We start from the raw sequence: 57,671 nt of genomic DNA, 5'->3' as shown, positions 1-57,671 counted from the left end.
GTTGGCATCTGTACCATATATAATCGTACGTGATAATTTTTCTTTACCTATTTCTGAAAAATAAAGTTCAAAAGTTTGTTTTATTATTACTCTGTAAACAAAAAGCCCACAAAAAGATAGTACGACATTAATAAAGAAAGCAGTGTTTAAAAAAACCTTAGCTCCATACAAAAACTCATATAGAAAGTTTATAAAAAGGAATACGAGAAGGACTCCTATTTGAGAAAACAAAATCTTTACCGCATCAATATAGGACGAGTGCCTAATAATTCCTGAATATGTCCTGAACAACCAGAAAAAAAATATATTTACCGCAAAGAAAAGTGATGTAAAAATAAAAATATGAGTAGTAATAATATAGTTCAGTCCTGTTCCTCTAAAAATAAGAATTGTAAAAAAGAATGCTAACAAAAGCACGGATATATCGATTAGAATAATTACCCATCGTGGTAAATATCCTAAATTATGAATGTTAAACTTTAGATTTTCTCTAGAAAAGAACAGAGAAGTTAAGGCTTTTAAATCAAATTTTTTATTGGTACTCAAAGTATTCTTTTTTTTAAAATTAGTTCTTTTCAATACTTCAAAAATAACATTTAATGAAGTGAAAAAAAAATCTTATTTATTTAATTTGTAAGATTTAAATATTTCTGTCTGAAAACTAGCCGTATGCAATTAATTCTGGTACCGAAGCCTAAATACTATTTTTTTTTAACAACGTTTTATATACAATTAAACAATTCATTAACAACAAGTTGAATTCTTTCTTTTTCCTTTTCTGTAATAATGGGACCTGATGGAAGGCAAAGACCATTTTCAAAAATGGATTCCGCATTTTTCATCCCAAAATAGGTATATTTACTAAAAATAGGTTGCAAATGTAATGGTTTCCACAACGGTCGTGACTCTATATTTTCTTTAATAAATGCTAATCGCAGCATTTCTCTATTTATTCCTTTTGTTTAATCAGTCCCAAAAGATATTCTCCATAACCTGATTTAACCAATGGTTCTGCAAGATCCTTTAATTGTTTTTCATTTATAAAACCTTGTCTCCAAGCAATTTCTTCAATACAGCCTACTTTCAAGCCTTGACGTTCTTCTATTACCTGAACAAACTGCCCTGCTTGCATCAAGCTATTAAAAGTTCCGGTATCCAACCAAGCTGTTCCCCTGCTTAAAATACCTACCTTCAAAGCTCCTTTTTCTAAATACACTTTATTAACATCCGTGATTTCATATTCGCCACGAGCACTTGGTTTAATGTTTTTGGCAATTTCAACTACTGAATTATCATAAAAATACAAACCTGGTACTGCATAATTTGACTTAGGTTTCAATGGTTTTTCTTCAATAGACAGCGCGTTTAGCTCTTTATCAAATTCAACCACACCGTATCGCTCCGGATCTGAAACATGATATGCAAAAACCACTCCTCCATCCGGTTTCGTGTTCGATTTAAGCAATTGATCCATATTGGCACCAAAGAAAATATTATCGCCTAAAACTAAGGCTACACTATCCTTGCCTATAAATTCTTCTCCTATGACAAAAGCTTGTGCCAATCCATTAGGAATTGCTTGCTCTGCATAACTGAATTTGCATCCAATTGCACTTCCATCGCCTAACAATTTTTTGAAATTGGGCAAATCATGTGGCGTAGAAATAATTAATATTTCGTTTATTCCTGCCATCATCAAAGTGGATAACGGATAATAAATCATTGGCTTGTCGTAAACCGGCATCATTTGCTTGCTCATCGCTAATGTTAGTGGGTGTAAGCGTGTACCTGAACCTCCGGCTAATATAATTCCTTTCATTTTGTGCTAATTTTGCGAATTATTTCGAATTATTTCAAATTAATTATTCTCTTATAAGTTAAGGAAGGAGTGCCAAAATTGATCAACATTCCTAACTCGGTCTTTGTGCATTTTAAATAGTTTTGTAATTGTAAATAAAATGCAACAGGCATTTGTGACACTGCTTTTATTTCTACTATAATTTCATCATAGCAAATAAAATCAGCTCTATACTGTTTTTTTAACTTCTGATTGTCGTAATATAAATCCAATTTAACTTGTCTTTTAAAAGGAATTTTCAGATTTTGAAATTCTCTTTCCAATGCTTCTTCGTAAACTGCTTCCAAAAATCCTGCTCCCAATGTACGATGCACTTTCATACAAGCCCCAATAATAGCGAAGCTTTCTTCTTTATAAAGGATTTTATTGGCTACATCCATTCGTTACAATTCTCTTTAAATTCGTTTCAATTCGCGTATTGTTTTTTGTAATAAGTTGCGTATTCCCCAGAAGTAATGTTATTCAACCAGGTCTCGTTTTCCAGATACCAATTTACCGTTTTTTCTAATCCTTGTTCAAATGTAACAGAAGGTTTCCAACCCAATTCTTTATTTATTTTTGATGCATCAATGGCATAACGTAAATCATGTCCCGGACGATCTTTTACATAGGCAATCAATTGTTCTGAAGTTCCTACAGCTCTCCCTAACTTTTCATCCATTATTTTGCATAGTAATTTAACCAAATCAATGTTCTGCCATTCGTTGAAGCCCCCAATATTATAAGTATCATGGTTCACTCCTTCGTGAAAAACTAAATCGATCGCCACAGCATGATCTTCTACAAACAGCCAATCGCGGGTATATTTTCCGTCGCCATATACTGGCAAAGGCTTGTTTTGAATAATATTGTTAATGAATAACGGAATTAGTTTTTCAGGGAAATGAAAAGGACCGTAATTATTCGAGCAGTTTGTCAATACATACGGAAAATCATAGGTTTCGCCATAGGCTCTGACAAAATGGTCTGAACTTGCTTTTGAAGCAGAGTAAGGAGAGTTAGGATCATAGGCCGTAGTTTCTGTAAACAACCCTTCTGCACCTAAGCTACCATACACTTCATCGGTACTGATATGGTAAAAACGCTTGTCCTTGCTATTGTCCTTCCATATCATTTTGGCAGCGTTTAACAAATTTACGGTTCCAATCACATTTGTTTTCACAAAAGATAATGGATCAGTGATGGAACGATCCACATGAGACTCTGCAGCAAGATGTAACACCCCATCAAATTGATGTTCCCTAAAAAGGGCATCTATAAAAGTGGCATCTACAATATCCCCTTTTATAAAGGTGTAATTTGGAGCGTTTTCAATATCTGTGATGTTTTCTAAATTTCCCGCATAGGTTAAAGCATCCAAATTAAAGATCTTATATTCTGGATATTTATTTACAAAACGTCTTACAACATGCGAACCTATAAAGCCGGCACCACCGGTGATTAAAATCTTTTTCATTTAGTTACAAATTTTACGAATTATTGCTAATTAAACTGAATTGTTACGAATTGTTTCGTTAGAATTTATAATAATTCCATACATTTCCTTAAACTTTCTTTATACTCAGGTACAACGACGCCAAAAGTAGCTTTTATTTTACTTTTATCCAATAAAGAATAAGCTGGACGTTTTGCAGGTGTGGGATAATTAGAAGCGGAAATTCCGCCAAGTTCACAATTAAATCCACCTATTTCTTGAATCGCTACAGCAAATTCATACCAACTAATTTCACCTTGATTCGAAAAATTATAAATACCAGGTTGCCAATTTTTATGTTCGATGATAGTCATAATGGCTTGTGCTAAATCAGCTGCATAGGTAGGACTTCCTATTTGATCATTAACGACATTTAGACTGTCCCTTTCTTGCATTACTCGAGACATGGTTTTAACAAAATTATTTCCGAAGCTCGAATAAACCCATGAAGTACGTATAATTATTGCGTTTGGGTTTTGCTCCAAAACTGCTTTTTCACCTGCTAATTTAGTAACCCCATATACATTAATAGGATTCGTTTGTGCTGTTTCGGTCAGCGGCACGGCTGAGTTTCCGTCGAAAACATAATCTGTAGAAACGTGTATTAATTTACAATCATTCGCCTGACTCCATTTACCCAAAATCGCTACCGACTGATGATTCAATACATCCGAAAGTTCCACTTCCGTTTCTGCTTTATCAACAGCAGTATGTGCAGCGCAATTAATAATGATTTGCGGATTTATTTCCGTTAATTTAGACTCTAAACTATTTAAATCACACAGATCCAATTCTTGGTAATCCGTAAAAATCCATTCGTACTGGGTTTTACTTATCGCTATTTGTCTCAGTTCTGAACCCAATTGTCCATTCGCTCCTGTAACTAGTATTCTTTTTTTCATCTTCTTTTTTTCATTTTGCTCCAATAAACATTGGTAGTTACCACTTATTCCTTCCACTACATCAACGTTACAATGGTTTTATAAAGCTCTAAAAAGCACTTTTTACTTTAAGAACACTATGAATAACTATTTCATAGGATCGATAAAAGCTTTTTTTAGAATTATTCTTGTCTGATCCTACCTCTGCAAAAATAGTTAATAAATTAACTATTCCTCTAGACAAGCAAAAATTGTTTATTCATTTAAAAAAAACATAAATCCGTATTTACAAAAATAAAATTCTCAATTACTAATTAAAACCTTGCTGGTTCTACCTGATCCCCTAAGTGACTTATGAATTTTATTGTTTTGTAATATTAACATTCCTACACTGCCTATTTAATTGGAGAATCAATGATTGCTTGAACTGGTTTTTGAACTGGTTTATCTGTTGCAAATAAACTAATATGAGTTTTTTTTCTCAAAATTTTAACCCAATATTAGCGGTTGTACCAGTTCTAATTTTAAGCCTGTATACAAACAAAACTCTTCAATACTCACGAACTGATGATCTTGTTTGTCTAACTGCTTTTTAATAGTTATTAAAAGTAATCGAGCATATCGATAACTTTTGCCTGTGATCCGCTGAACGTCTTTTGGGTAAATACATACTCTTTTCAGTTCTGTTTTCATGCTTTATCTATGCTTTAACCATGCTTTTGCCTGCTAGTATCTCTACTTTGATTTGCAGCAGTAGTAGCATGTGCTTTTCAAAGTTATGGAATATTATTTAATAAGGAAATACTTATTTTGTATGTGGTATTACTATTGAATATTGTAATTTGTTTTGGATGATGAAGATTATGGGTTATCAGTTTTACGTTATGCGTAAGCAAGTTTTTGTTTAACCACTAAGGCACTAAGGTTTTTATTTTCGTTATACGGTATGGGTTATGATTAATAGGTTTTATGTTATGCGAAAGAAAGTTTGTGTTTAGCCACTAAGGCGCTAAGCCACTAAGGTTTTTTATTTTCGTTATACCGTATGGGTTATGCGAAAGAAAGTTGGTGTTTAGCCACTAAGGCGCTAAGCCACTAAGGTTTTTATTATCGCTTATACCGTATATGGGTTGTGGGTTATGAGTAATAGATTTTATGTTATCGTTATCAATAGTCAAGTTTGATAATGATAAAGTTTTCGGTTTTGCTATTTCTAGCGTGAGCACAGTGTAATTAAAAAATACTTTTAACGCTCCAAATTTGTCATTCTGACGAAGGAAGAATCTTTGTTTGTTGCTCTCGTTTGTTGTCATTGCTTTGCCTGTTCCGGTAACCCTTGAGTCCTCCTTTGTCGGAATTACAAAAAAACTTTTTTAACTATTATCCTTAACTTAATGACCTTGACAGTGAGAATCTTGCTCGTGCCCATAATTTTGGTTGTTAGCACGGAAAATATTATCGCCTATCGGATTTTTCATCATGCTTTTTCTTTTTTCCTTGATGAAAAAAGAAACAAAAAAATCACTGCCTGAAAATTCAAAACTTAAAAACTACCTCAAAACGCCGTTCCACGCCCCGAGCCGTTCGCCAAAAGGCTCAACTCGCGGAGCGCTGCCACTCTGTTTTTTCGTTGTTTTTTGACGTTTTTAATTTAAGGGCGGACTTACGATTGCTAATGAAAACTATTTTCGGTTATGAGTTATCTGTTTTCTGTTTTCTGTTTTCTGTTTTCTGTTTTCTGTTATGCGGTAGCAAGTTTGTGTTTAGCCACGAAGGCGCTAAGGCACGAAGGTTTTCGGTTATTAGTTATGAGTTATCTATTATCGGTTTTGCTATTTCTAGCGTGAGCACAATGTTATTAAAAAATACTTTTAACGCTCCAAATTTGTAATTCTGACGAAGGAAGAATCTTTGTTTGTTGCTCTCGTTTGTTGTCATTGCTTCGCCTGTTCCGGTAACCCTTGAGTCCTCCTTTGTCGGAATTACAAAAAAACTTTTTTAACTATTATCCTTAACTTAATGACCTTGACAGTGAGAATCTTGCTCGTGCCCATAATTTTGGTTGTTAGCACGGAAAATATTATCGCCTATCGGATTTTTCATCATGCTTTTTCTTTTTTCCTTGATGAAAAAAGAAACAAAAAAATCACTGCCTGAAAATTCAAAACTTAAAAACTACCTCAAAACGCCGTTCCACGCCCCGAGCCGTTCGCCAAAAGGCTCAACTCGCGGAGCGCTGCCACTCTGTTTTTTCGTTGTTTTTTGACGTTTTTAATTTAAGGGCGGACTTACGATTGCTAATGAAAACTATTTTCGGTTATGAGTTATCTGTTTTCTGTTTTCTGTTTTCTGTTTTCTGTTATGCGGTAGCAAGTTTGTGTTTAGCCACGAAGGCGCTAAGGCACGAAGATTTTCGGTTATTAGTTATGAGTTATCTATTATCGGTTTTGCTATTTCTAGCGTGAGCACAGTGTAATTAAAAAAATACTTTTAACGCTCCAAATTTGTCATTCTGACGAAGGAAGAATCTTTGTTTGCTGCTCTCGTTTGTTGCGTTTACTTCGCGTATTTGGGTAAACCCTCGAGTCCTTCTCTGGCGTAATTACAATAAAAACTTTTTTAACTATTATTCTTAACCTATTGAACTTGCTCGTGCACATCTTGGCTATTAGTTTTGGTTGTTGGCACTGCAGAAGATTACCCGATCTGGGTGTTGTTGTTACATCCAATTTTTACTTTTTTGCTTGATGAACCGTTTGGCTTCGCTCAGGGTTTGGGGTTTGGGGTTTGGGGTTTGGGGTTTGGGGTTTGGGGTTTGGGGTTTGGGGTTTGGGGTTCGATAGTTACCACCCCACCCGCCGCGGCGGGCACCCCTCCAAAGGAGGGGAATTAGATAACGGAATTAGATAGGGAAAATTCCCTTTTTTTTATGGATTAGGAATAAATAATCTAGCTGGTTTAAAGTAATAGACATTGTTAATTGGTATTAAAATGTGGCTTGATAAAAGTTATTGAACACTATTTCCCAATGAAATACAGAATTGTGTTGTGTCAAAATAGGCCGTTATGATCGTATTGGTCCTTTATGGTCTTTTTCGAACCCTACTGCTTTGATTTTTAATTAATTATAGAAATATTTGTACTTTAAATCCGCTTTTAGATGCATCGAAATTGGTTTTATCAGGTTTGAAAAAATGTACCTAACATTTTATACATCTACACTTAATATTAAAAATTATGGCCCAGCAAAAAGGTATAATTAAATTAAGAGGTACTATCGGGGATATTACTTTTTATAAAACTAAGGACGGTCATTTGGCCCGCGAAAAAGGGGGGCTTGATGCTAAAAGAATTGCAAACGACCCTGCTTTTCAACGTACACGAGAAAATGGATCTGAATTTGGCAGAGCTGGAAAGGCAGGCAAAACGTTACGATTGTCATTACGTACCTTGCTTTTGAACTCTTCTGACAGTAGAATGGTGAGCCGTTTGACTCAGTCTATGATTAAGGTTATTCAAGCCGACACTACCAGCATACGTGGTTTGCGAAATGTAATTGACGGCGAAGCGGAGTTACTCAACGGATTTGATTTCAACATTAACAGTACTTTAGGTTCCTGTCTCTTTGTACCGTATGTTAAAAACATTGATCGTGTTAGTGGTGAATTATCAATCACTATTGCTCCTTTTGTGCCTTCAACTATGATTTCTGCTCCTTCTGGAACGACTCATTTTAAAATAATTTCAGGAGGTAGTGAGGTTGATTTTGAGGCTGAAACGTTTGTTTCTGCTAGTAAGGAAACCGCTCCATTGCCTTGGAATATGACTCCGACAGTAGCTATTAATCACGTTAATACTGTTACAGCTAATAGCATTAAACCTCTTTTTCTTGCTTTAGGTATGGAGTTTTATCAGGAGGTTAATGGTCAAATGTATGCCTTAAAAAATGGTGCTTATAATCCTTTGGCTTTAGTTGCCGTAAGCGGACTTTAAAAATGGTTTTGGTTTTAACCCGAACCTATTTCCCCGAAGGCACTAACGGGAAACTTGTTTGTCAAGGTCGGTTGATCTGTTATACGATTGAATTGCCTTATAAAGATAATATACCTCAAGTTTCTTGTATTCCAGAGGGGGAATATTTTATAGTAAAACGCTACAGTAAGCGATTTGGTTGGCATTTTGAAATTTTACAAGTTCCTCAAAGAAGCTTGATATTATTTCATCCTGCGAACCATGCCTTATCGGAGCTTCGGGGGTGTATTGCTCCTGTGAGTCAACTTTCGGGTGCCGGTTCTGGAATCCAGTCTAAAAAAGCTTTCAACAAGCTTAAAACACTGGTTTATCCTGAACTAGAAACGAAAGAGAGTATTTTATTACTTGTTCAATCTTATTCCTCATCGGAATTATAAAAAAATAAAATTATGACTATTATAAAACGAGCTAAGGCTCCTACTCCGAAATTTTTTAAATTACTTCGTACTATTGGACTTGCTATGGCAGCTATTGGTAGCACTATTGTTGCTGCTCCTGTAGCCTTACCCTTTACGATTGTGACACTAGGCGGTTATTTGGCTGTTGCTGGTGGTGTCTTATCCGCAGTTAGTCAATTGACTAGTGAATCTAAACCCAATGCCAATGCAGAGTAGTAATAATTCCCTAGTAGGGACTGCCAGCGGTACTTTTTTAAGTGTACTTCCGAATTTAAATTCGGATGATTTCATCAGAACTATTTTACTAGCCATTATTGGTGCTGTTGTTAGTTATGGTATTTCTATATTGCTTAAAAGATTGTTTCGAAAGGAGAAGTAATTGAATTATTTCTCTTATGTGTGTTATTTTAAGAGTCCAGACTTTATGTTTGGACTCTTTTTTTTTTGGTTATGGGTTATGGGTTAACAAGTTTTTCATTGGCCACGAAGGCGCTAAGACACGAAGGTTTTTGCTTTCGGTTATGGGTTAGCAAATTTTTCATTGGCCACGAAGGCGCTAAGGCACAAAGGTTTTTGTTTTCGGTTATCGTTTATGGGTTATGGGTTAACAAATTTTTCATTGCCACGAAGGCGCTAAGACATGAAGGTTTTTTGCTTTCGGTTATGGGTTAGCAAATTTTTCATTGGCCAAGAAGTCGCTAAGGCACGAAGGTTTTTTTTTCGATTATTGATTATGAGTTATATTGGTAGGCATAGAAATAGTTTCCTAGTTATCTGGCTATAAAGTCATTGCAAGCAACGAGGCAATCTCATAACGAGAGTCATTATATTCGTTTTTGTCTGCTTGGTTTTTTAAAAATGAGTTTCTTTGAATTGTCTGCTTGGTTTTTTAAAAATGATTTTCTTTGAAATTAAGTTTTTACTTTTTTGTTTGAAGAACTTTTGGTCTCCACTTAGGGTGACATTAGCAAAAAAATACTCATGTGTTAGCACGTACTTTTCAAAATCGAGATTTTTATTTTTTTTATAGATGGGATTGTGATTGTAAATGGTAAGTAAATTCGTTTTGGCATTAGTAACTACCACCCCACCCGCCGCGGCGGGCACCCCTCCAATGGAGGGGAATAGCAAGAGAAATATAAAGGGAATTGAGGACTTTTAGGATCTAATTGAAATTAATTAAACTTTCTGTAGTCGCCCTAATTTTTAAAAGGGATATGTAAATCTTATGGCGATATACTATGAAACTATTTATAATTATGTATTTATTGCTCCATTATCTCTGCTTCTGAGAAGTTAAATAATAGTACTGAACTGCCTTTAAAAGGATTAAAAGTTGGTATGTATTTTATATAGCCTTTGTCGTTAAGTTCTCTCATGCACTTGTGATAGGTAGCTCTAGATCCAATTTTACTACTAAGCATCATTTCTTCTCGGGTTATGCTGATGGGATTTTGGAAGCAATTGATGTTCCAGTACTGAAATAAGCTGAAGTACAAACTGATGTGGGTGGGATGAATATTTTTATCTTCAATTAAGCGATCAAATAAGGTGGTCAGGTGTTTGTTTGGTTTCATTTTTTTTGATTTGGGTTACTTTTAAAATGATTATTTATTGGTAATTGTAAGTTAATTGTATTATGTCTTTCAGGTTCATTATACTGATTACAACATCACTATTATCTTTGGTTTGTTTACAAATCCTATGTGTTTGAGATGTGTCATTTGCAAAATCTTCTCTATAGTATTACTATTGTTATGCCAATTATGTTTTAAATTTACTGTTTTTTTTCATGTCAAATCGATATCTTAGTATGCGCTCATAAAAGGCTCTTAGTCGAGATTAGATATCACTTTTAGAAAGGGTTTCGACTGCGCTCAACCAGACAAAAAATCAATAGTCTTTTACAGTATATATAAAGATGAAGTGGTATTACTCCACATCTGATAGCTCAGCTACATTTATTATGATTCTATTGATTGAAAATTATCTTAAAGTTTCGTTTTGTAACATCCCCATCAATTCCATCGAAAAATTATATCTGGCCTGTATATAAGCAACTTTTGGAACTATGGTTGCACCCAATTTTCTTTTCTCAAAAGTTGCAGAAAAGCCAAAATCTACTTTTTTAAAGTTAAGTTCTCTGGCACGTTTAATTCCCTGATACAAAAGTTGTCTATAAATTTGAAATTCTCTAACATATTTATAATCCATTCCTATCAGAGAGGGAGAATAGGTATAATTACTATTTTTATAACAAAAGAGAATACCTAACAGCTGTTTCAGATGCTGTTTATTCTCTTTGCTTTTTAAATACAACATTATAAATTCCCAATTAGGATCTGCAACCATAGCTGTAAACAAGTGAGGAGGGTAAGTAAAAGTATTAAAGGCGAGGTTATTGTTTTTTACGTTTTTATAAAGCTCATAGCTCTTATCAATTTCTCTCCTAGTTAATTTTTTTTTAATAAGTATGTGAAAAATATTTTCAAAGGGAATAACCTCTTCAATAAAATGGCGTTTGGAACGAGCGGAAAGTGTATTAGCAAAGGCTTTTTGAGAGTCCCACTGTAGATTTTTAACAATACAAGAATCTGGCATATTTACTTTTACATAACCTTGATTATGGAATATACGATTTAATTGTTCGTCTTCTTCAAAATCTCTTAACACTAACATATCTGCATTTAGATGATTATAAAGTATTTCTAGTTGTTGCAGTAGCATTAAAATGGCTTCTTCTATTAAAGGATGTGCTTTATTAACATAGCAATGATTTCCTTCTGTAAATAAAGATCCCATTCCCAATACTTTAGAAGTTAAGTAAAAAGGTTTTTTTATTCTTTCCTCTTCTAAACGAATAGAAATTAATTCTGATGCCATCATATCGTCTTTCCATATGCCGTAAGTAAAAAAAGTTGCTATTATAGGAATTCCTGTTTTGTCTTTGATGATGTAGTAATGGAAGTCCCATTTGTTTTCGGGTTCATCAGAATGGGCAAAAGCAGTTTCTAAAAAGCGCATTCCTTCCCAATCAAATGTGCTTTGTTTTCCAAGTAACTTATTCCAAGTTGGTTTATGAATTTTTGTTATAGCTGTTTCATATTCCAGATGTAGAGAGGATATATTAACCGTTTTATCTGTAGTTATTTGGGTATCTTTCATTCCAAATGCATTTTGTATCTTAATCAGGCTATTGCCCGTTTCTTCAAGTACAATTGGTAAGTGCTTTACCAAAGCATCTACTAGTGCTTTTATTTCTTCTTTTTGATTGTGTCTTGAAAGAGTAATTCGAATCCCTGTGTTTAGAGCAGGAACTGCTGGATATATTGCTGGATTAACGAAGAATCCTTCCTGGAATAGGTTTTGTACTAATTTATAAGTTGATATTGGCATTGCTGTACCAAGAAAAAAAACTGGCGAGTCGTTTTGTACTATTATAGGCAAAGAAGTTTTGGAAAGTAATTCATTAAAATACGCTATTTTTTCTGCCAGTTCTGCTTGTAAAACATCAATTTCAGGAGAGAGGTGGATAGCTGCAGAGGCAATGGCAGCAGCTACAGAAGCCGGCTCCAATTGTGCGGAGAAGGTTAACGGACCACCAAAAACTTTTATTTTTTCGCGAAGCTTTGCATCTGGACAAATTAAAACGGCGCCACTAGCTCCAAAAGTTTTGCTTAAAGTACCCATAATCATCACATTTGCTGGAATATGTTTTAGCACGATTAACACGTATCCCGTACCGTTTTTGCCCTTCCAACTCATTCCGTGAACATCATCAAAATACAGATGCAATTGAGGATATTTTTTGCTTAATGTTATAAGTGCTAGAATAGGGGCGTAATCGCCAAACATGGAATATACACCGTCAGCCATATACCATATTTTTGTGCATTTTGAAGCTAATTGTTTGATTTTATGTTCTAACAAATCCATATTACTATGCTTGATCATTTCGACTGGAATTCCTCTTAACTTAAGTAATTGGCATGCACTTTGAACGCTCCAGTGGACCTGATGATCGAGAATGACTCCATCTTCGTCTCTAACGACTGTTGGTATTACGGACATATGTCCAAGAGTGCTATTTTTGGCTATAATAGTTGGAATACCATACATAACTTCCATTTTAGCTTCTAATTCTGCATATAGGGGATTGGATATATATGATTTGGACAATGGAAATTGAGTTCCAAATTTTTTTATAGCGTTAATAGCGGCTACTTTCAATCTGCTATCTTGTTCCAATCCAAGGTAGCCAGTAGTACCAAAATGGAACATTTTTTTTCCTTTTATGGTTATCGTTCTGCCGTTTAAATATTCATCTTCAGCATAAAGATGCATTACTCCTTCTTTTTTTGCTCCTGAAAAAACCTCATCGACTGAGTCAATAAAGTTGTTGTGTTTAATTTTAGCCATAGTATAAGGTTTTAATTATTTTGATAAAAGTGAGTATAAAAAATTAGATGTTTTAAATTTTTAATGCGAAAATCCCTATATGACAAGTAATACTCCCGAATTGACAATAACAATGCTTAATTGTCTGTTTTTTTACTAATTTCATACTATATATTGATTGATTATTGAAATTATTTCATTTATTTGTACTTTTTTACTTAATATTATAAAATGAAAACAGATATCTTTGAGAATGAATTTGCCCGTTTTTGGATTGATGGGAGTATTCTTTTTTTTATCTATAAAGATAATGTCAGCATTAATTTAGCTGCTGCAGAATGCATTGTAGCTAATAGGATTCAGTTTCAGAATAACATCGCTTATCCTGTTTTTTGTGATGCAAGAGGTATCGTATCTATGGACAAGCCAGCACGAGATTATTTAGCACAATCGGGGTCGTTTCTTACTTTAGCAGTTGGTTTACTGGTCAACGAACAAGTTTCTGTAATGGTAAGTTATTTTTATCTCAAAATTAATAAGCCCATTGTCCCTACCCGACTATTCACAGATCAATTGGCCGCGATAGTATTTGTTACCAATTATATTTAGTTGTAGTATAAACTCTTTATAAATGCTATAATATCCCATGGAAGATAAAATGAATCAAGAACGTATTGAGCCTATTCGCCACATGTTACTTGAAATGGCTGTAGGGAATTTTAGTTATCGTATCCAGCGGAGTAATGCCGATGATGAAGTGGAATCCTTAATATTGTTATTAAATATGGTAGCCGAAGAATTGAAATCCTCTTTTTCTCATCTAAGTTATGTAAATCCACACAACAGCTATAGTTCTTATGTACAGGCTAGCTTTGTTTTAGATTCCAATTGGATGGTAAATAAAATAAGTTGTGATGTGTCTCTTTTATTAGGTTATAGTCCCAAAACAATTTGTGGTGCTGCTTTTGAAATCATTTTATCTGAAGAATCCGCCATCTCTTGGAATAATATCAAAGGAAAATTGGCAAATAATAGTAGTTCTTCCGAAAACTTAGAGTTGGTTTTTGTAAGCCAAAACCAATTGCTAATACCTGCATTTTGTACTGTTTGCCGTTTTATGGATAGTACCAAAATATTAATTAGCTTAGTTACAACAGTAGTTAAGTCAACAATTATTGACGATGCTACTTTTGTTACCCCAGTAACAGCAAGAAAAGATTCTGCTTATCGTTTGTCCGATGTGCAATTAATTCAACAGGTTTACGATTATATTTTAATTCATATTGATAGTCCTTTACCAAATTTAAAAGCGCTATCTCATATTTTTGGTACAAATGAATATAAGTTAAAATATGGTTTCAAACATTTATTTAAAACCAGCATTTATCAATTCTATAATGCAGAACGTTTAAAAAAAGCACATTTGTTAATTGAGAATACTGGTATACCACTTAAAGAAATTGCTTCCATGAGTGGCTTTGTTAATTACCCCAATTTTTCAAAAGCATTTAGGAAATCGTATGGTTATGCACCTAACAAAATTGTAAGAAAGCAATAGCATAGCCTTTTTTTACGGCCTTAAAAATGATGCTGTTCTATACAGAATATATAAACAATACCTTTTTGACAAGTAAATACTACCGATTAGCAAAGTCTTAGTCTTTTATTTTTCGGAATTTTATATCGAATTAAAATTAAAGTTTATCGATATGAAACTATCTACCTCAACAAAAAGTATTATCCTTAACTGTATTAGCCTGCTTTATGTTGTATTGTTTGTTTACGCAGCAGTTAGTAAGCTACTTGATTTTGAGAATTTTCAAGTTCAGTTAGCACAATCTCCATTATTGAGTGCTTTTGCAGGTTGGATTTCTTTTATTGTACCAATTATAGAAATTGTAATCGCATTTTTCATATGCTTTGAAAGATCAAGGCTATATGCTTTGTATTGTGCTTTTAGTTTAATGGTTCTGTTCTCAGCTTATATCATAATTATAATTAACTTTAGTCCATTTGTTCCTTGTTCCTGCGGTGGTATTCTTGAAAAAATGACATGGAACCAGCATCTCGTTTTTAACCTCCTGTTTGTTTTATTAGGTTTTTGTGCCATATTGTTTCAACCTCATCAGGGTAATCAGCAAACCAATTTCAAAATCTCAGTTGCATTGATTATTTTAGGATGTAGTGTAGGAATTATGATTTTGCTTTTTCTTACCTCAGAAGATATGATCCACCATCGCAATAATTTTATACGGCGTTTCCCGCATCATCCGGCAAATCTTACTTCAGTTCTTGATTTGAAATTTAATTCCTTCTATATCGCTGGAGAAGGAAATGGAAAAATTTATCTTGGTAATAAAACCGCTCCTTTAACCGTTACGGTGGTTGACAGTTCTTTAAAATTCAGCAACAGATATGTTATTAAAATTATCTCCGAAAAATTAGAATACCATTCTTTGCGGTTAACTGTAAGACCTCCTTATTTTTATATTGCAGATGGTTCAATCCCAATAGTCTTTCGGGGATTAATACGAAATTGGGTGGCAGATGTCTGGACTGAAGGAGCAGCCTATTTTAATGCCTTTGAGCCGATTAATGCCAATAAAGCTGCATTCCGTGCCATAAGTAGTAATGAGCGGCAACATGTTTTAGGAATACTTACTGTGAACGATACCTCAACTGTTTTTTTAAAACCTTTACTTGACAAACAAATTGATGGGATTTTTGATACTGGGGGTACTTTAAATTATAATTTAAAACATCAAAAATTACTCTATACTTATACCTATAAAAATGAATATATTATCACTGACACCGGTTTAAAAACAAAAATTGTCAATCATACAATTGATACCATTTCTCATGTGCGAATTAAAGTAAATTACGTCCCCTCTATAAAAGGAACAAAACTTGCTTCTCCCGCTTGGATTGTCAATAATTTAGCACGTACTAACGGCGATTACCTATTTATTAATTCCGCGTTAATAGGCCGCTTTGAACCGGAAGATTTGTGGGATGAGGCCTCTATAATCGATGTTTACGATATCACCTCTAACACTTATTCATTTAGTTTTTATATTTATAATACCAAAGAATTTAAAATGTCTGATTTTATAATAACTAATGATAGAGGATACGCATTAGCTGGCCAATATTTAACTTCTTATAAACTCCGACACGATTTTTACAAAACAAAAAATAAAGCTGATGATTTCTCGGCTCGAAAAGCATACCGCGCAGTATCAGGAGAAGGTCGAAAACCTGTAATAGAGTAGATCAATAACTTTAATTTTATAATTATGAAAACGACAATTTTAAAAACAGTTTTTCCATTGTTTGCATTTGTTTTCGCTATTGCGGGGGCTTTCGCTTTTAAACCTGCACCCAATTTAGCTACTTCCAATTTTCTTGGAGCTAAAAAAATTGGACTGCATGAATGTCAAATTACCTCAGTTGACTGTACTGATGTCAACACAGGTGTGATTTGCAAAGACGGTACTGCAACACTTTACAAAATGATTAGTGGCACATCTTGCCCTAATCAATTGTGGAGACCTTAAATACCGCTGTAGTTATTTAAAGAGCAATGCCGGCGTTTATAGCGTCGGCATTGTGTTTTATTAAAATTGATTAGTGGAAATTTCCATATTCGGGGATGGTTTATTTTTTAAGTAATAATTGAACCAATCTTTTATACGTGTTGTAAGATCGAATTGTGCTAGCTCATCGGTGAGAATATGTCCCTGATTGGGATATGCGAGAAAAATATTTCGCTTTTGCAATCTTCGGAGTGCTAAATGTAATTCTATACTTTGACGCCAATCGACAGAAGCATCTTCTTTTCCTGACCAACTCAATAATGGTGTTGTAATTTTTCCTGCCTGTGTTACTGTTGAATTTTTTATGTAGCCCTCAAGATTATTAAAAGGTGTAGAAGCCATGCGGTATTGTTGCGATTCATAACGCCAATCCATTTTAGCACCATTTTCTGGATTGATTGATAGGTAGCTGCTTAACATGTTTGTTACCGATGCTCCTGCAACAGCTGCTGCAAATATTGAAGTCTTTGTCAATAAGAGGCAGGTTTCATAACCACCGTAGGAATGTCCAATTAATCCGATATGATTTGGTTCAACTATCCCCATCACTATCACAGAATTTACTGCTGATTCCACGCAATCGAGAATGGATTGATCGGGAAAGCCTACTGCATATTTTATATCTGGCATCAGTACCAAATAGCCATCCGTTGTATAATTTGATGGTGGAAAACCAATTGGCTGATACAATGTTGGATTGTTATAATCGTGAATCTCTTGTGATAACCTACTGTATATATAGACTATCATTGGGTACTTTTTCCCTGATTGATACCCTGCAGGATAAAAAAGTGCTCCTTGTAAATCTTCTCCTTTTGAATTTTTATAGGAAATCAATTTTGATGTTCCCCATTCATAATTATTGAAATGCGGATTGGATTGAAATAATTTTTTTGTTTTTTTAATCCCTATCGTTGCATACCTAAGTGCGGGGGGTGTTTCGAAATCCTCTTCTAGAAAAATGTATTTCTCGGCTTTATCCGCTTTTTTGAGACGGGAAAATTTAGCACTACCGTATATAATTTCTTTAAGTTTAGCTTTAGGATGCCAGTAAAAATATCCTGTTGCCTTATCGTATCCCTTAGCGATTAACAGTAACCCTTTTGATATGTCGAAGTGCCGTTTCACAAAATCTGCAGAACCTTGAGATATTTCTGTTAGGTATAAGTAATCACAAATCCTAAAACTAATTTTGCTTTCTCTACCGTGAGTTATGCGACGCTGTGTTTTTGCATCCGGTGAAATGAGCCAAATATCATATTTATCATACACTATGAGGTACTTGTCGTCAGTAGTCCAACCCGGGCATCTGTAGCCAGCAGATTTTCCGGCATCGTCAAAATCAACATCGTCGAAAGAAACCTCAAGATTTGAAGTACTATTAGTATGAATTTCTTTTGTAGTATCATAAATCCACCAATTTCCGTCCCTAAAATAGTTGATATAGCGACCTGATGGTGAGGATCCAATGGAGTAAGGTGCAGTAGTCTGTTTTGATAGGAAAAGCTTTTTTATACCTGTTTTTACCGTGGTAAGGTAATAATCAACTAGTGAAACCATTTCGTATTGTGGTTCGTTTGTTAGGTGTGAATAGGTTAGCAGCTGTTTTCGATCGGATGTCAAAACGGACATAGGTAATTCGTCAGTGCCTAATAGATTTACCAATCCATTATCGACGTACCAGACTGCAATTTTTGGAATCAATGCAAGATCGCCATATATTTCTTGTGCTGGATATACTAATTTTGTTGCCGCATCCCATATTTCTACAGTATCACTTTTGGGCGCTTGTACTTTTGGCGATGTGAAATAAAAAAAGACTTGACTACCATCTGCTGAAAGTATAATTGGCGTCTGCATATCCGAACTGATATGCAATGCTTTCAATTTCTCCTTTTTATTATCGAGCATATCCAGTCTTTTTGCGGCCCAATTATAGCAATATAACTTATGATTTGGCATGTTTGCTTGTATTGGGTTTTCTTCTTGTAAAAAGGCCAAAATATTTCCTGATTTGCTCCACACTATTTTTTTGAATTTATGGACTGTATCCCTAACAACCACATACTGCTTAAATTTTTCATCTGGTGTGCCAATGCTTACACCTAAGGAAGTGTACACGGCTAACTTCCCATCCTCGCTAATTTTAAAATCATAGGTATTTGGAATTATTTTTATTAACTCCTTTTTATTATTATACATCAATAATTGCTTTTCAGTTCCCATAGTTTGTAAAACTGCCAGGAAGTTTCCAGCTTCTGAGAATTCGAAACGTGTGACGTTTTTGATTTTCAGGTTTGAATCTTTCTTTAAATCTTGTATTACAAAAGTATGGTCTGTAAGTTGAATCCCTACGGTTTTACTATCAGGGCTAAATGCAATATCGGTAGCGTTTGCAAAAAAATATTTTTTTTCGCCTGTGGTATTTCGAACAAATAGGGTATCCCTATTATTTTCATATTGCAAAATGTAGGAAGTCCATAAGCCATCTGGGGAAATTATTTCACCAGACAGAGTGCTCCATTTGCTATACTCTTTGGGTGTGACTTTTTGTTTAGGAGTCTGTGTCCATACCGTCTTAAACATCAAGCAAGCGACCACTATTAAAAATAACCTATTCTTTACTGTATCCATTTTAGTAACTATTTTAGTATCCCGGATTTTGCGGAAGTAAATTATTGTTGAGAATTAATTCCTTTTCCGGAAGGGGTAACAGAATATCTGTAGATTTCCAGCCCAATTTAACTGGACTTAAAGCGTTGGCGGCATTACCAGTTCTTTTTAGGTCAAGCCAGCGATGTCCTTGCTCGGTAAAAAATTCAAACCTTCTTTCATTGAGTATTGCTGTAAGCAAAGATTCGGGAGTGTTAGCCGAAGTATTATTAAGTCCTGCGCGATTTCTAATTTTATTCAGATCATCCTGTGCACCAGAAATATTGCCTAAGTGTGCCCGTGCTTCGGCGCGGATCAAATATTGCTCGGCTAAACGAAACAAAATTGTATACTCTTCTGCTTGAGGAGTAACCGTGTTTTTTTTGTATTTATAAGGCTGGTACCAAGTATTCAAATCATTTATTACTGTTTTTATCCATAAGGTTTTCCTGAGATCACTGGGTTCAAAAGCATTGTATAAGTTTATAGATAATGTTGATTTAGATGGTGGTCCACTAGAAAAAGCAAATGTCCTTGCATCGTTTGTGTTTAGTCCAGCAATTCCAGGATGGAGCGACCATATAATTGATGGGCTGTTTTTTAAAAAAACCAATTCGGGGTTTGACTCCCAGCTATAATCGGGATTATCTATCACTGCAACAGCGTGGTTTTCTGCCTCAGTCCAATTCCCTATATAAAGATAAACCCTAGCTAGCATTGCGGTAACAACGGCTTTGTTTGTCCTAACTCTTTCGGATGTTGGATAACTTTTGGGAAGTAAAGATTCTGCTTTTACTAAATCATTACTAATGAACTGCCAAACCTGTGCTTGGGGCGTTTTGAAGGCTACGGCATTCTGGTTGTAGTCAGTCGTTATTATATATGGCACATCACCGAATAGATTTACCATATAAAAATAGATGTATGCCCTAATAAATAGTGCCTCACCAATGAGCCTATTACGATCTTCTCCTGTGATTGCCGTCGAATTTTGAACGCCTTCGAGCAATGCATTGGTAGCATAAATCTGTGCATAACTTACGTTCCAAAACGAAGTCAACATTGTATTAGAAGCCAAAAGAGTATGCTTATTGAACTGTTCAATATTGTTATTGTTGCCATAGAATTCCATATCGTCTGCATAACTTCCTAATAAAAGTGTTGCGCTAGCAGTAGTTCCTGATGCAACTCCACTCTCGCGTAGTTTTGCATAAATGTCGGATAATGCCGCATTTGCTGTGGAAGCGTTTTCAAAGACAGTGGTACCCGTTAATTGCGATTGAGGTAAGTCGACTTCAATAAAGCTTTCACAGGAGAAAAGTAGTATTGGTAATAGCAATACTACTATGAATTTAAAAGTTTCTGTTTTCATAAGTATCTAATATTTTTTTAAGGAAAATGGCAACGCCATTTTTCTCTATTGTTTCTAATTTTTAAACATGCCAGTTTTATAGTATTTGTCTATTTGTTAAAATCCAACTTGTATCCCGAGGGTAAACTGACGTAATGGCGGCAGGTAATAGATGGACTTTGTTTCGGGATCTACTCCACTGTATTTTGTTAATGTGAATAGGTTTTGCCCTTGTAGGTAAACCTTAGCTGAAAATCCTTTTGACCATACCGAAGGAATCGAATACGTGAGACTTGCACTTTTTAGTCTTACATACGAGGCATTAGTATTAAGCGCATCACTTTGTGTATAATAGTTTTGTGCGGTAAAAACGGTACCATTGGCTCCGCTTGTGTATTGCTGTACCGTATCCAAATTATTAGTAAGTGGAAAATGATTTAAAACGGCCGTTGGCTGATTTGAAAAAGTACCCGCAACAGGAAAGTACAAAAGCTCATTTGCGGCTTCTTGTTTTACAAATTGTAATAAGAAATCCAAGTTCCAATTTTTATAGGTAAGGTTATTGCCTAATCCTCCATAAAATTTAGGGCTTGTGTCCAATATTGATTTTCTATCGGCGGAAGTAAGCTGACCGTCACCGTTAAAGTCCTTGAAATTATAAGCACCATTTACTGGATCAATTCCTGTGTAATGGTATAATTTCTGGATGCTTATTGATTCTCCAATAACAAAAGTGTTAGCATAGACCGATCCTTCCAATCCTGGAAAATTTAGTAATTTATTTTTAGGTGCCGTAAAGTTCAGTGCTGTTGTCCATTTGAAATCCTTCATTGTCAAGTTGACCGTATGAAGTTCTATTTCGTATCCTGTATTTTGAACCGAAGCCTCAAGATTTGCTTGAACAGAGGAAAAACCGGTTGTTCCCGATAATGGTATTCCTATAAGCTGGTTTGAAGAACGGTTTTGAAACCAAGCCGTACTTAGAAAAATTCTATCCTTAAAAAATCCAAGTTCCAATGCTGCTTCCATTTTTTTATTTGTTTCCCAACCAAAATGAGGATTGAAAAGCCTTGTTGGTTGCAATCCAATACCCCCATCGTAGACATTAGATGTTACGCTATACGTATCCAAGTATTGGTAATCGCCAATTTGGTCATTGCCTGTTAGACCATAACTAGTCCGGAACTTACCAAAGCTTAAAAAGTTACTATTAATGAATGCTTCTTTGGAAAATAACCATGCTGCGCCAATGGCTCCAAAATTGGCAAAACGATTGCCTGGACCAAAACGGCTTGAACCATCACGGCGAGCTGTAAGATTCACAACGTATCGGTCTTTATAATTCAAGTTAACTCTTGTAAAGAAAGCACTGTATTTGTATTCACTCCTATCATCGTTTATCACAATCACATTGCTAGCCGCTGTGAGACTGTGAATAAGTGTGTTACTGGGGAAGCCTGCGCCATATACTGCCATAAGTTGTTGCTTCTGACTTTGAAAAGTAGTACCCACTAAAACATTAATTTCCGCCTCACCAAGTTTACCCACCCAATTTAGTTGCGGTTCTACAATCCATGAGCTACGGGAGCTATTATTATTGAAAATCTGGGAATCTAAACTTGTAGAATTGTAAATGGGATTGTACATTGTACTTGGTAAGGTCCTGTTTTCTGAAAATTTGGTATCGTTGAAACCTACATTTGTTTTGAATTCAAAGCCTGGATAGAATTTGTATACTATCATTGCATTTGCAATCAGGTTATTATTCAAGCTTAAATAAGTCCCTTCTAGATACCCTAAGGGATTTTCAAATGTGCCTTCTTCCCAATTTAGGTTTCCAGCATTGTCATATAATGCTGGTGCATTTGGTGCCAATGTATATGCCAATCGGGACAAATCCATTCCGGGAAGTGTGTTTTTGTCGGATGTATAATCTGCTGAAAAGTTCAGGTGAAACGAATCATCAGATGTCTTGTGGTTCATGCTGCTATGTACAGCACCTTTACTATAATGACCATTATCCCTCGTAACTGTTGATTCGTCTCGGTATGTACCGCCCAGCATAAATTGTGTGTTTTCGGAACCTCCAGAAACTGATGTTTGAGCATTTTGAATGTATGAAGTACCACCTATGAGTTCTTTTTGCCAATTAGTGTTTCGGGTTTGGCTCCAGGTACCATTGATATCATACGCATCATCTTGGTGTTGCGTAATGCCATCGTTAACAAAAGCTTCCTGCCGCATTGCCAAATACTGTTGTGTATTGAGTACCTTTAATTTATTCGCGATTACACCAATGGAAGTATAAGCAGACACATTAAACTTTGTTGTTCCAGCATTTCCTTTTTTAGTAGAAATAAGCACCACTCCATTTGCACCTCGAGAACCATAAATTGCTGTTGCGTCTGCGTCCTTTAATACTTCAATACTTTCGATATCGGATGGGTTTATGCTGTTTAAGGGACTTGATTCTTTTGGCAACACGCCACTAGACACCTCTCCATTTCCTAAAGATTGTGAAGGATATGGCATTCCATCTATAATATATAAGGGTGTATTCCCTTCTGTTCGTAAACTATTTATTCCTCTAATTTGTATATCAAAACCTCCACCAGGTGTTCCTGTAGACTGAACGATATTAATACCCGCCATACGACCTTGCATGGTAGCGAGTACATTGGTTACGGGTTGTGTTTCAATATCCTTAGTTGTAATTCTGGTAATACTCCCCGTCCGTTCGCTTTCTTTGACGGAATAGTATCCGGCATTAATTTTAACTTCTTGAAGAGCTGTAGCGTCTTCCTTGAGTTGGACATTTACTATTTTTTGTGAATCAACCTCAATTTCGACAGTTTTGAACCCCATAAAAGAAAAGATTAGTGTTGTATTGGGATTTGCAGTAATTGCATATTGCCCATTGTAGTCGGAAATTGTGGTGGTAGACGTTCCTTTTATATTAATCGTTACGCCAGGCAGCGGTCCTAACCGATCCGTTATTGTCCCACTAATTTTTTGGTGTTGTTGTTGGAATGTAGTTTCCTGAAGGTTGTTGTGGGCTTTTGCTGTAGCGGAGAAGAGATGGCTTCCTACTATAAAGGAATATACCATTGGCCTTATCCGCTTGGTTAATGAAAACTTTTTCATAATTTTGGTTATTGGTTTGATAAAATGTGAGTTTTGTTTTACTATGGTTCTCTATACTAGTTTGCAGACGGGTTAGAGAACCTTTTTTGTGATTAGCCACAAAGGCGCTAAGACACGAGGGTTTTAGTTATTTAGTCATAGGCGATTTGTGTTATGTGGTTACTTTAATGTGATATGCCACGAAGGCGCTAAGGCACGAAGGTTTTTTTACCCGTTTTCTTTTGTGTGTTTAAAACAATGTGATATGCCACGAAGGCGCTAAGGCACAAAGGTTTTTGTTATCCGTTTTCTGTTATGGGTTAAGAAGTGTGTGATTAGCCACGAAGGCGCTAAGGCACGAAGGTTTTTGTTATCCGTTTACTGTTATGGGTTAAGAACTGTGTGTTTTTCTTCAAAGGCGCTAAGGCACGAAGGTCTTTGTTATCCGTTTTCTGTTATCGGCTATGGGTAACAACAATCTCTATAGCCACGAAGGCGCTAAGGCACTAAGGTTTTTGATATCCGTTTACATTTCTATTAAGCTGCGCGACTTACTACTAAATTTAAATTAATGAGGCGTTGCGTTTAGAAAACCTTTGCGGTGCAGCTATTTTGTAGTAGTTGTGTTGTTTATTTCGTCATAGGCTGGTTTTTTAGTTGGTATTATTTTAAATTATTTTTTGGTTGTACTGAGTGATTTATTTAATTATAACATGATGGCTAAAATGCCAAGGAGTTCCATGGGATTTTATGCTTACTATGACCAAAAAGGTAGACCTTACTTTCTTGCCACAGATTGCGCTGATTGGAAAGGATTAGTTGTACTTATTTCATAGGCAACTGGATTTAGCATTTTAATACAGGAAAGTACACCGCCATTGTTAGTTGCAGCCCGACGCAGGCGTTGCTTTTCCAAACTAATTCAATAAATTGATTTATGCGAGACTTTAAATAAGGGAGAAGATTTGCTAAGAATAAAAGCGAGTGACTTTTGCGCATAAAAAATGGCATGGAACTCAGCTTATTGCATCAGAGGCATTGGCATACCTTAACCACAAATAAGTGAGCCCACGCCATGGGACGTGAGCATCTTTCTTATCATCTCGTGGTTATAAAACGCCAATTTTCTCATACGAGATTCAAAGCGAATGCTTCAAATATTTTTATATGAAGAAACGCAAATATATAAATTCAAAAACAAATATAAAACAAATATTTGAATTGCGCATTATCGTACGCAAAAAAATCGTAAATATTATATTCTTTTGTTAAATGACCAATGATAACACACATAATAGCAAATATGAAAATAAGGAATCTGTAAAGATATTTCTTGTAGATAAGTATGTTTGTAATTATATATGTGAGAAGTGGATGAGTGCTAATGTTTCTAATAGGTCTTTCGGAAAGTCTCATGGTATTCATGAAAGTATTGTTAGAAAAATAAAAGAAGTAGACGGATATAGAATACCAGTTTCTACACTTACCACTATATGTTTTTATAAAGGAATCAAACTCTCCGATTTTTTTAAATTAATAGAAGAAGAATATAATCAGATAAATGATGATTTTGTGCTAAAAACAAAAAAAGATGCTTAGTAGCATCTTTTTTTGTTTTAGTCCTATGGGATGAGTTGTCAATTCGGGAGTAAGAGTTGTCAAAAACGGAGTATGTCTCTTCTAAGTAAAAGGAAAAAAAAATAACCATTCTATCTTTGAGAGATGGAATGGTATGAGATATTAGGCCTAGTCATTATATGGATCGTAGGTCTTTTTATGAGAGGAAGATTTTATGATTATATGAGAACTTGGCATCTTAATGATAGCTGGAGAGGCAGGAAGATGATTGTGGTGGTCGTTATTTTATAGTTAATACGGATGAGTAATAAAAAACTTTCTTGAAAGGTTTTTAGTTTCCTTTTATTTAAAAAAAATCTGGATGTGGATGAAGGGCTTTAAGGTGTTTATAAAATATTATCAACCACCCCACCCGCCACGGCGGGCACCCCTCCAATGGAGGGGAATTAAAGAAGGAAGCTAGGACGAGTTTAGTTATGTTGCAGGAATAACATTTTAATTTTGGAAGTACTCTTTATTGAATTTGCAATCTTTGCAAGATGAAATAAAACAAAAAACCCTGATGCGTAATTACGCATCAGGGTTTTTAAAATTTGTATATCTTGTAATTAAGGAATGCTCGGTTACTTAGAATTGTCTAAAACACAATTAGAACTCCCAATCAATATCCTTAAAAGCAGGTAATATTAAATCTTTTTCCGAAACAATTACTTCTTCAGGATTCACTTTCCAATCGATAGCTAAAGTTGTATCATCAAAGCGAATTCCTCTTTCGCTGTCTTTATGATACAGTTGGTCAACTTTATACATTACAGAAGCCGTTTCGCTCAAAACGGAAAAACCGTGGGCGAAACCATGTGGTACCATTAATTGTTTTTTATTCTCCGCACTCAAAACTACGCTAAAATGTTGCCCGTAAGTTTGTGAATTTTTACGTAAATCTACTGTCACATCAAGAATTTCTCCTTGTAACACTCTGACTAGTTTAGCTTGTGCAAAAGGATTTATTTGCAAATGCAACCCTCGAATCACTCCTTTCGTTGAAAAAGATTGATTGTCTTGGATGAAGTTATACATAATCCCATTCTCTTGAAATTTGGCTTGACTGTACGCTTCAAAAAAATATCCGCGTTCGTCATTAAAAACAGCTGGATTCATTATTACAAGATCTTGGATCAGTGTTTGTTCTATTCTCATTTATATTTTTTTTATAAGTTAAAATCCTAATTGCTAATAGGATTTTAAAATCTAATTCTGTTTATTTCATAAAAAGCTCCACGTAAAGTTTTGTTTTATGCGTATTGAAAAGGGTGTAAATAAATATAGGAAGCAATAAAATACTGTAACGGTTTAAGACAAGTATCGTTTTACTGTTATCAATTTCCTCAAACGGGAAAAAGAGTAAGGCAAAAAGAAAATACGGTGAAAATCGATGCGCAACAATAGGACTTATAAAAAAAGTACAAATATAAAAAAATATCGTGGTGACCAAAATAGGATCCAACATCTTCCCTTTATAGAGTAAAAAACTTAAACTAGTCAAAACAATTATAAACACAAAAAACGATACATGCATAATACTATTAAAAGGAATTCCTTCTGAATAAATAGTTATTTTAGATAAAATAATATCGAATTCATAAATTGATACTAAGTAAGGTTTAAATACTAAAAAAGAAAGAAAAACTATAATGGGAGCGGCAAGTAATGCTTTAAAATAATGCCGCCATTGATGGAAATAAGTAACCAACATTAAACAAGAACTAATGTGTAGCAATGGTGTTAACCATACTAAAGTAAATTTTTTATTTCTAAAAGTATAATAAAAATACATTGCAAATAAAATGTAAGCCGGGCCGTTTCTAAGTAATACGTATCCAAAAACAAAATAATGCAGTGTGAATAAAAGCATCTTTTTCCACATTTCGACATCCTTTCTAAGAATTAACCAAATAAAAAATGCCGTATCTATCAAAAAGTTGAACCAATACATCGCCTGGAAAATATCTTTTTTTTCTTCTATAAAAAGGGAGCAAAAAGCATAAACCGAATACAAATACGGTTCATTGATGAGATACGAAAGAAGGCTGCTGGGTTTATGAAAAATATCAAATTTATAATAGTAATAATAGTCATTATTGAGATTGTTAGGAACAAGCATTCTTAATACAACACTGGCAATCACAAAAAAAATTATCCATATGCTTTGATTTCTACTACTTAATGTGGCGGAACAAGCAATGTAATATATCAAAAAAACGAGTAACGCTGCGCCTAAAATTTCGATCATTTTATAAAAACAACAATAAATACTAAAGTAATGTGTACTAAAATGCGACTGCTAGTTAAAATATGAATTTCCTTTTTCCTCTGCCGTCATCTATTGCTCCCATTATTCGAGGGTCTATGAAAAGTATAATCAACATCGAACCGAAACTATTAACAAACTGAGTTAATGAACTTAAAATTAAGGCTTTTTGATCAAAGTAAAAACTGACATAATATAAAAAGGTTATACTAATAGAAAACAGAAAGCCAGCAATATAATTAGTGATGAATAGAATCCAATTATTAGAAAAAATAGTGATCCCATTGCTTGTTTTTTAATTTCAACTAATTAAAATACGTTTGATTTCCCGAAAAACCATGAGATAAATATTGAAAAATATTTATCAACGCTAATAGATGCCTAGTGTTCTTATCATCTTGAAATAATATTTAAAATGATATGCAGAGACATCGATAAAGATATAGATATCAAACGTAATTGAAGCGATTATATACAAATTAAAATACTTATCGAGTCTAAATTTTTAATACAACTTAATCTTTCTTGGTAAAATGAATCTACAAAAAACATTTTTAGGCAATATAGAAAATTATTTAAAAAAATTTATTATAACTTCCTTTATCCTCTGTCTTTCAGAGTCTGTCAAATTAGATCCAGATGGAAGACATAAGCCTTTTTTAAACAAGTTTTCCGCTACGTTAGCACCATAATAAGGGTAAATTTTAAAAATAGGTTGAAGGTGCATCGGTTTCCACAAAGGGCGAGACTCAATATTGGCTTGCTCAAAAGCCAGTCTCAGAGTTTCACGATCGATTCCTACAGCCGCATTGGGTTCGACAACAATTGCTGTTAACCAATAATTTGCAAAATAATCATCGTTGGGAACGCTAAACACGGTAACGGCATAAATATCTTGGAATAAATCCTCATAAAAGTCATGCATATTCCTACGCAATTGCACATGAGCATCTAAAACCTCCATTTGGCCACGACCAATTCCGGCACAAATGTTACTCATTCGGTAATTGTATCCTATTTCAGAATGTTGGTAATGTGGTGCATCGTCTCTAGACTGGGTGGCATAAAACACAGCTTTTTCTTTCAATTCTTTCGAAGGCGTTACTATGGCTCCACCTCCCGAAGTAGTGATAATTTTATTTCCGTTAAACGACAAAACACCTATATCTCCAAATGTTCCACACTTTTGCCCTTTGTAAGAACTCCCCAAAGCCTCGGCGCTATCTTCCAGAACTGGAATGCCATATTTATCAGAAATCGCTTTTACAGCCTCAATTTGATAAGGTACTCCATATAAATGCACTGCTATAATAGCTTTTGGTTTCTTACCCTTAGTGATACGATCTATTATTGCTTCTTCTAAAGCTACAGGACAAATATTCCAAGTCTCCTCCTCACTGTCAATAAAAACAGGAGTAGCTCCCAAATATAAAATAGGATTAGCCGAAGCAGAGAAGGTCATGCTCTGACAAATCACTTCATCCCCTGCTTGTACTCCTAATAATATAAGTCCTAAATGAATCGCTGCAGTACCAGAACTTAAAGCCCCAACATGAGATTCACTTCCTAAGTAGTTTTCGAGATCCATTTCGAGGCCATTCACATTAGGACCTAAAGGGGCTACCCAATTCGTATCAAAAGCTTCGTTTACAAATTTCTGTTCGTTTCCACCCATGTGTGGTGAGGAAAGCCATATTTTAGAATTATTCATTTGAATTGTTTTCTTTAATTTTTATTAATTTACCTGGATTACCTACAACAACAGCAAAATCAGGAACATCTTTAATTATAACAGCCCCCGCTCCAATTATAGCCCATTTACCAATTTTAACACCTTGAATTACACAAGCACCAATACCAATATGACTTCCTTCATCTACTACTACACCACCTGCTAAGGAAGCATTAGGTGAAACATGTACATAATTATTTATTAAGCAGTCGTGTTCAATTATTGCTCCCGTATTAATAACACAATGTTCACCTATAAAACTACCTGCATTTATAATTGCTCCAGCCATTACTACTGTCCCTTCTCCAACTTTTGAAAAAGAAGAAACAATTGCCTTTTTATGTATCGCAATATGAAAAGTACTCTTAATTGTTTTAGAAATTTTCTTTCTTATACTATTGTCTCCTATCGTAATTAAAAAAATTTTATTTTTTAAATCTTTACAATCACCACTTGGAACAATTGGAATTCCAAACAGCCTCTCTGCTTTTAAATTATCATCCAAAATAGCTTCAATTATTTCGTTATTAGATTTTAAAATATCTATAACTACTTTACAATGTCCACTCGCTCCGTATAAATATATTTTATTATCCATTAAAAGGCTCTACTGTCGCCGCATCTGCAGCATTAATACCTTCTCTTTTCATTACTTTTTGAATTGTCTTGAGTAAAATTTTCATATCTAACATAAAAGAAATGTTATCAACATACCAAACATCCAATTCAAATTTTTTATTCCAGCTAATTGCATTACGTCCATTTACTTGTGCCCAACCCGTAATACCAGGCTTTACTTCATGTCGTCTGTTTTGAAAATCAGAATATAAGGTTAAATACTGAGATAAAAGTGGTCTGGGTCCTATCAAACTCATATCACTCTTAATCACATTTAAGAGTTGAGGTAACTCATCCAACGAAGTTTTACGAACAAAAGAGCCAATCTTGGTTAATCGCTGCTCATCAGGAAGAGGCTTACCATTTCCATCTTTCTTATCATTCATCGTTTTGAATTTAATAATTTTGAAAATTTTTCCATTTTTCCCTGGTCTTGATTGAAAGAAAAAAGGTTTTCCATCATTTGCAAAAAATAATGCGATAGTAATAATCAGAAATAGCGGACTTAAAAATATTAAACCGAAAAAAGACGCAAAAAAATCTAAAAATCTTTTAAAGATACTTTTATACATTTACTTTTTCTTTTATTAAATTGTATGATCGTTCTACTCTATACTCTTTTTGCAATAAATTCCATGCATTATCTTTCATTTGATTGAAATTGGTTTCATCAGAAAGTATATCGCCAATAACATTTTGCATACTTTTAACATCTCCAGAAATAACCTTATAACCACATTTGTTTTCTTCAATAACCCATCCTATATCGGTAATCTCATCTGTAGCTGCAATTATTGGCATCTTCATCTCTAAATAAGAAAGCAATCGTGAAGGAAAATTTGGAATCGTAAAATCTTTATGCAAAAAAATCAGTCCAACATCACAAGCATTTAATAATAAATCATAATCTCGTTTTGGCAAGCCAGCTAATAATAATGCATTACCTGGCTTAATCTCTGTAAACCATTTTTCAATTCGATCGTATTCAGTACCCGAACCTACTATCAAGAAAAATGCATTTTTGTCTGTAGCTGATAAAATAGTTTCTAATAAAAAATCAATTCCTTGGGGCTTTCCTAAATTTCCTCCATAAACAAAGATTTTTTTATCATTTGGAAGATTGTATTTCAACCTTACAGTTTTCTTTTCTACTTCATTTTGATTAAAATCTCTTGGCTGAACCGAATTCGGATTTATTTCAACTTTACTACTATTAATTGATGGATTATGTTTTAATATATAATTTTTATTTGCATCAGACATACAGCCAATAGTGTCCGAAATTGCATATAATGTTTGCTCTTTATCTAGAAACATTTTATGAAGTATTCCATTTTCTTTCAACATTTTCATATCTACAGCGTTTTGAGGAAAAATATCCTTCAGCAATAGATAAGAATAGGCATCGTCTCTTTTTTTTATAAAATTAATAACTTTAGAAAACGTAATTGGTGGAGTTGAATAGATAACTAAATCAAACTTTTCTTTAAAAAAATGTTTTTTTATGGCGCTAAGAAACTGATATTCTATTGCTAATGTCCCCAAACCCTTTTCAACAATATTAGTTTTTTGAAGATTAAATGTTTTTACATTTAAAATTGTTCCTTCTTTTTCTTTTCTAATAGAAGTTTTCTTTTTTTCTCTTCTTTCAATTGGGCAAACAGCAAAGACTTCATGACCTTCTTCATAAAATTTACGAAGAAGATCCGTATAAATTCCTCTATCTTTAAAAGAATTAATTTTTACCATTGTCAAAAAAAGTACTTTCATAAAAAATTAATTCAATTCTCTCCAAACAGTTTGTTTCACATAATCCGTATAGCTCAAAATGATACGAACCATTTTTTCAGAAACGTTTGGCATTGAATAATCTGCAACGGGTCTGAAATTTCTTTCGCTACCTATTTTTTGATATTGTAATTGTACTAGTCCTTGCATGATTCTTTCTGGATTTAGACCAACCATCATAACTGAAGTTTCTTCCATCGCTTCTGGTCTTTCATGTGCATCTCTAATATTTAGGGCTCTGAAATTTAGTGTCGACGATTCTTCTGAAATTGTCCCCGAATCCGATAAAACAGCAAAAGAATGCATTTGTAAAGCATTGTAATCATTAAAACCTAAAGGTTTTAAAAATTGAACATGTTTATGCATTTCGATGTTTTTTTTATCAATCATATTACGCGTTCTCGGATGCGTACTAACAATAATTGGATAATTGTATTTTTCAGCAATTAAATTCAAACTGTCCATTAACCCATGGAAGTTTTTCTCACTATTAATATTTTCTTCTCTATGCGCCGAAACAACAAAAAATTTACCTTCTTCTAGCCCTAATCTTTCCAAAACATCCGAAGATTCAATTGAGGGTAAATAATGATTCAAAACCTCAAACATAGGTGAACCTGTTTTAATAATTCTATCTGCTGGTAAACCTTCTCTCAACAAATATTCTCTTGCAATATCACTATATGTCAAATTAATATCTGAAACATGATCGACAATTTTGCGATTCGTTTCTTCAGGAACACGTTGATCAAAACAACGGTTTCCAGCTTCCATATGAAAAATTGGGATATGTCTTTTCTTTGCTGGAATCGCACAAAGACAACTATTAGTATCTCCTAAAACTAAAAAGGCATCTGGTTTTTCCGTTTCTAGTAAAGGGTCAATTTTGATTAATATCTGCCCAACGGTTTCAGTTGCTGTTGCTCCGGCTGCATTCAAGAAAAAATCAGGTTTACGAATACCTAAATCATCAAAGAAGATTTGGTTCAATTCGTAGTCATAGTTCTGTCCAGTATGGACAATAATGTGCTCGATAGCTTCTGAAGCATCCAAAGCTGCCATAACTCTTGATAATCTTATAATCTCAGGACGGGTTCCAACTACCGTCATTACTTTTAGTTGTGCTTTCATTTGTTTTTTTTCACGCAGATTTCGCAGAATTCCACAGATTTTTTATTTTATTTTTTTCCTACACTAATACTCAAGTCTCAAAGGATTTTCACTTTAATTTAATTAAAAATCATTTACTATTCTTTTTATATTGTCAGTTATATTTTCACAATTAAAATTAACTAATATACCGACTTTCTTTCCTGACAATTTCAGATAAGTTAAGAGTTGTTTAAAATGTAATTTTGATAAATCCTTTACGGATTTAATTTCAATAATAACTTTTTCCTCCACCAATATATCTAGTCTAAATCCAATTTCTAAATTGATACCGTCATACAATACTGGAAGTAAAACTTGACTTTTAACTTTAAAATTATGCTTTTTAATTTCGTGAAGTAAAGCAGCTTCGTAAACAGACTCGAGTAAACCCGGACCTAAATTTTTGTAGACTAAAAATATACATCCTCTAATTTTATAGGTAATATCATTTTCTTCCATAAAATTTTAAATTACTATTTCAGAAATTCTATTACACATAAATTCATTTGATTTTTTATCTCGCTGATTTCACAGATTTACGCAGATTCTTTTTTAAAACTTATTCTTTTTAATATAATGTAAATTCTCCTTCAAATAATCATTTTTTTCATGATTTCACAAATTTACTCAAAGCATATATACTCATACTTTATGATATTCAGCGAAAATCTGCGGTTTCTGCGGTATCTGCGAGAAACTTTATCTAAACATTTTCAAAATAAGTATCCGGATCATTTGGATCATAAAACTCATTTATCCAAAAATTGGTATATAAAACTTCATCACCTATATTTTTGATATTATGCGTGTACCAAATAGGCATATCGACATAAGCAGGTTCTTCACCATCCAAATAAAAATCTAAAACTTCATCCGTTCCAATTCTTCGCAACTGAATTAAAGCTTTACCTTTAATTACTGCAAATCTTTCAATTTTACGAGTATGGTAATGATTTCCTCTTTTGATTCCTGGAACTGTAGTAGAAAAGGATACTTGACCACCTACTCCTAAACGAATTATCTCAACAAAAGAACCTCTAGGATCAGTATGCTCAACAAATTTTACTGGAAAATGATTGGCAATATCCATGTAGCAACGAAATGTATTGAACAAATTCAATTCGAATGTGTTGGCTATTGCTGGAATAATACCATTATCTTGATACTGCTTTTTATAGTTTTCTAAAAGAGCTAATAGTTGAGAAACTTTAGATTCCGATGTATGTTTTACGATCACCTCAGGTTTTCCTTTTTTAATTCTAATTTCAGAAAGTATAGCATCAACCAATTCTGCGACATAAATCAACTTTAAATCACCATCTGTATCGATCACAGGCGTTTCATTGTGAGCTAATTTATGACAGAAAGTTGCTACTACAGAATTGTAATTTGGATGACCAAAAGGTCCAAAAACATTCGGTATAATCATTCCGGTAAACTGACCTTCTGAATTATCAGCCCAATCAATCATTAACTCTCTTCCTTCTTTTTTAGATTTTCCATAAAGGTTATCTCTTTCCTCTTGAGTAGAAGAAGAAAACAGTACATGAGCTTTACTATTTGTTTTTTTAAGCGATTTAACTAATTTCTGAACCAATCCTAAATTAGTGTCATAAATAACTTGTGGGTCATTATGACGATTCATTGCCGCTAAATGAACTATAATATCACATTGTGACACAAATTCATTTAATTTCTGTTCATTTTCAAAATTTTCTTTCTGAAAATCAATTCGCTCGAACTCTCCTGGAAACAATGCAATTGTATTATACAAATGTGTACCAACAAATCCAGCCTGTCCCGTAATTCCTATTTTTAACATCTTTTTTTCTTAATTATTAAAGTAGTTGATATCAAATCGATATTCATCACTAACAACTCCTAAACTATAGTCTGACATAGCCATTAATCTTGAGTTTTCTTCCAAGGATTGAATATTTGTAATATATCCTTTTGGAACATGAAGTACGTCAAAAGTAGCTGCACTTAACGTAAATGACTCAAATGACAATTTCTTTGAAGGATTTTCCCAATTATCAATAGCTCTTGTACAAATTTTAAAACTTCCCTGAACCGCTGAAAACCATCTCTGCTCAATTTGATGTCCTTGCCATCCCCTTACAAAATCAATAGTAGCGTTTTCAATAAAGTAAATTCGCTTTACTTCAGCAGCATTGTAGTCGTTATTGAATACTAGAATACCTCTAGCATCGCTATGACTATTTCCTTTTGTTATATTTGGATTCTCTTCCATTAGTGACAATAATTATTATTCTTAATTTCTCTACTAATTATTCTAAAAAAATAATTATTTCACGCAGATTTAAAAGGATACAAAGGATTTCTTCAGCAGTGCTATTTATAGTTAAACACTCTTTTTTTAAAGTAAACTAGATACTGAACACTTCGTTACCCTGGCATTTGAGCAACATCTTCTCCAAAAATTTCTTTACGAATTAATGGTAGGTGTGAAAGTAATTTTTTCATTCCTTCAACTCCTAATTGCTCTGTATTGTGCGAATGATAATCCTCAATTAAAGAAACATCTTGTTCGCCTTCTGAAAAATATTGAGCATAATTCAAATCCCTATTATCAGCTGGTATTCGATAAAAATCACCCATATCTTCGGCTTTCATCATTTCTTCACGAGTGCATAATGTTTCATAAAGCTTTTCACCATGACGAGTACCTATTACTTTAATTTCATTTGTAGCGTTACAAAGTTGTTTTAACGCCTCTGCTAAATCACCTATTGTTCCTGCTGGAGCCTTGTTTACAAATAAATCACCTTGATTACCATGCTCAAAAGCAAAAAGAACTAATTCAACCGCTTCATCTAATGACATCAAAAAACGAGTCATTTTTGGATCAGTAATCGTTAGAGTTTTCCCAGCTCTTATTTGACTTAGAAATAATGGAATTACTGAACCTCTAGAGGCCATCACGTTACCATATCTAGTTAAACAAACAGTTGTATCAGATAAGTTTCTTGAAGCTGCTACTGCTACTTTTTCCATAAGGGCTTTAGAAATACCCATTGCATTGATTGGATAGGCTGCTTTGTCGGTACTTAAACAAATCACTTTTTGTACTTTATTGATACCAGCTGCGTCAATCACATTTTGAGTGCCGATAACATTAGTTTTTGTAGCTTCTAGAGGGAAAAATTCACAAGATGGAACCTGCTTTAAAGCTGCAGCGTGAAAAACGTAATCAACACCACGCATAGCGCGTTCCACACTATTATAATCTCTTACATCTCCTATGTAAAATTTCAGCTTATCGTTTTTAAGCTGATTTCTCATATCATCTTGTTTCTTTTCGTCGCGAGAAAATATACGTATTTCGCTGAAATGATCAGTTTCTAAAAATCTATTTAAGACTGCGTTACCAAACGAGCCTGTTCCACCAGTTATGAGGAGTGTTTTATTTTTTATTTTCATAAGTACTAATCTAGTAGTTTAACTAAATTTTTTATTTTATTATTAATAATTTTAATTGTTGGAGGTAAGTTTTCAGTCGAAGCTCTAATAAATGCGTATTCTAGATCATTTATCGACATTGGATCAAATGTTAACGAAGGCTGACAAATTTCATATGTATATGCTAAATCTGCTCCTATAATTTTACATCCACTTTCAATTGCTTCTACAATACCCAATCCAAAACTTTCTGCTAGCGAGGGGAAAATTAAATATTCTGAGGAGGCAAAAATATCTGCTAACTTTTCTCTTTTAATAAACCCGTAATTTGTAATTGGATAACCCTTTTTCTGTAAGGAATTCAACGCATTAATTTCGAGTGTTGCAGATTCGCATATTGTGAGCCCAAGCTCACCCAATTTAAACCGGTCATAGAAACAACAAAAAGCTTTAATTAGTCTCTGGTGGTTTTTATGTATTGCTAAATTGCTAATGTAAACAAATTTATTTTTTTTTCTTATAACATCATTAGTTCTTGGCATTGGTGGATAAAAAGGCATTAAAATGATTGACTTTTCCTTTAATTTGTATTTATTGCACAATCCTATTTTTACATTATTCGATTGAACAAGCCATTTGTTTGTATTGTTTTTAAATTTATTTAAAATAAACATCTTACTTTTTATTTTAAATTTATTCATCCATGAAACTTCCATTGGAATATTAATAAAAAGTGGTTGATGAAAATAGGTGAAAACTTCCGCTGATAGTCTCATCGAAGGCGGAAGGTTTCCAAAGCACAATATTTTTGAAAAGGTTTCGCGATGAGATCTATAAAATTGATGTCTTGCTATTAAATTAGCTTTAATAAATAAAATTTGATTCTTTTCTTTAACGAGAGGATGTTTATTAATAATTCTATTGTCTAAAAGGTAAAATACTTTAATCTCGGTTTGTTCAAGACTTTCAATTAAATAATCAAGTAAAACTTTACCCCCACCGTTGTTTACAAAAACTGCATCAATTAAAATCATCGTGAATCCGCATTTAAAATAATTTTTAAATCTTTAATAAAATTATCATTTAATCTCCTAATAGAATCATTATTGGTTTTAGCATAATCAGATGATTTTAGGCTTAAAATTTTTTTGCAAACTGATTCAGGAGTCGAAAGTTCGTAAAAAAAAATGTTGCTAGCGATTTTCGATTGAGTGATGCAAGAAATGGGGCTAGAGACTGTTACTAAATTATTACAAAGGTATACTAGGACCTTTGAAGGAAAGGTATAGTCAGAATATTTGTTTTGTAATACCCTAGTTGACAATCCAATTTGGCAATTTCTTAAAAAATTGGTATATTCATTTCCAGATAATCGTCCATGAAAAAGAATTTTAACAAAACCAAAAAAATCATTCATTCCTTTGATTGTCAATTCCATTTCTACAATATCAACAGCAGTGCCATAACCCAATAAGTGTAAAACATAATTATTAGGTAAAAAATTCATAGTATTAATAGCCAAGTAGACATCGCTATCGCTAGTACCAATGACACCCGCATAAACAATATTGATTACTTCATTAGATTTATATATAGGTTTATTAGTATTTATAATACGATAATCACCGTAGCAGACTACAGATGGTTTTTCGGTAAATCCGCATTTAGATGCGAACAAATCATTTACAAAAATGTATGCATCTGCATTTTTTAAGGAATTTATTTCATTTTTAATTTTCTTATCTGTTCCTTGCCACGCTGCCTGAAATATTTCCTCAACTTCATAGACGAGGCGGTAATTATTAAAAAATTTAGACAGCCTTACCACGCCTAATGTTGCAAAAGAATGATAATATATAACTGTGCTACTTTTTTTAACCTCAAAACTTAAAAAAAAAAATAATTGTAGTAGCAACCAGAGTCTCGATAAAAATTTATTAATAGATACGAATGCTCCAAAAGTGCTTACATAAGTTATTTTTTCATGTTCATCAATTTTGATCAATTTTCTTTTAAAAAACGACCATTTTGTAGTTTGGGCTTCACCCAATGCAAAAATCGAAATTTTAAATCCTGCCTCTTTTACGGCAGAAACTATGTAATCCATTTTAGTATTGGTCGCAGGAAAAATTCGAAATTTATTCGGATTATCTGCCTTAGAATAAAATCCAACATAATAAATATAACTGTTTTGGTTCTGCATATCAGTTTCTGATGTTAATAGCTATTAATATTATAAAGATCGTTATGCTTATATTTGATTCATTTAAAATGAATTTGTCAATAACATGTTGTGTTTTATATAAATAAAAGTAACAACATTATAAGAATCAATATTGCAATATTTTTTTGCTTATAATCTGTATTATTAATTTTAAAAACAGGAGTTTTATATTTTAAAAAACGAATTGTAAACGCTGTAGTACAAAGTACTATTTTACTATTTACTGTAAACATTTATTAATATTTATTATTGTCAATAATTAAATCTTTCCATTTTATCGTTTTTCACAAACAAAAAAACTGCTTTTATGTAAATGTATGGCAATATATAGAAGACTTTAGAGATCAATTCTCTTTGATACTCTTTTAAATTAAAATATTTAATTAACAATTCAACCCAGTTAAAAGATTTTCTACATAAATAAAATGCAGATTTGACAAGTATAAGATGACGATTATTACCGTATGGGACTTTATAATTTTTGATGAACTCATAATTATCCGAGCGTGACTTTAATTGTAAATAAACTTGCAAGGCTGCATTTGTCCCCCTCATTCTAACTTTACAAAGATTCATTTCAAGAAATCCCAAAGGGAATTTCTGCGCTAATTTAATCCAGAAATAAGAGTCTTCCCCAATTCTTTTATCCTCTGAAAATCGTAAAGAAGAATCATTCACTAGAATATTTTTTTTTATAACAATGCAGGGGGTGGCGATGGAACAGCTTAAAAACATTTTAGGTATTATATTTCCTTGCATATCACTACAATCAACTTTTTGTAAATTTAAGTTATCCTCATAAAATCGCTCATAATTTGAATGAGACCACTCAAATCCGCTGTCTCTCATAAACTTGATTTGTGAATCTAATTTGGTTGGAAGCCATAAATCATCAGAGTCCAAAAAAGCTATAAATTCGCCTCTTGCTAATTCAATACCTACATTACGTGCCTTACCAGGACCAGAATTAGCAATCTCGTACAATCGAACTAATGGGTATTTATTTTTAAGGATGGAAATATCTTCTTTTGATCCATCATTAATCAAAATTATCTCAAAATCACTACAAGATTGATTATATACACTTTCTAAAGCCTCAAATAACCAAATTTTATTATGATAAAAAGGTATTACTATACTTACCAAAAATTCATGGGTTTTAATAGTACTAATAGTTGTTTTATTTTGTAGCATTTATTAATCGAATTTGAGCATATCAAAGTATCGACTCTGCACCTCATTTAACATATATTTTTCTAAAATACTTTTCAATATTGAAGGCGCAACTGATTTTTCGCTCCATATAAAATTAGAAACTTCTATACATTTTTTTTGATCTTCAATTTCTTGTGGATTAATATTAATGTTCAAAGGATATTCCCTCAACATTTCTTTGGATGAATCATTTTCTATTGAGCAAACATTTATAATCGGCTTACCTAAAAACACATATTCTAAAATTTTTGAAGGTTCCTGATATTCATTATTATTGCCTATGTTAATTAAAATATCGGCATCAAGTAAAATAGAGGGCATTGCTTCTCGGGGAACGAATCCTTTTATGAATATTGCTTTACCAATTAAAAAATCATATTCTTTTATTATCCTCATGCATTGCGTTAGGTCTCCATATAAATAAAGTTCTAATTTAGTGCTAAGACTTTCGATTTTTAAAAGTGAAACAAAGAACTTCAACAAATTTTCAGGAGATCGTGTTATAGGTGTTAATGTCCCTACAAAGACAAGTTTAATCTTGGAATCATTGTTTTCTTGAACATTTGAAATAGAAGTGGAATATGGAATAAAAACATTATGATTGACTAGTACTTTTCCTTTTAAATTTGGAAACATAAACATGTACTTTTTTTTTAATTTTTCTGTAAGAACAGAAATAATATCAGCACTTTTTAGTGTTTGCTTTTCATATCTATAATTAATTTTATTGTAAAGTAAGTTATTGTTGACAGCTTTGCTTAGACAAAATGGATCAATTGTGTCTGCAATCCAGTTTATATGGTATTTATTTTTTAAACGAGATGCAACAACATGACCGGAAAATGGCCACGAGACACTTATGACATTATAAATTCCTTCTTGTGCTATTATTTTTTTAGCCATTTTGAAAGCAGGCTCTTGCCACAAAAATGCGAAATCTGGAAAATAAACTTTTTTCCAAGTAAAGTCATATATTTTTTTTAAAAAACTTTTCTTTGCGAGGTCTACTTTTTTAACCCTATTTATATCAAACTTTGAATTCAAACTTGTTTTTTTTTTATTGCTCCTGAATTTATCTAATAAAGACCCTCCAACTCGATAAATTTTCAAGTTATTCATTTCTTGATAATTATCAAATCCTTCACCATTCTTTTTTGCCGAGACTACAAATACATCAATGCCAAGCCTTTCCCACTCTCTAACTACGTGTATCCATCTATAGGTATTTGGAGAATTATCGGGAAAGAAATCAAAACTGATCAACAATACCTTACGATTTGTACACATAATTACATCTTTAAATTAAGGCGTTTTTTTTTCTCGAAGGGAAAAAAGTGTTAATGGAATTAATATTTTTTCTATCTTCATAAATAAGATATAAGTACATCAGCATTACCAATCTAAAATTAGGAGTTACAGAGATGAACAATCCTTTAACATTTCCAATTATGATAGTAAAAGATATTAATAAAATGAACCATTTGTTTTTTTTACAAATAAAGCTAATTCTCCATAGTAGAAAACTTACAAGTAAAATAAATAAAAATATATAAATTACTCCACCGTAATTTAGCTGAATAATATACCCTATATCTGAATTCCCACTTTTTGACGAAAATATGTTTTCACCACTTCCAAATATCCATTCAGAGGCATTTTGAGGAAAAACCGCCATATCACCAAATAAAGTGGCAAAGGTATTCGTATCTGATTGATTTGCATCCCCTGACAAAAAATCTGATATTTGAACAAAAAAATCAAATGCCCATTCAATAGTCTCTCTGTAATCTGCAAAAATATCCGTAACAAAAAGAAAAAAATACAATATCAGACCAACCAAAAATGAAAGACCAATGAATTTAAAGTTAAATTCAACTATTGAAAAATATGCTAAAATAAAAACAACAGGTATAAGGCCGCTACGTGCATTAAAAAAAATCGATATTAATAATAAAGGAAGTAATAGTAGGTATTTAGAATTTACTCTCGAATAATAAAATACCAATGCAAAAACTAACCCCTGAACAACACCGTAAGAAAAAGTTAAACCTTCCGATAAACCAAAAGAACGAAAGGCTACAGAATCATCAAAGTCAGTTGATTTAAAGTTGGCTTTAATGGATGCATTTAACTCCGGTGAAAAGATCATTGCCAAAGTTATAAATGCTGCGATCACTCCTACTAAAATAATTTCCTTAAATAAATTATTACCTAACTTAATTGTTGAATAAAAATTAATCAAAGCGCATGGAATAATTATTGCTTCCAAAAGTAGAAGAACATTTGCTCTAAAAAAAACACTTTCACTCAAACCTAATTCTCTAACAAAAGAAAAAAAAATTATTAAACCAAAAAGAAAAAATTCTACCTTAAAAATTTTAATTAAAGAATACCATCGCCAAGAGAGAATAATATATAGCATTGCCGGAACTACCATTATTTCCACTACCGATGAGGATACAACTTTAAAAGGAGGATTATATATAAATAAATATAATAATATTATAAAAAAAAAATATTTTATTGAACTAAGCAGGGACTCTAAAATCATTTCAATTCTGATCAGTTAAAATTCAACTTTCTTCTAGCTTTGTCAACAGCCTTTATAGCAAACATGAATGGCATATTTATTAATGCCTTAATCATATTTTCACTCTTAAGTTCATTAAATCTTATTTCTTTATTTAAATTACTAATCCTAGATATAATTAAATCATCATATAAATTATTTGTTTCAGCATTAAAAAATTCCAAAAGTTTAATATGCTGATTGAATACGAACTCAGTGTTGGCTCCAATAGTAGCAGTTGCACTACTACCTGAAAAACTAATTCTATAAACTGACATTATATCTTTTAGGAAATATATTTTTCCAGCATGTCTTAGTAACAGTGCTAGCGTAAAATCACCGCTGTAAATTTTACCAATCCATTCAGGGAGAGGAACTATATATTCTCTTTTGAACACCATACTTGCTGTAGGAATGACCCATTTATTAACAATTGTTTCCATTGACAGATCTTGAGAAGTATTGTCTTTATAAAAAATTTCTGACGTATTACCACTACCTTCATACAAATTTATAGCGTTGTGACAACTCATTGAATAAGTTGGATTGTCTTCTAAAAAATTAATTTGTTTTTGCAATTTAACTGGATCGGTCCAATAATCGTCGCCTTCGCAAACGGCAATATATTTACCTATTGCTTGTTCCAATGCCCAAATAAAATTAGGCATCATTCCTTTGTTAACTTTATGTTTAATGTACTTAATTAAAATATTTTCAGGAATCGCTTTATTAGCTAAAAAACTTTTAACTACATCATCAGAAGCGTCTGGTGAATTGTCGTTAGCTATAATTAATTCAACCTGAAAATCACATTTTTGCATTAAGACGCCTTCAATGGATTTTATGATATAGTTTTCATGACCAAAGGTAATCATTACAACGGAAACTGTTGGTTCTGTCATTTATTGAAAATTAAGTGGTTCTAATTCTTTAATCACTGTCGCGGGAACCCCAACTGCAACACAATTATCAGGGAGATCTTTTGTCACAACAGCACCTGCTCCTACAATAACGTTCTCTCCAATCTTAACTTTAGGCAAAATAATAGCGCCTGCACCTATTTGCGTATAAGATCCTATCTCCACATTACCAAGAAGGGTAACATTAGGCGATAATTCAACAAAATCATTTACAATACAGTCATGGGTAATTATAACATTATAATAAACAATACATCCCTTCCCAATTTTTACCGAATTTGAAAAAATAGCGGCACTTAAAATATTTGACCCAGCACCTATCTCAACATCGTATTTACCTATTTGCGCTGTAGGACTAATCGTAGAACAAAATAATCCCCCTAAATTTTTGAATTTAAGATATAATTTATATCTTAAATGCGGATTTCCTATTCCGATACTAAAACTATTTCCATACTTTTTAAAATGTTCTTTCACTTGCTCTTCAGTCTTTAATACAGGCAATACGTTAAAAAGTAAATTTGAACTATCGAAAGTAACATCATCATAAAAAGCTAATCCTTCTAATTGTTTTAATTGATGTAAAACCTCTAAAATTTCTTTAGCAAAACCTTTTGCTCCAATTATTAACATATTTTAATTATTTTGAACTCTTAATATTAATCTACATATTAAATCTACTTCTTCCAAAGACAAATCAGGATATAACGGTAAACATAAAATACATTTCGCTACTTTATCCGTAATTTCGAAATCCATCGGCTCCAAATAAGGCAAAGTATTTGCTAAAGAAGGATAAAAATACCGCCTCGTAAAAATTTCATTACTTTTTAAATACTCCATGCATTTTAACATTAATTCCTCACTTTCAAAAACAATTGGATAATAGGCATAATTGTTTTCAGAATATATCTTCCAAATAGGCCGTCTTGCTTTTAGGGTTACTAAATTCTCATCATACCGCACTGTTAACTCTTTTCGCTTTTGAGATATTTGATCAAGATAATCTAAATTAACCAAACCCATGGCAGCATGAAATTCAGAGTTTTTTCCGTTGATTCCCAATTCGGCGAAAGCTTCGGGTCCATCAAAACCAAAATTACGAATATAAGCTAGTTTTTTTAGTAACGCTACATCTTTTGTAAAAATTAATCCTCCTTCTATAGAATGGTATAATTTTGTAGCGTGCAAACTGCAGGTAGAAATATCACCATATTCAAAAATAGATTTGCCATTAATTTGCACACCAAAAGCATGTGCTCCATCATAGATAACTTTTAGATTATGTTTTTTGGCAATTTTTTGAATTTCAATCACATCGCAAGGATTCCCATAAACATGTGTTGCGAGAATAGCTTCTGTATTTTCAGTAATTGCAGCCTCAATTTTAGATGAGTCAATGTTTAGAGAATTTACTTCTATATCAACAAAGACAGGTGTACATCCTTCCCAAACAATACTACTAGTGGTAGCAACAAATGAAAAAGGCGTTGTAATAATCTCCCCTTTTAAATCCAATGCTTTTATAGCCATTTGCAGCGCTACCGTGCCATTGGTAACAAATAAGAGGTGATTAACTTGTAAATGCTTTTTTAATTTCATTTCCAACTCACTTGCCAAAGGCCCCATATTGGTAAGCCAGTTGCGTTGCCAAATCCCAGTTAAATATTTCGAGTACGCTTCCTGAGGAGGAAGAAAGGGTTTTGTTACGGGTATCATTTGCGTTTAATTATATGAATTAATTCAGTCAAAGAATTTATTTTAAATAGGTATGAAAAACTTAAAAACAACAGAGCACCAATTAAACTACCAAATGTAATTCTACTAAAATCATTTAAAGAATTGACTGCCCAGAATATATCACAAATATATACTACACCTCCTATGAAAATACTTAAACCTATAGTTGGTAGTAAATCTTTTGTTTGTTCCCATGCAGAATACCTTAAAAACTTACCACTATAATGGGTATTAATAAAAAAAGCTAAGATTGAAGAAAGAACGCTACCATATAGCAAGCCATAAATACCAAATTGAAATGATATACCAATAGCAATTACAGCTATTATCTTTTTTATAATCTCTAATTTCAAAAATAAATCACTACGCCCTTTTACATTTAATATTTGCAAATTATAAGAATGAATAGGATAAAGAATTCCATTTATGCACAAAATTTGAAAATAAGGTACAGCAGGCAACCATTTTTCAGTAAACAAAAAGCGAAATAAAGGTTCTGCTAAAACGGCCATAAAAATAAGTGTAGGTGCCACTAAAAATATCACCATTTGCATAATTTTTTTATAAACACTTTTTAATCGAACTTCATCATTTTGGATTGAAGCAAATAATGGGAATGAAACATTTGCCACTATTGCACTTAGTGTTGAAGCGGGTAACATTTGGAGGGAATTAGCGCGATTGTAAAAGCCTACTTGAGAAGCGGCAAAAAATCTACCTATAATAATAGTGTAGGCATTTGTAAATAGTATGTCTAATATCCCTGAAAATAATAATTTCATTCCAAAATGAAAATGGTATTTGAATTTTTCTATATTAAACAACCAAAGTGGTCTCCATTTACAATGATACCAAAACTGAATAGTCGAAGCCAATGATTGTACTATTGCACTCCAAACTAAGCTCCAAACTCCGTATCCGTGAAAAGCCATAATTACACCAACAATACTACTAAATATCAATGAAGGAATAGAAACCAACATTTGGGTTTTAAAATCCAACATTTTGGATAACCTGGTAATTTGTATTGTTGAGAATGCGTTTATAACAAATGTAACGCTGTAAACGCGAATAATAAGTTGTAACTGTTCTTGGTTATAAAAACTTGCAATAAAGGGCGCACACATGTATATTAAACAGTAAGTAAAGATACTTACTACTAAATTAAAATAAAAAACTGTTGCATAATCCTCTTCATCTGCCTCTAGCGTTCTAATTAACGATTGTGAGAGTCCGCTATTGATAAAGGCTCCTCCTAAAGCGATGAACACTCCTAACATAGCAATAAGTCCAAAATCAGACGGAAGCAAAAGACGAGACAAAATTATAGATACTCCAAAAGTTATAAATTGCGTACCAAAGGTTTGTAAAAAAGTCCAAAAAGCACCCGAAAGTGCTTGTTTCTTAATATCCATTAAAAAAAAAATCTAAAATAGGATTTTTACACATATAATTAAAACATCAAAAACAATTTACTTTAATTTCTCTTTTTCTGCTACTTCTCTTCTCAATCCACTACTCGAAAACCGATGGTCTCTTCGATTAAAATACAAATCTATCCCTTTTTCCTCACAATAGAATCTCCCCGTAAAGTTTGTGTCCTTATACTCATCGCCAACAATACGTACCTCAATTTTAAAAGCACGTAATATATCTTCCAAGTCTTGTTCAGTAGTATAAGGAACTATTTCATCTACAAAACGACAGCCTTTTAACTGAATGTAACGCTCCACCACGGTTTGGGTGGGTTTATTTTTTTCTGGTCTGTCGATCGTGGGATCAGTTTGCAATCCTACAATCAAATAATCACATTGTCGCTTAGCTTCTTCAAGCATTTTGATATGTCCAGCATGTAATAAGTCAAAAGCACTAAACGTAATTCCAACTTTTAAATTATCTCTTTCCATAGTTACGTCAATTGCTTTAAAATTCTTCTCACAATCAAAACTAAAACTATTAGAAACCCAGCAAATATTCCACCTATCAAAATCCCTTTTGCTTTTCCAAATTTTTGTTTTGGCAAAGGCAAAATAGGATGATCAATAATTTGGATTAAGGGCGTTTCTTTACGCAAGGCTACTTTAGCCATTTCGTTTTGCTTTACTAATTCTGTCAGAATAGCTGTATTGGCTTGCACATCTACCTGTCGTCGAGCAGAAGGAGCGCGGCGCACGTTGAGTGCTGGATTAAGCATAAAGGTATTGTCATTAGCAACTGCTACTCCTGTAATTGCCCCATTTAATGCGCCACGTACTGAGTCGGTTTGTTTTTGCAGGATTGCCATGTTTTCCCGTGCCTTCTTGCTCTTCGTATCGATATAGAAATCTGAGACTTCTTTTACTAAGGCCTCGATAAAATATTTGGCAAATAATTCGTTAGTTGAATTTACATCTATGGTAGTAATTGCTATTTTCTTGTCTTTTTGCCCTACTGACAATCCGGTTTTAGATAAATTATCATACATCACTCCCATAATACTATCCTGTACTCTTGTAAAGGATTTGCGATTAGCATTAGGCAAAAACTGTAAAGCCTTAAACTGTGGTTTATTATCCCAATTTTCTCTCCATTTATTTTCCTGGATGTACATTTCCGCTAGTGAAATGGTTTTATTTTTATACACAACGTGTGTCAACAAGGTTTGCTCGACCATCGAGCGAGATTTGAATAACTCGGTCAGATTCGAGCCTGTAAAGATGCTTCCGCCACCGCCGCCTATATCAAAACCGAACGAACTTGCTAGCCCTAAAGCGCCACCTAAACCTCCACCACTTTTTTCATCTTCTAAAGCAAAAGATAAAGACGCCGTATAAATTGGTTTTTTAGTAAAAGAGTAGGTTAAACCTAATGCCGCTCCAATTATTCCTGCTATTACAATTATTTTCCATTGTGACAGTAGGTAATTGAACCATTCTTTTCCTTTTTCTATTAACTCCTTTAACGATATTTCGTCGTTTGGGATTTCTTCGTTCATATTGTCGGTTATGTATTTTTTGTTATCTTATTGTTCTTGATCGATAGTAAGCTAAGATAAGAAACATTTGCTATTGGTTTATATTTTTTAAAATAGTACTCTCATTTTATAGCAATGTATTGATGCGGTTTGTTTAACTTGTTTTCACACTATTAAGCTGATTGAGACTCTGTGAAATATGAAATTATCTATATCAGTTCTTGTTTTTTTATTGAAGATCTCATAGGCCTCTCGACTGCGCTCGAGGTGACATGATCATTAAGTTTAGTTACGATATTATATAAACCTCTCGACTGCGCTCGAGGTGACAGTATTATGAAATATAATTTATTACTATTAAGCCTCTTGACTGCGCTCGAGGTGACAGGTTTATGAAGTATAATTCATTATTATTACTAACGGAAGCCTCTCGACTGCGCTCGAGGTGACAGCTAATAAACAATATAAATCTTACTTAAAAGCTGTTATAATTAATAACGCTAAACTCGAAATTACACTTCCAATTCCTACCCATTCTCCAGTACTCATTTTTCTAACTTCTGGTTTTTCGGGTACTATAATTTGAGAACCTGGTTTTACTTGCGGCGACGATCTAAAAAACAAGAAAGAACTTGTGACTGCCGCTTTACCATTTGGATAAATAATATATGCTTTTCTTCTCCATCCTTTGGCATCTACACCTCCTACCGCATCTAAATAATAGCCGAAAGAGCGTCCGTCTTTGTATGGAATTTCAGAGGTTAAAAGTACATTGCCCGCTACTTTTACTCCTTCATTAAAAATAGCCACCTCGATCTCATCTCCTGGGAACAAGGTTACATTAGCTCTGTTGTTTTGGTTTTTAACGATTGCTTTCCAATCTAAGGGTATTACCGCAAACTTTACTTCTTCTTTGAATTTCTTCTCTAATTTGCTCTGAATGCTATCTTTTTTGCCCAAATTGACATTTACATTTTGAATGTCCTCAATTTGACTTGCTTTAATCGGTCGCTTTATTTTGACACCCTCAATATTGGCTATGTCGGTTAACCCTCCTGCTCTTTGAATGATATCATACACCTTTGATTTTTTACTCACCAATGCGTATTTACCCGCATAAGGTACTGCTCCACTTACTGTCACCATCTCTGGCTTTTCGTACACCGCCATCTTACGAATGCTTACGATATCAAATGGCTTTAGTTGAAAATTCTTGGCTTGTTCATTACTTTCCGGACTGATTTCAATAGCAAATAATTCTGCTTTATTGGGATTTTTAGTGTCGATTTCCTCAGAGGTAATCATACGAGCTACCTCGACTCTTTTAGAGGCTGAACCGGTTAATCCTCCTGCTTGGACAATCAAATCATTTAAAGTGAGATTATCGAAATAATCATATTCCGCTGGTTTCTTTACTTCTCCGTCAATAGTCACTTTAAACTCTTCTCTAAAATCTAAAATAGAGTAAATGGTAATGATGTCTTCTCTTTTTAACAGAATATCTTCCTTTGGATCTCTTTGTAATGCTTTGGCTAAATCAAAATTTACAATTTCATTTGTTAAATCTGATTTTAATCTAATGATGGTTCCTCGCTTGCTGTAGGCATCTTCTTTGAGACCTTCTGCACGTGCAATTACATCTGACACCTTCATTCCCTCAGTAAAAGAATAGAAATCAGGTCTAAATACAGCTCCTTGAATTTTAATACGGTTTTCGAATCGGTTTAAAATTTTAGTCACTTTGATCACATCACCTGATTTAGGCTGGTAAGTTTTGAATTCTTTTTCGCTGACATCTTGCACCTTAAATTCTTTACCTGTTTTTTGAACAATACTTACTGATGCGGTGTAAGCTGATTCATTGAATCCTGATGCAAATGCCAGTACATCAGCAAAGGTTTCTCCTGTTTTTAATTCGAAAATTCCAGGACGTTTTAGCTCTCCCTCCATTGCCACTCTCTGACTGTACGCAGGAATTCGAATGACATCGTTGTCTTTTAAACCTACGTTTGCAGACTGATCTCCATTGACCAGAAATTTGTAAAGATCAATTTTTGTAACTACTTTATTATTACGTATTAACTCAATGTTTCTGTAACTCCCATTTTTACCTGGTCCTCCTGCTAAGTGTAATGCATTGTACACTGTTGCTAAAGAGGATACAGAATAATTTCCTGGTTGTTTTCCTCCGATAATGGTTACTTTTATGGTACGAATACTCCCTAGCGTAACACTTAATTGCGATTGACCAGAAGCTAGTGTACTGTACACTCTACTCATAGCCGATTTAATTTTTTGAGTAGCCGCCTCTATTGTCATCCCTGAGACTAAAATATCTCCTACATATTGAATACTAATCTTTCCTTCGGCACTTACTGGAATGCTCGCATTAAATTCCTGAACACCATATAAGCTCACCTGCAATTCATCTGATGGCCCTAAAATATAATTGACTGGTGTTGCTAATTTAAGATTGGGTTCAAAATTTAGGCTTGGATTATCAAAAAGCTCAGAACCAAAAATCAAGCTATTGACCGAATCTTTTATTTTGGGATTCACTATAGGATCTTGTTTTCTAAAAGATTCTTTTTCTTTAGTAGTATTTACTGGAGCATTATTATTTCCCGATTGAACTCTTTGTTTCAATTTTGCAAACTCAGATGCTGCCATTCCCTTAGACAAAGCTATTGGTTCCGCTTGGTCAATTGTCATATTGTTCGCCTGTAGTTGCGACTTTAGCTTTGAAATGTCATTCGCTGATAAATTATCTACATTTAACGTACTAAGATCCGTTTTTTTTAGTAAATCTTGTGCTTGTATTGTGGTGCTTTGAAAAAGAGCAATAAGCAATACAATGGCAGTAACTATTTTTTTCATAAATTATGGTCCTGTGAAAAAAACGACTTTAATGGGGTCGTTCTCTGTTTTGAAATAATTATTTTATTTTATTAAAAAAACTATTAACAGCTTAAAAAGAGAGGTACTCTCATGGCTTCGCCGTAGTGAATCCCAATTTGGGTCGCTAAATAATAACTCTTTTGGCATTCATTTATTTTGAAGTTAAATCAAAAAATAAATTAAATCCTATTTTTGCAAATATACTCTTAAAAAATCATAATCGAAATATTGTTTTAAGAATCCATTTAAATAAAAATTGAACGTAAAAAAAACAAACAATAAATGCCTATTAATCAAAAAAATACGTTTTTAAAATTAAATTTTGACACACTAAAAATCACTGCATTTAGATAGTAAAAATGCTTGATTCTCTATTATAATCACTAGTTCTCACTGCAGAAATATGTCCAAAAAAAACTACAATTCACAATTAATCAATAAAAAACAAATTCTGTTTTTATTACTCCATAAAGCACCTGCTTTTTTATGGCTAAAACTTTTAACTCAATTAGTATGAGTATAAACATGCAACTCCAATTCTAAATTATTTCGGAAAACTTTAAAATCATTTTTTTAAGATTTGATTAACACACCAGACATTAAGATCTATTTATTTGCAAAAAGATATTAATGTAAAGCATTAGAATTAATTAAGAAAAATATATTAACATGCATTTTAAAATGGTGCCAAATCTATTTTTTAATTCAACAAATCCGACTGATCTCGTTCCAGCGCATTGTAAACACTTTTTACGTCTTGAGAAAATTCTTTTTTCAGGATTAAATTAGCAGTGTCCGTATGTACAAAAATAGTATCCTTGATGCCAATAAAAGCCGTATAATTATTAGTTCCTATAACCATATTCCCATTCTCATCTACTGGATGTCCGATGCTAATTAAATAATCGTATACTGATTCGAAAGAACCTAAATCTGACCATTCAAAATGAGAAGAAACTACTTTTATTTTTTTGGAACGTTCCATTATCGCATAGTCCACACTGATCGAAGGGATATTTAACGAAAGTTCTAAGTCTAAATTACCGTCCTTATGGTTTTCCCAGGCTAATTTAGATGTTTCATACACTTCGGGTGCGTACACTTTTAATTCCTCCAGAAAAACAGACGCTTTAAAACAAAACATACCACTGTTCCAAAGAAAGTTGCCTTTAGCAATAAAATCACGTGCCGAAACCTGATTTGGCTTTTCCCTAAAAGAAACTACATTATCTCCTTTGCGTTCAATATATCCATATCCTGTTTCTGGTTTAGTGGGAACAATTCCGAATGTTACAATAAAGCCTTTAGAAGCCTTTTCTATTGCTTCTTGAATCGCGTCTTCGTACAATTGCATTTGACCAATAATATGGTCTGAAGGTGTAACAATAAGAATATCATCATCGTTCGACGCAAAAGCAGCAAAGGCAATTGCGGCAGCAGTATTTCTTGGAGTTGATTCGATAATATCAATATAAGCTGTGTCTGATTTCTCTAATACATTTTTGCTTAAATGACAATTATCAATATTACCAACCACCATAACTTTATCCGCAATATTACGGTTTCGATCTACAGTCATTTCAAACAGTGACTTTCCGTCAAAAATATCTAGGTATTGTTTCGGTTTACTCTTTCGTGATAAAGGCCACAAACGGCTTCCCACTCCTCCTGTAAGTATAACGTGTGTAATTGAATGGTTTTCCATACTATAACTTTATAGGTTTGTTTGTTTTTATGAAACTACTATTATTTTTTGTGCAAACTACAATCGTCCATCAACGGAATCTCCTAAAACTCCTTTTACATCGTATACGATACTATTGGGATGTTGCAAATGCTTAAGGTCTAAGTTTAAAAACGCTTCATGAGCTACACCTAAAACTACAGCGTCAAACTTTTCGTTCGGTAAAACATTGGTTGTTTCCAATTTATATTCTTGATAAACGGCAGCTGGATCAGCTAGAGGATCGTAAATAGTAATTGCTATTTCATAATCTTGAAGAGCAGCAATCACATCTACTATTTTAGTGTTTCGAACATCGGGACAGTTTTCTTTAAATGTGATTCCTAACATCAAAATACGCGCTCCATTAACAGAAATCCCTTTCTTAATCATCAATTTAACGATTTGCGAAGCGATGTACTCACCCATACTATCATTTAATCGTCTTCCTGCCAGAATAATCTCGGGATGGTAGCCAAACTCTTGTGCTCTTTGGGCCAAATAATAAGGATCTACACCAATACAATGTCCGCCCACTAATCCGGGTTTGAATGGTAAAAAATTCCATTTCGTTCCAGCTGCTTCTAGTACTGCGTACGTATCAATATCCATAAGATTGAATATTTTAGCTAATTCATTTACGAAAGCTATGTTGATATCGCGTTGAGAATTTTCTATCACTTTGGCTGCTTCTGCAACCTTTATCGAAGGTGCTAAGTGTGTTCCAGCAGTAATAACGGATTGGTATAATTCATTTACTTTTTGCCCAATTTCTGGAGTCGAACCCGAAGTAACTTTTAATATTTTATCAACGGTATGTTCTTTGTCTCCCGGATTAATTCGTTCTGGTGAATAACCAACAAAAAAATCAATATTAAATTTAAGACCCGAAATTCGTTCTAAAACAGGAACACATTCTTCCTCTGTGACTCCAGGATAAACTGTAGATTCGTAAACAACAATATCTCCTTTTTTTAATACTTTGCCCACCGTTTCACTCGATTTATACAAGGGTATTAAATCGGGACGATTGTTTTTATCTACTGGTGTTGGGACTGTAACAATATAATAGTTGCAGTCTTGTATGTCTAAAATATTTGTAGAACAGTACAAACCATTTGAACTACTTGTTTTATCTTTTAGCACTTCATTTAGTGAATCCACACTAATCTCAAGGGTAGTATCGTTTCCTAACTTTAATTCTGAAACTCGTTTTTCATTGATATCAAACCCAACCACACTATGCTTAGTCGCAAACAAACGAGCTAATGGCAATCCTACGTAACCAAGACCTATTACAGCTATTCTTAAATTTAATTTCATTTGTTTACAATAATATCTATCCCGATTACTAGTATTTATACTTTCGATTTTTAAAATAAGCCATTTGAACATTTTTTTGAAACGGACATCCTAATCATAAATCCTTTATTTTAAAATAAATAAAATGGATTAAGATCCTTTTCACACTATCAACGGTTTCAAACTAGACTATTTTTTTTCATCTTCAAAACACATCCTAATGATTCTAAAACCAAAACATAATGGGTGTTTTTAACTTCTTGCACGATCGCTTTTTGATCCGTAAAAGGCCCAGATACTAATTGTATTTCATCGCCAATTTTATAATATTCTACCATTACATCAGCAACATCAGAAGTATCAAGCCATTTTTTTATAATAGTTATCTCTTCCTCTCTTACAATTGCTGGTTTGCCTAACCAAAACAGATAACGTACTACTCCAGAGGATTGAAATATTGTATTCCGATCTGCCTCTTCTAATTTTACAAAAACATAAGAATTAAATAAAGGCACCTCTACTTTTTTCTTTCGATCAGACCATTGTTTTATTTGTGTGACCAATGGACAATAACATTCTATTCCATTTTTTTGCAATTGTTCTGCAACTTTTTTTTCCCATCTGGGCTTTGTATAAACTACATACCAATTCATGCTTTATCTTTTTTTTGTTGTGCTCTGAAACTAATTGCACCACTTACTATAAACTATAAAAACTTTATTTTATTTGCTGTATAAACCATTTTTACACAAAATAGCCTAATCAAATTTAAGAACCTATATTTTGATATACAAAACCAATCTCGCGTAACGCTGCACCATTTAACAAATTTCTTCCATCAAAAATAAACGCGGGTTTTTGCATCGCATTATAAATTTTCTCCCAATCATAGTTTTGAAATTCATCCCATTCGGTAAGAATTGCTATCGCATGAGCATTTTTACATGCTTCATAAGGATCTAAGAAAGAGGTAATACTACTTGCATTTGCAACTGATGATCTTGTCTCTAAATAATTTAAATCATTCAGTATTTTTTCACTTGAAACTTTAGGATCATAAACAGCAATATTGGCATGTTCATTTATCAAATCATCTGCTACGTAAATAGCGGCAGATTCTCTAGTATCATTCGTATCTTTTTTGAATGCCCATCCCAAAAAGGCAATTTTTTTATCCGATACTGTGTTATATAGCGTTTGAACGATCTTATTTGAGAACCTTCTTTTTTGATGGTCATTCATTATTATTACCTGCTCCCAATAATCAGCAACTTCATTCAACCCATAAGATTTAGCTATGTAAACCAAATTTAATATGTCTTTTTGAAAACAAGAACCTCCAAAACCAACAGATGCTTTTAGGAATTTAGATCCAATTCTACTGTCCATCCCAATTGCTTTTGCTACCTCATTTACATCAGCTCCTGTTTTTTCACACAAGGCAGACATTGCATTAATCGAAGAAATTCGTTGTGCTAAAAAAGCATTTGCAGTTAGCTTTGACAACTCAGAGGACCAAACGTTTGTAGTCAATATTTTATCCGTATCAACCCAGTTAGAATACACGTCTACTAAAGATTGAATTGCTTTTTGTCCTTCAAAAGTGGCATCACCACCAATTAGAATACGATCGGGATTCAATAAGTCTTGAACCGCAGTTCCTTCAGCAAGGAATTCTGGATTAGACAAAATCTGAAACTGTACCCCATTCCCAGTGTTATCCAAGATGCTCTTAATCGCTTCTGCAGTTCTTACAGGAAGTGTCGATTTTTCGACTACAATCTTATTGTCTTTCGCTACTCTTGCAATCTGTCTGGCACAAAGTTCTATGTATTTTAAATCAGCTGCCATTCCTTTGCCTTTGCCATAGGTTTTAGTAGGTGTATTTACGGATATAAAAATAATCTGAGCTTCCTCTATCGCTTTATCCACATCGGTTGAAAAAAATAAATTTCTACCTCTAGCTTCACCAACTATCCTGTCTAAACCGGGCTCGTAAATGGGAATATTACTTAAATCTGCATCATTCCACGCCGCAATACGCTCTGTATTCAAATCGACAACTGTGACTTGAATGTGCGGACATTTTTGTGCTATTACTGCCATAGTAGGTCCGCCTACATATCCTGCTCCGATGCAACAAATTTTTGTAATTCCCATTTTTTTAATTCAATTTTTAATTTTGTACTTAGAGCGTCAACTAACGTTCTTTTCTTTTTATTTAAAAAAAAGCTACATCATCTTATTCAGCTCCAGCAACATCGTATTTGTGTATTATTTTTTATTTTAAATTGTTCCAATACCATTCAACAGCTTGTTTTAGTCCTTCTTGCATAGAAAATTGTGGATTATAGCCCATCATTTTTTTTGCTTTGTCAATACTTGCTAAGGAATGCGGAATATCTCCTGCTCTATTTGGACCATACTCAATCTTGATATTGGCTATTTCTGGATCGTATTCTGATAAAAATTCTTTTAAATAATGTATTAAATTATTTAATGTATTTCTATCTCCATAAGCCGTATTGTAAATGGAATTGATTGCTTCAGGATTTTGGGTTAACATCGCCAATTCATTCATTTGAATTACATTATCGATATAAGTAAAATCACGAGAATAATTACCATCGCCATTAATTTTAGGACTTTCGTGTTGCATTAATTGCATCACAAATTTTGGAATAACAGCAGCGTACGCGCCATTTGGATCTTGTTTTCTTCCAAAAACATTAAAATAACGGAGACCAATTGTTTCTAGACCGTACGTAGTGCTAAAAATTTGAGCATACAACTCATTTACATATTTGGTAATTGCATAAGGAGAAAGCGGATTACCAATTACCTCTTCTACTTTTGGTAGGGCAACTGAATCCCCATAAGTAGAAGAACTCGCTGCATATACAAATCGTTTAACTTTTGCATCTCTAGCAGCAACAAGCATATTCAAAAAACCGGTTACATTAACATCATTTGTAGTAATAGGATCGTTTAAAGATCTTGGCACGGATCCTAAAGCGGCTTGATGCAAAACATAATCTACTCCTTGGACGGCAGTTATACAATCCGAAAGATTACGTATGTCTCCTTCAATTAAAGTAAAATTAGGATGATTGATGCAATCTTTTAAATTATGTCTGTGTCCGGTAGCAAAATTATCTAAACAGACTACTTTATTATCCTTAGATAAAAAATACTCACAAAGATTTGAGCCTATAAAACCCGCACCACCAGTAATTAAAATATTTTTTTGTTTGCTCTCTTCCATATTTTTACTTTTGAGATAATCGATACTGAGTTTATTTTTTTATAATCTTTTTTACAATCTTTTGGTATGTCGTCATTGGCTTATCATCTTCATAATATCCATTTGCATAAGCACCATAGCCGTAACCATAGCCATAACCAGTGCCGTACTTCGCTTTGTTTTCTAGACCATTCAAAATTATACTGGTATTATTCAACTCCCCTCGTTTAACTCGATTATTTAATAAGGTAATCATTTCTTTTTTAGTGAAATTTTGTCTTACAATATAAAGTGTAACATCAGCATATTGTACGAGTTCTAACGCATCAGAAACTAAACCAACCGGCGGTGTGTCTAGAATAATGTAATCGTACTTGCCTTTTAATTCTTCAATCAGTTCTCCCATTCTTTCACTAATAATTAGTTCTGCAGGATTTGGAGGAACTGGACCGGATAGAATCACATCTAAATAAGGAATATGAGTTTGGTTGGTAATTTCTTCCACCGTTTTTTGCTTA

51 protein-coding genes (2 of these 51 running past the window's edge) are annotated in these 57,671 nt (G+C 33.3%); 9 read left to right on the top strand and 42 right to left on the bottom strand.

Going from position 1 to position 57,671, the window contains the following annotated elements; all coding sequences use genetic code 11:
- The 8 genes from H2650_RS07020 to H2650_RS06985 all read right to left on the bottom strand — a co-directional run.
- A protein-coding gene (locus tag H2650_RS07020; protein WP_188050041.1) for a nucleoside-diphosphate sugar epimerase/dehydratase crosses the window boundary here: on the bottom strand, nucleotides 1–546 show its 5' end (the start). Its footprint begins 1,422 nt before the window's first position; the window shows 546 of its 1,968 coding nt (coding positions 1–546); the start codon lies at nucleotides 544–546; its stop codon lies off the left edge, out of view.
- Nucleotides 547–722: 176 nt separating this feature from the next.
- Complete coding sequence (locus tag H2650_RS07015) at nucleotides 723–941, bottom strand: DegT/DnrJ/EryC1/StrS family aminotransferase (protein ID WP_188050039.1); 219 nt, start codon at nucleotides 939–941, stop codon at nucleotides 723–725.
- Between the two features lie 8 nt (nucleotides 942–949).
- The gene (rfbA, locus tag H2650_RS07010) at nucleotides 950–1,819 is read right to left on the bottom strand and encodes a glucose-1-phosphate thymidylyltransferase RfbA (protein ID WP_188050037.1); all 870 of its coding nucleotides are present in this window, start codon (nucleotides 1,817–1,819) and stop codon (nucleotides 950–952) included.
- A 29-nt stretch (nucleotides 1,820–1,848) separates the two neighbouring features.
- Nucleotides 1,849–2,238 (bottom strand): GxxExxY protein, encoded by a 390-nt coding sequence (locus H2650_RS07005; RefSeq protein ID WP_188050035.1) that lies wholly within the window; start codon nucleotides 2,236–2,238, stop codon nucleotides 1,849–1,851.
- Between the two features lie 26 nt (nucleotides 2,239–2,264).
- Nucleotides 2,265–3,314 carry a dTDP-glucose 4,6-dehydratase gene (gene rfbB, locus H2650_RS07000; RefSeq protein WP_188050034.1) on the bottom strand — a complete coding sequence of 350 codons (1,050 nt, stop codon included), beginning with the start codon at nucleotides 3,312–3,314 and terminating at the stop codon, nucleotides 2,265–2,267.
- A 65-nt stretch (nucleotides 3,315–3,379) separates the two neighbouring features.
- On the bottom strand, nucleotides 3,380–4,258 hold the full coding sequence (rfbD, locus tag H2650_RS06995) for a dTDP-4-dehydrorhamnose reductase (protein WP_255462818.1): 879 nt from the start codon (nucleotides 4,256–4,258) through the stop codon (nucleotides 3,380–3,382).
- Between the two features lie 444 nt (nucleotides 4,259–4,702).
- Nucleotides 4,703–4,906 carry a hypothetical protein gene (locus tag H2650_RS06990; RefSeq protein WP_188050031.1) on the bottom strand — a complete coding sequence of 68 codons (204 nt, stop codon included), beginning with the start codon at nucleotides 4,904–4,906 and terminating at the stop codon, nucleotides 4,703–4,705.
- A 386-nt stretch (nucleotides 4,907–5,292) separates the two neighbouring features.
- Complete coding sequence (locus H2650_RS06985; RefSeq protein ID WP_188050029.1) at nucleotides 5,293–5,526, bottom strand: hypothetical protein; 234 nt, start codon at nucleotides 5,524–5,526, stop codon at nucleotides 5,293–5,295.
- Between the two features lie 1,924 nt (nucleotides 5,527–7,450).
- Between H2650_RS06985 and H2650_RS06980 the strand changes: the two genes are divergently transcribed.
- From H2650_RS06980 to H2650_RS06965, 4 genes are all read left to right on the top strand, one after another.
- Nucleotides 7,451–8,206, top strand: coding sequence for a hypothetical protein (locus tag H2650_RS06980; protein ID WP_188050027.1), 756 nt, complete (start codon nucleotides 7,451–7,453; stop codon nucleotides 8,204–8,206).
- A gap of 71 nt (nucleotides 8,207–8,277) precedes the next feature.
- Nucleotides 8,278–8,622: a DUF5675 family protein gene (locus tag H2650_RS06975; RefSeq protein ID WP_370566819.1), complete on the top strand. Its 345-nt coding sequence runs from the start codon at nucleotides 8,278–8,280 to the stop codon at nucleotides 8,620–8,622.
- Between the two features lie 12 nt (nucleotides 8,623–8,634).
- Nucleotides 8,635–8,859: a hypothetical protein gene (locus H2650_RS06970; protein WP_188050023.1), complete on the top strand. Its 225-nt coding sequence runs from the start codon at nucleotides 8,635–8,637 to the stop codon at nucleotides 8,857–8,859.
- Nucleotides 8,849–9,022: a hypothetical protein gene (locus H2650_RS06965; RefSeq protein WP_188050022.1), complete on the top strand. Its 174-nt coding sequence runs from the start codon at nucleotides 8,849–8,851 to the stop codon at nucleotides 9,020–9,022. The genes H2650_RS06970 and H2650_RS06965 overlap by 11 nt, the downstream gene beginning before the upstream one ends.
- Before the next feature lie 886 nt (nucleotides 9,023–9,908).
- On the opposite strand, the gene H2650_RS15780 is transcribed toward H2650_RS06965, so the two are convergent.
- Both H2650_RS15780 and H2650_RS06955 read right to left on the bottom strand, forming a co-directional pair.
- Nucleotides 9,909–10,220 carry a hypothetical protein gene (locus H2650_RS15780; protein WP_223151079.1) on the bottom strand — a complete coding sequence of 104 codons (312 nt, stop codon included), beginning with the start codon at nucleotides 10,218–10,220 and terminating at the stop codon, nucleotides 9,909–9,911.
- A 409-nt stretch (nucleotides 10,221–10,629) separates the two neighbouring features.
- Nucleotides 10,630–13,062, bottom strand: a complete 2,433-nt coding sequence (locus tag H2650_RS06955; RefSeq protein ID WP_188050018.1) for an aminotransferase class I/II-fold pyridoxal phosphate-dependent enzyme — start codon at nucleotides 13,060–13,062, stop codon at nucleotides 10,630–10,632.
- Between the two features lie 210 nt (nucleotides 13,063–13,272).
- Here H2650_RS06955 and H2650_RS06950 point away from each other — a divergent pair, with 210 nt between their 5' ends.
- From H2650_RS06950 to H2650_RS06935, 4 genes are all read left to right on the top strand, one after another.
- A complete protein-coding gene (locus H2650_RS06950) occupies nucleotides 13,273–13,650 on the top strand; it encodes a hypothetical protein (RefSeq protein ID WP_188050017.1) in 378 nt (125 codons plus the stop codon).
- Nucleotides 13,651–13,687: 37 nt separating this feature from the next.
- Nucleotides 13,688–14,599 (top strand): helix-turn-helix domain-containing protein, encoded by a 912-nt coding sequence (locus H2650_RS06945; RefSeq protein ID WP_188050015.1) that lies wholly within the window; start codon nucleotides 13,688–13,690, stop codon nucleotides 14,597–14,599.
- Between the two features lie 151 nt (nucleotides 14,600–14,750).
- Nucleotides 14,751–16,316 (top strand): MauE/DoxX family redox-associated membrane protein, encoded by a 1,566-nt coding sequence (locus H2650_RS06940; protein ID WP_223151078.1) that lies wholly within the window; start codon nucleotides 14,751–14,753, stop codon nucleotides 16,314–16,316.
- Between the two features lie 24 nt (nucleotides 16,317–16,340).
- Nucleotides 16,341–16,601 carry a DUF6520 family protein gene (locus H2650_RS06935; protein ID WP_188050014.1) on the top strand — a complete coding sequence of 87 codons (261 nt, stop codon included), beginning with the start codon at nucleotides 16,341–16,343 and terminating at the stop codon, nucleotides 16,599–16,601.
- 60 nt (nucleotides 16,602–16,661) lie between these two features.
- Here H2650_RS06935 and H2650_RS06930 read toward each other — a convergent pair whose 3' ends face one another.
- From H2650_RS06930 to H2650_RS06920, 3 genes are all read right to left on the bottom strand, one after another.
- Nucleotides 16,662–19,274, bottom strand: a complete 2,613-nt coding sequence (locus H2650_RS06930) for a prolyl oligopeptidase family serine peptidase (RefSeq protein ID WP_188050012.1) — start codon at nucleotides 19,272–19,274, stop codon at nucleotides 16,662–16,664.
- Between the two features lie 13 nt (nucleotides 19,275–19,287).
- On the bottom strand, nucleotides 19,288–20,664 hold the full coding sequence (locus tag H2650_RS06925; RefSeq protein WP_188050010.1) for a RagB/SusD family nutrient uptake outer membrane protein: 1,377 nt from the start codon (nucleotides 20,662–20,664) through the stop codon (nucleotides 19,288–19,290).
- A 96-nt stretch (nucleotides 20,665–20,760) separates the two neighbouring features.
- The gene (locus H2650_RS06920; RefSeq protein WP_188050008.1) at nucleotides 20,761–23,787 is read right to left on the bottom strand and encodes a SusC/RagA family TonB-linked outer membrane protein; all 3,027 of its coding nucleotides are present in this window, start codon (nucleotides 23,785–23,787) and stop codon (nucleotides 20,761–20,763) included.
- A 1,251-nt stretch (nucleotides 23,788–25,038) separates the two neighbouring features.
- On the opposite strand from H2650_RS06920, the gene H2650_RS06915 reads away from it, so the two are divergent.
- Nucleotides 25,039–25,365: a hypothetical protein gene (locus tag H2650_RS06915; RefSeq protein ID WP_255462804.1), complete on the top strand. Its 327-nt coding sequence runs from the start codon at nucleotides 25,039–25,041 to the stop codon at nucleotides 25,363–25,365.
- Nucleotides 25,366–25,992: 627 nt separating this feature from the next.
- Here H2650_RS06915 and rfbC read toward each other — a convergent pair.
- The 29 genes from rfbC to H2650_RS06770 form a co-directional block, all read right to left on the bottom strand.
- Nucleotides 25,993–26,541 carry a dTDP-4-dehydrorhamnose 3,5-epimerase gene (gene rfbC / locus H2650_RS06910; RefSeq protein ID WP_188050007.1) on the bottom strand — a complete coding sequence of 183 codons (549 nt, stop codon included), beginning with the start codon at nucleotides 26,539–26,541 and terminating at the stop codon, nucleotides 25,993–25,995.
- Between the two features lie 61 nt (nucleotides 26,542–26,602).
- On the bottom strand, nucleotides 26,603–27,634 hold the full coding sequence (locus H2650_RS06905; RefSeq protein WP_188050006.1) for a hypothetical protein: 1,032 nt from the start codon (nucleotides 27,632–27,634) through the stop codon (nucleotides 26,603–26,605).
- Between the two features lie 589 nt (nucleotides 27,635–28,223).
- The gene (locus H2650_RS06900; protein WP_188050004.1) at nucleotides 28,224–29,363 is read right to left on the bottom strand and encodes a DegT/DnrJ/EryC1/StrS aminotransferase family protein; all 1,140 of its coding nucleotides are present in this window, start codon (nucleotides 29,361–29,363) and stop codon (nucleotides 28,224–28,226) included.
- The gene (locus H2650_RS06895; RefSeq protein ID WP_188050003.1) at nucleotides 29,356–29,982 is read right to left on the bottom strand and encodes an acetyltransferase; all 627 of its coding nucleotides are present in this window, start codon (nucleotides 29,980–29,982) and stop codon (nucleotides 29,356–29,358) included. Before H2650_RS06895 ends, H2650_RS06900 begins: the two co-directional genes overlap by 8 nt.
- Nucleotides 29,975–30,574, bottom strand: coding sequence for a sugar transferase (locus H2650_RS06890; RefSeq protein WP_188050001.1), 600 nt, complete (start codon nucleotides 30,572–30,574; stop codon nucleotides 29,975–29,977). Before H2650_RS06890 ends, H2650_RS06895 begins: the two co-directional genes overlap by 8 nt.
- The gene (locus H2650_RS06885; protein ID WP_188049999.1) at nucleotides 30,567–31,772 is read right to left on the bottom strand and encodes a glycosyltransferase family 4 protein; all 1,206 of its coding nucleotides are present in this window, start codon (nucleotides 31,770–31,772) and stop codon (nucleotides 30,567–30,569) included. The genes H2650_RS06890 and H2650_RS06885 overlap by 8 nt, the downstream gene beginning before the upstream one ends.
- A gap of 6 nt (nucleotides 31,773–31,778) precedes the next feature.
- Nucleotides 31,779–32,921, bottom strand: a complete 1,143-nt coding sequence (wecB, locus tag H2650_RS06880) for a non-hydrolyzing UDP-N-acetylglucosamine 2-epimerase (RefSeq protein ID WP_188049997.1) — start codon at nucleotides 32,919–32,921, stop codon at nucleotides 31,779–31,781.
- Nucleotides 32,922–33,023: 102 nt separating this feature from the next.
- Nucleotides 33,024–33,401 (bottom strand): GxxExxY protein, encoded by a 378-nt coding sequence (locus tag H2650_RS06875; RefSeq protein WP_188049995.1) that lies wholly within the window; start codon nucleotides 33,399–33,401, stop codon nucleotides 33,024–33,026.
- Nucleotides 33,402–33,645: 244 nt separating this feature from the next.
- Nucleotides 33,646–34,764 (bottom strand): NAD-dependent epimerase/dehydratase family protein, encoded by a 1,119-nt coding sequence (locus tag H2650_RS06870; protein ID WP_188049994.1) that lies wholly within the window; start codon nucleotides 34,762–34,764, stop codon nucleotides 33,646–33,648.
- Between the two features lie 9 nt (nucleotides 34,765–34,773).
- Entirely contained in the window at nucleotides 34,774–35,196 is a 423-nt protein-coding gene (locus H2650_RS06865) for a WxcM-like domain-containing protein (RefSeq protein ID WP_188049992.1), read from the bottom strand.
- A 155-nt stretch (nucleotides 35,197–35,351) separates the two neighbouring features.
- The gene (locus H2650_RS06860; protein WP_188049991.1) at nucleotides 35,352–36,386 is read right to left on the bottom strand and encodes a polysaccharide biosynthesis protein; all 1,035 of its coding nucleotides are present in this window, start codon (nucleotides 36,384–36,386) and stop codon (nucleotides 35,352–35,354) included.
- Nucleotides 36,387–36,391: 5 nt separating this feature from the next.
- The gene (locus tag H2650_RS06855; RefSeq protein WP_188049990.1) at nucleotides 36,392–37,399 is read right to left on the bottom strand and encodes a glycosyltransferase; all 1,008 of its coding nucleotides are present in this window, start codon (nucleotides 37,397–37,399) and stop codon (nucleotides 36,392–36,394) included.
- Nucleotides 37,396–38,568 carry a hypothetical protein gene (locus H2650_RS06850; RefSeq protein ID WP_188049989.1) on the bottom strand — a complete coding sequence of 391 codons (1,173 nt, stop codon included), beginning with the start codon at nucleotides 38,566–38,568 and terminating at the stop codon, nucleotides 37,396–37,398. Before H2650_RS06850 ends, H2650_RS06855 begins: the two co-directional genes overlap by 4 nt.
- A 273-nt stretch (nucleotides 38,569–38,841) precedes the next feature.
- Nucleotides 38,842–39,783 (bottom strand): glycosyltransferase family 2 protein, encoded by a 942-nt coding sequence (locus H2650_RS06845; RefSeq protein WP_188049988.1) that lies wholly within the window; start codon nucleotides 39,781–39,783, stop codon nucleotides 38,842–38,844.
- Between the two features lie 3 nt (nucleotides 39,784–39,786).
- The gene (locus H2650_RS06840; protein ID WP_188049987.1) at nucleotides 39,787–41,091 is read right to left on the bottom strand and encodes a hypothetical protein; all 1,305 of its coding nucleotides are present in this window, start codon (nucleotides 41,089–41,091) and stop codon (nucleotides 39,787–39,789) included.
- Nucleotides 41,092–41,101: 10 nt separating this feature from the next.
- Nucleotides 41,102–42,355 carry a hypothetical protein gene (locus H2650_RS06835; protein ID WP_188049986.1) on the bottom strand — a complete coding sequence of 418 codons (1,254 nt, stop codon included), beginning with the start codon at nucleotides 42,353–42,355 and terminating at the stop codon, nucleotides 41,102–41,104.
- An 11-nt stretch (nucleotides 42,356–42,366) separates the two neighbouring features.
- Entirely contained in the window at nucleotides 42,367–43,275 is a 909-nt protein-coding gene (locus H2650_RS06830; protein ID WP_188049985.1) for a glycosyltransferase, read from the bottom strand.
- Nucleotides 43,276–43,926 (bottom strand): acetyltransferase, encoded by a 651-nt coding sequence (locus H2650_RS06825; protein WP_188049984.1) that lies wholly within the window; start codon nucleotides 43,924–43,926, stop codon nucleotides 43,276–43,278.
- 3 nt (nucleotides 43,927–43,929) lie between these two features.
- Nucleotides 43,930–45,012 (bottom strand): DegT/DnrJ/EryC1/StrS aminotransferase family protein, encoded by a 1,083-nt coding sequence (locus H2650_RS06820; RefSeq protein ID WP_188049983.1) that lies wholly within the window; start codon nucleotides 45,010–45,012, stop codon nucleotides 43,930–43,932.
- Entirely contained in the window at nucleotides 45,009–46,448 is a 1,440-nt protein-coding gene (locus H2650_RS06815) for a lipopolysaccharide biosynthesis protein (protein WP_188049982.1), read from the bottom strand. Before H2650_RS06815 ends, H2650_RS06820 begins: the two co-directional genes overlap by 4 nt.
- Before the next feature lie 57 nt (nucleotides 46,449–46,505).
- A complete protein-coding gene (locus H2650_RS06810; protein ID WP_188049981.1) occupies nucleotides 46,506–46,940 on the bottom strand; it encodes an adenylyltransferase/cytidyltransferase family protein in 435 nt (144 codons plus the stop codon).
- Nucleotides 46,941–46,942: 2 nt separating this feature from the next.
- Entirely contained in the window at nucleotides 46,943–48,007 is a 1,065-nt protein-coding gene (locus H2650_RS06805) for a Wzz/FepE/Etk N-terminal domain-containing protein (RefSeq protein WP_188049980.1), read from the bottom strand.
- Nucleotides 48,008–48,457: 450 nt separating this feature from the next.
- Nucleotides 48,458–50,863 (bottom strand): SLBB domain-containing protein, encoded by a 2,406-nt coding sequence (locus tag H2650_RS06800; RefSeq protein ID WP_188049979.1) that lies wholly within the window; start codon nucleotides 50,861–50,863, stop codon nucleotides 48,458–48,460.
- A 721-nt stretch (nucleotides 50,864–51,584) separates the two neighbouring features.
- The gene (locus tag H2650_RS06795) at nucleotides 51,585–52,589 is read right to left on the bottom strand and encodes a mannose-1-phosphate guanylyltransferase (RefSeq protein WP_188049978.1); all 1,005 of its coding nucleotides are present in this window, start codon (nucleotides 52,587–52,589) and stop codon (nucleotides 51,585–51,587) included.
- Between the two features lie 57 nt (nucleotides 52,590–52,646).
- Entirely contained in the window at nucleotides 52,647–53,930 is a 1,284-nt protein-coding gene (locus H2650_RS06790) for a nucleotide sugar dehydrogenase (protein WP_188049977.1), read from the bottom strand.
- 158 nt (nucleotides 53,931–54,088) lie between these two features.
- Nucleotides 54,089–54,562, bottom strand: coding sequence for a UpxY family transcription antiterminator (locus H2650_RS06785; protein WP_188049976.1), 474 nt, complete (start codon nucleotides 54,560–54,562; stop codon nucleotides 54,089–54,091).
- Nucleotides 54,563–54,677: 115 nt separating this feature from the next.
- On the bottom strand, nucleotides 54,678–56,069 hold the full coding sequence (locus tag H2650_RS06780) for a UDP-glucose 6-dehydrogenase (RefSeq protein WP_188049975.1): 1,392 nt from the start codon (nucleotides 56,067–56,069) through the stop codon (nucleotides 54,678–54,680).
- A 121-nt stretch (nucleotides 56,070–56,190) separates the two neighbouring features.
- The gene (locus H2650_RS06775) at nucleotides 56,191–57,174 is read right to left on the bottom strand and encodes an SDR family oxidoreductase (protein WP_188049974.1); all 984 of its coding nucleotides are present in this window, start codon (nucleotides 57,172–57,174) and stop codon (nucleotides 56,191–56,193) included.
- Between the two features lie 31 nt (nucleotides 57,175–57,205).
- Nucleotides 57,206–57,671, bottom strand: partial view of a polysaccharide biosynthesis tyrosine autokinase gene (locus tag H2650_RS06770; protein WP_188049973.1) — the end only. Its footprint extends 1,982 nt past the window's final position; the window shows 466 of its 2,448 coding nt (coding positions 1,983–2,448); its start codon lies off the right edge, out of view; it ends in the stop codon at nucleotides 57,206–57,208.

Origin of the sequence: Flavobacterium sp. GP15 (assembly GCF_014281985.1) — a bacterium.
Lineage (GTDB): Bacteria > Bacteroidota > Bacteroidia > Flavobacteriales > Flavobacteriaceae > Flavobacterium > Flavobacterium pygoscelis.
This window is presented reverse-complemented; position numbering and strand designations above follow the sequence as displayed.

What these genes read in the sequence shown, in the direction of transcription:
- H2650_RS07015 (WP_188050039.1), bottom strand. Translation starts at nt 941, where the DNA reads ATGCTGCGATTAGCATTTATTAAAGAAAATATAGAGTCACGACCGTTG.
- rfbA (WP_188050037.1), bottom strand. Translation starts at nt 1,819, where the DNA reads ATGAAAGGAATTATATTAGCCGGAGGTTCAGGTACACGCTTACACCCA.
- H2650_RS07005 (WP_188050035.1), bottom strand. Translation starts at nt 2,238, where the DNA reads ATGGATGTAGCCAATAAAATCCTTTATAAAGAAGAAAGCTTCGCTATT.
- rfbB (WP_188050034.1), bottom strand. Translation starts at nt 3,314, where the DNA reads ATGAAAAAGATTTTAATCACCGGTGGTGCCGGCTTTATAGGTTCGCAT.
- H2650_RS06990 (WP_188050031.1), bottom strand. Translation starts at nt 4,906, where the DNA reads ATGAAAACAGAACTGAAAAGAGTATGTATTTACCCAAAAGACGTTCAG.
- H2650_RS06985 (WP_188050029.1), bottom strand. Translation starts at nt 5,526, where the DNA reads ATGACAACAAACGAGAGCAACAAACAAAGATTCTTCCTTCGTCAGAAT.
- H2650_RS06980 (WP_188050027.1), top strand. Translation starts at nt 7,451, where the DNA reads ATGGCCCAGCAAAAAGGTATAATTAAATTAAGAGGTACTATCGGGGAT.
- H2650_RS06970 (WP_188050023.1), top strand. Translation starts at nt 8,635, where the DNA reads ATGACTATTATAAAACGAGCTAAGGCTCCTACTCCGAAATTTTTTAAA.
- H2650_RS06965 (WP_188050022.1), top strand. Translation starts at nt 8,849, where the DNA reads ATGCAGAGTAGTAATAATTCCCTAGTAGGGACTGCCAGCGGTACTTTT.
- H2650_RS15780 (WP_223151079.1), bottom strand. Translation starts at nt 10,220, where the DNA reads ATGAAACCAAACAAACACCTGACCACCTTATTTGATCGCTTAATTGAA.
- H2650_RS06955 (WP_188050018.1), bottom strand. Translation starts at nt 13,062, where the DNA reads ATGGCTAAAATTAAACACAACAACTTTATTGACTCAGTCGATGAGGTT.
- H2650_RS06950 (WP_188050017.1), top strand. Translation starts at nt 13,273, where the DNA reads ATGAAAACAGATATCTTTGAGAATGAATTTGCCCGTTTTTGGATTGAT.
- H2650_RS06945 (WP_188050015.1), top strand. Translation starts at nt 13,688, where the DNA reads ATGGAAGATAAAATGAATCAAGAACGTATTGAGCCTATTCGCCACATG.
- H2650_RS06940 (WP_223151078.1), top strand. Translation starts at nt 14,751, where the DNA reads ATGAAACTATCTACCTCAACAAAAAGTATTATCCTTAACTGTATTAGC.
- H2650_RS06935 (WP_188050014.1), top strand. Translation starts at nt 16,341, where the DNA reads ATGAAAACGACAATTTTAAAAACAGTTTTTCCATTGTTTGCATTTGTT.
- H2650_RS06930 (WP_188050012.1), bottom strand. Translation starts at nt 19,274, where the DNA reads ATGGATACAGTAAAGAATAGGTTATTTTTAATAGTGGTCGCTTGCTTG.
- H2650_RS06925 (WP_188050010.1), bottom strand. Translation starts at nt 20,664, where the DNA reads ATGAAAACAGAAACTTTTAAATTCATAGTAGTATTGCTATTACCAATA.
- H2650_RS06920 (WP_188050008.1), bottom strand. Translation starts at nt 23,787, where the DNA reads ATGAAAAAGTTTTCATTAACCAAGCGGATAAGGCCAATGGTATATTCC.
- H2650_RS06915 (WP_255462804.1), top strand. Translation starts at nt 25,039, where the DNA reads ATGACCAATGATAACACACATAATAGCAAATATGAAAATAAGGAATCT.
- rfbC (WP_188050007.1), bottom strand. Translation starts at nt 26,541, where the DNA reads ATGAGAATAGAACAAACACTGATCCAAGATCTTGTAATAATGAATCCA.
- H2650_RS06905 (WP_188050006.1), bottom strand. Translation starts at nt 27,634, where the DNA reads ATGATCGAAATTTTAGGCGCAGCGTTACTCGTTTTTTTGATATATTAC.
- H2650_RS06900 (WP_188050004.1), bottom strand. Translation starts at nt 29,363, where the DNA reads ATGAATAATTCTAAAATATGGCTTTCCTCACCACACATGGGTGGAAAC.
- H2650_RS06895 (WP_188050003.1), bottom strand. Translation starts at nt 29,982, where the DNA reads ATGGATAATAAAATATATTTATACGGAGCGAGTGGACATTGTAAAGTA.
- H2650_RS06890 (WP_188050001.1), bottom strand. Translation starts at nt 30,574, where the DNA reads ATGTATAAAAGTATCTTTAAAAGATTTTTAGATTTTTTTGCGTCTTTT.
- H2650_RS06885 (WP_188049999.1), bottom strand. Translation starts at nt 31,772, where the DNA reads ATGAAAGTACTTTTTTTGACAATGGTAAAAATTAATTCTTTTAAAGAT.
- wecB (WP_188049997.1), bottom strand. Translation starts at nt 32,921, where the DNA reads ATGAAAGCACAACTAAAAGTAATGACGGTAGTTGGAACCCGTCCTGAG.
- H2650_RS06875 (WP_188049995.1), bottom strand. Translation starts at nt 33,401, where the DNA reads ATGGAAGAAAATGATATTACCTATAAAATTAGAGGATGTATATTTTTA.
- H2650_RS06870 (WP_188049994.1), bottom strand. Translation starts at nt 34,764, where the DNA reads ATGTTAAAAATAGGAATTACGGGACAGGCTGGATTTGTTGGTACACAT.
- H2650_RS06865 (WP_188049992.1), bottom strand. Translation starts at nt 35,196, where the DNA reads ATGGAAGAGAATCCAAATATAACAAAAGGAAATAGTCATAGCGATGCT.
- H2650_RS06860 (WP_188049991.1), bottom strand. Translation starts at nt 36,386, where the DNA reads ATGAAAATAAAAAATAAAACACTCCTCATAACTGGTGGAACAGGCTCG.
- H2650_RS06855 (WP_188049990.1), bottom strand. Translation starts at nt 37,399, where the DNA reads ATGATTTTAATTGATGCAGTTTTTGTAAACAACGGTGGGGGTAAAGTT.
- H2650_RS06850 (WP_188049989.1), bottom strand. Translation starts at nt 38,568, where the DNA reads ATGCAGAACCAAAACAGTTATATTTATTATGTTGGATTTTATTCTAAG.
- H2650_RS06845 (WP_188049988.1), bottom strand. Translation starts at nt 39,783, where the DNA reads ATGCTACAAAATAAAACAACTATTAGTACTATTAAAACCCATGAATTT.
- H2650_RS06840 (WP_188049987.1), bottom strand. Translation starts at nt 41,091, where the DNA reads ATGTGTACAAATCGTAAGGTATTGTTGATCAGTTTTGATTTCTTTCCC.
- H2650_RS06835 (WP_188049986.1), bottom strand. Translation starts at nt 42,355, where the DNA reads ATGATTTTAGAGTCCCTGCTTAGTTCAATAAAATATTTTTTTTTTATA.
- H2650_RS06830 (WP_188049985.1), bottom strand. Translation starts at nt 43,275, where the DNA reads ATGACAGAACCAACAGTTTCCGTTGTAATGATTACCTTTGGTCATGAA.
- H2650_RS06825 (WP_188049984.1), bottom strand. Translation starts at nt 43,926, where the DNA reads ATGTTAATAATTGGAGCAAAAGGTTTTGCTAAAGAAATTTTAGAGGTT.
- H2650_RS06820 (WP_188049983.1), bottom strand. Translation starts at nt 45,012, where the DNA reads ATGATACCCGTAACAAAACCCTTTCTTCCTCCTCAGGAAGCGTACTCG.
- H2650_RS06815 (WP_188049982.1), bottom strand. Translation starts at nt 46,448, where the DNA reads ATGGATATTAAGAAACAAGCACTTTCGGGTGCTTTTTGGACTTTTTTA.
- H2650_RS06810 (WP_188049981.1), bottom strand. Translation starts at nt 46,940, where the DNA reads ATGGAAAGAGATAATTTAAAAGTTGGAATTACGTTTAGTGCTTTTGAC.
- H2650_RS06805 (WP_188049980.1), bottom strand. Translation starts at nt 48,007, where the DNA reads ATGAACGAAGAAATCCCAAACGACGAAATATCGTTAAAGGAGTTAATA.
- H2650_RS06800 (WP_188049979.1), bottom strand. Translation starts at nt 50,863, where the DNA reads ATGAAAAAAATAGTTACTGCCATTGTATTGCTTATTGCTCTTTTTCAA.
- H2650_RS06795 (WP_188049978.1), bottom strand. Translation starts at nt 52,589, where the DNA reads ATGGAAAACCATTCAATTACACACGTTATACTTACAGGAGGAGTGGGA.
- H2650_RS06790 (WP_188049977.1), bottom strand. Translation starts at nt 53,930, where the DNA reads ATGAAATTAAATTTAAGAATAGCTGTAATAGGTCTTGGTTACGTAGGA.
- H2650_RS06785 (WP_188049976.1), bottom strand. Translation starts at nt 54,562, where the DNA reads ATGAATTGGTATGTAGTTTATACAAAGCCCAGATGGGAAAAAAAAGTT.
- H2650_RS06780 (WP_188049975.1), bottom strand. Translation starts at nt 56,069, where the DNA reads ATGGGAATTACAAAAATTTGTTGCATCGGAGCAGGATATGTAGGCGGA.
- H2650_RS06775 (WP_188049974.1), bottom strand. Translation starts at nt 57,174, where the DNA reads ATGGAAGAGAGCAAACAAAAAAATATTTTAATTACTGGTGGTGCGGGT.